Source organism: Pseudomonas sp. LjRoot277 (assembly GCF_964253845.1).
Classification (GTDB): domain Bacteria; phylum Pseudomonadota; class Gammaproteobacteria; order Pseudomonadales; family Pseudomonadaceae; genus Aquipseudomonas.
This window is the reverse complement of sequence record NZ_CAXURI020000001.1, coordinates 1,001,765-1,058,268: the sequence shown is the minus strand read 5'-3', so window position 1 is coordinate 1,058,268 and position 56,504 is coordinate 1,001,765. Positions and strand designations below refer to the sequence as shown.

At 58.6% G+C, this 56,504-nt stretch carries 54 protein-coding genes (2 of these 54 running past the window's edge); 25 read left to right on the top strand and 29 right to left on the bottom strand.

Annotated elements, in window-relative coordinates:
- The 5 genes from fkpB to murJ form a co-directional block, all read right to left on the bottom strand.
- Positions 1–220, bottom strand: partial view of an FKBP-type peptidyl-prolyl cis-trans isomerase gene (fkpB, locus tag ACSQ87_RS05005; RefSeq protein WP_176471593.1) — the 5' portion only. The gene continues 218 nt to the left of window position 1, outside the view; only the first 220 of its 438 coding nucleotides appear in the window; its start codon is at positions 218–220; its stop codon lies off the left edge, out of view.
- Positions 221–227: 7 nt separating this feature from the next.
- Entirely contained in the window at positions 228–740 is a 513-nt protein-coding gene (gene lspA / locus ACSQ87_RS05000; protein WP_033054294.1) for a signal peptidase II, read from the bottom strand.
- Positions 733–3,564, bottom strand: a complete 2,832-nt coding sequence (gene ileS / locus ACSQ87_RS04995; RefSeq protein ID WP_223431650.1) for an isoleucine--tRNA ligase — start codon at positions 3,562–3,564, stop codon at positions 733–735. Before ileS ends, lspA begins: the two co-directional genes overlap by 8 nt.
- Positions 3,565–4,515 carry a bifunctional riboflavin kinase/FAD synthetase gene (gene ribF, locus ACSQ87_RS04990; protein WP_008154932.1) on the bottom strand — a complete coding sequence of 317 codons (951 nt, stop codon included), beginning with the start codon at positions 4,513–4,515 and terminating at the stop codon, positions 3,565–3,567.
- 129 nt (positions 4,516–4,644) lie between these two features.
- Positions 4,645–6,183: a murein biosynthesis integral membrane protein MurJ gene (murJ, locus tag ACSQ87_RS04985; RefSeq protein WP_436273465.1), complete on the bottom strand. Its 1,539-nt coding sequence runs from the start codon at positions 6,181–6,183 to the stop codon at positions 4,645–4,647.
- A 252-nt stretch (positions 6,184–6,435) separates the two neighbouring features.
- On the opposite strand from murJ, the gene rpsT reads away from it, so the two are divergent.
- Positions 6,436–6,714 (top strand): 30S ribosomal protein S20, encoded by a 279-nt coding sequence (gene rpsT, locus ACSQ87_RS04980; protein ID WP_008154937.1) that lies wholly within the window; start codon positions 6,436–6,438, stop codon positions 6,712–6,714.
- Positions 6,715–6,835: 121 nt separating this feature from the next.
- Here rpsT and ACSQ87_RS04975 read toward each other — a convergent pair whose 3' ends face one another.
- From ACSQ87_RS04975 to rplU, 5 genes are all read right to left on the bottom strand, one after another.
- The gene (locus ACSQ87_RS04975) at positions 6,836–7,300 is read right to left on the bottom strand and encodes a CreA family protein (RefSeq protein WP_033054290.1); all 465 of its coding nucleotides are present in this window, start codon (positions 7,298–7,300) and stop codon (positions 6,836–6,838) included.
- 12 nt (positions 7,301–7,312) lie between these two features.
- Positions 7,313–8,431, bottom strand: a complete 1,119-nt coding sequence (gene proB, locus ACSQ87_RS04970) for a glutamate 5-kinase (protein ID WP_059402007.1) — start codon at positions 8,429–8,431, stop codon at positions 7,313–7,315.
- Positions 8,432–8,554: 123 nt separating this feature from the next.
- Complete coding sequence (cgtA, locus tag ACSQ87_RS04965; RefSeq protein WP_010467530.1) at positions 8,555–9,778, bottom strand: Obg family GTPase CgtA; 1,224 nt, start codon at positions 9,776–9,778, stop codon at positions 8,555–8,557.
- 194 nt (positions 9,779–9,972) lie between these two features.
- A complete protein-coding gene (gene rpmA / locus ACSQ87_RS04960; protein WP_003176049.1) occupies positions 9,973–10,230 on the bottom strand; it encodes a 50S ribosomal protein L27 in 258 nt (85 codons plus the stop codon).
- Positions 10,231–10,264: 34 nt separating this feature from the next.
- Positions 10,265–10,579 carry a 50S ribosomal protein L21 gene (gene rplU, locus ACSQ87_RS04955; protein ID WP_003176051.1) on the bottom strand — a complete coding sequence of 105 codons (315 nt, stop codon included), beginning with the start codon at positions 10,577–10,579 and terminating at the stop codon, positions 10,265–10,267.
- A gap of 240 nt (positions 10,580–10,819) precedes the next feature.
- Here rplU and ACSQ87_RS04950 point away from each other — a divergent pair, with 240 nt between their 5' ends.
- The 3 genes from ACSQ87_RS04950 to ACSQ87_RS04940 all read left to right on the top strand — a co-directional run bounded on the left by ACSQ87_RS04950 (position 10,820) and on the right by ACSQ87_RS04940 (position 12,728).
- The gene (locus ACSQ87_RS04950) at positions 10,820–11,788 is read left to right on the top strand and encodes a polyprenyl synthetase family protein (protein ID WP_033054288.1); all 969 of its coding nucleotides are present in this window, start codon (positions 10,820–10,822) and stop codon (positions 11,786–11,788) included.
- 134 nt (positions 11,789–11,922) lie between these two features.
- On the top strand, positions 11,923–12,264 hold the full coding sequence (locus tag ACSQ87_RS04945) for a zinc ribbon domain-containing protein YjdM (protein ID WP_150658202.1): 342 nt from the start codon (positions 11,923–11,925) through the stop codon (positions 12,262–12,264).
- A 206-nt stretch (positions 12,265–12,470) separates the two neighbouring features.
- Positions 12,471–12,728: a PA4570 family protein gene (locus ACSQ87_RS04940; protein ID WP_223431652.1), complete on the top strand. Its 258-nt coding sequence runs from the start codon at positions 12,471–12,473 to the stop codon at positions 12,726–12,728.
- A 49-nt stretch (positions 12,729–12,777) separates the two neighbouring features.
- Here the strand turns inward: ACSQ87_RS04940 and ACSQ87_RS04935 are convergent, their stop codons facing one another.
- The 3 genes from ACSQ87_RS04935 to ACSQ87_RS04925 all read right to left on the bottom strand — a co-directional run bounded on the left by ACSQ87_RS04935 (position 12,778) and on the right by ACSQ87_RS04925 (position 14,438).
- Positions 12,778–13,395 (bottom strand): FKBP-type peptidyl-prolyl cis-trans isomerase, encoded by a 618-nt coding sequence (locus ACSQ87_RS04935; RefSeq protein ID WP_149418390.1) that lies wholly within the window; start codon positions 13,393–13,395, stop codon positions 12,778–12,780.
- Between the two features lie 121 nt (positions 13,396–13,516).
- A complete protein-coding gene (locus ACSQ87_RS04930) occupies positions 13,517–13,816 on the bottom strand; it encodes a DUF6482 family protein (RefSeq protein WP_150658204.1) in 300 nt (99 codons plus the stop codon).
- Positions 13,817–13,949: 133 nt separating this feature from the next.
- Positions 13,950–14,438, bottom strand: coding sequence for a TIGR00645 family protein (locus tag ACSQ87_RS04925; RefSeq protein WP_056742836.1), 489 nt, complete (start codon positions 14,436–14,438; stop codon positions 13,950–13,952).
- A 171-nt stretch (positions 14,439–14,609) separates the two neighbouring features.
- Here ACSQ87_RS04925 and ACSQ87_RS04920 point away from each other — a divergent pair, with 171 nt between their 5' ends.
- On the top strand, positions 14,610–16,439 hold the full coding sequence (locus tag ACSQ87_RS04920; protein ID WP_223431653.1) for a hypothetical protein: 1,830 nt from the start codon (positions 14,610–14,612) through the stop codon (positions 16,437–16,439).
- A gap of 5 nt (positions 16,440–16,444) precedes the next feature.
- Here ACSQ87_RS04920 and ACSQ87_RS04915 read toward each other — a convergent pair whose 3' ends face one another.
- A complete protein-coding gene (locus tag ACSQ87_RS04915) occupies positions 16,445–16,786 on the bottom strand; it encodes a hypothetical protein (RefSeq protein WP_008154258.1) in 342 nt (113 codons plus the stop codon).
- A gap of 317 nt (positions 16,787–17,103) precedes the next feature.
- Positions 17,104–19,542 (bottom strand): Lon protease family protein, encoded by a 2,439-nt coding sequence (locus ACSQ87_RS04910; RefSeq protein WP_223431654.1) that lies wholly within the window; start codon positions 19,540–19,542, stop codon positions 17,104–17,106.
- Between the two features lie 275 nt (positions 19,543–19,817).
- On the opposite strand from ACSQ87_RS04910, the gene ACSQ87_RS04905 reads away from it, so the two are divergent.
- The 4 genes from ACSQ87_RS04905 (at position 19,818) to ACSQ87_RS04890 (ending at position 23,392) form a co-directional block, all read left to right on the top strand.
- Positions 19,818–20,306, top strand: coding sequence for a DUF3015 domain-containing protein (locus tag ACSQ87_RS04905; protein ID WP_008154254.1), 489 nt, complete (start codon positions 19,818–19,820; stop codon positions 20,304–20,306).
- A 93-nt stretch (positions 20,307–20,399) separates the two neighbouring features.
- Complete coding sequence (locus ACSQ87_RS04900; RefSeq protein ID WP_223431655.1) at positions 20,400–22,253, top strand: Lnb N-terminal periplasmic domain-containing protein; 1,854 nt, start codon at positions 20,400–20,402, stop codon at positions 22,251–22,253.
- A gap of 217 nt (positions 22,254–22,470) precedes the next feature.
- Positions 22,471–22,827, top strand: a complete 357-nt coding sequence (locus ACSQ87_RS04895; protein ID WP_223431657.1) for a hypothetical protein — start codon at positions 22,471–22,473, stop codon at positions 22,825–22,827.
- Between the two features lie 70 nt (positions 22,828–22,897).
- Complete coding sequence (locus tag ACSQ87_RS04890; RefSeq protein ID WP_436273464.1) at positions 22,898–23,392, top strand: GreA/GreB family elongation factor; 495 nt, start codon at positions 22,898–22,900, stop codon at positions 23,390–23,392.
- Here ACSQ87_RS04890 and gdhA read toward each other — a convergent pair.
- Both gdhA and ettA read right to left on the bottom strand, forming a co-directional pair.
- Positions 23,389–24,726 (bottom strand): NADP-specific glutamate dehydrogenase, encoded by a 1,338-nt coding sequence (gene gdhA / locus ACSQ87_RS04885; protein WP_436273463.1) that lies wholly within the window; start codon positions 24,724–24,726, stop codon positions 23,389–23,391. The two genes, ACSQ87_RS04890 and gdhA, sit on opposite strands and share 4 nt — an antisense overlap.
- 348 nt (positions 24,727–25,074) lie before the next feature.
- Complete coding sequence (ettA, locus tag ACSQ87_RS04880) at positions 25,075–26,739, bottom strand: energy-dependent translational throttle protein EttA (protein ID WP_056742850.1); 1,665 nt, start codon at positions 26,737–26,739, stop codon at positions 25,075–25,077.
- Positions 26,740–27,024: 285 nt separating this feature from the next.
- On the opposite strand from ettA, the gene ACSQ87_RS04875 reads away from it, so the two are divergent.
- From ACSQ87_RS04875 to ACSQ87_RS04855, 5 genes are all read left to right on the top strand, one after another.
- Positions 27,025–30,873 carry a sensor domain-containing protein gene (locus tag ACSQ87_RS04875; protein ID WP_436273462.1) on the top strand — a complete coding sequence of 1,283 codons (3,849 nt, stop codon included), beginning with the start codon at positions 27,025–27,027 and terminating at the stop codon, positions 30,871–30,873.
- 223 nt (positions 30,874–31,096) lie between these two features.
- Entirely contained in the window at positions 31,097–32,350 is a 1,254-nt protein-coding gene (gene glyA, locus ACSQ87_RS04870) for a serine hydroxymethyltransferase (RefSeq protein ID WP_436273461.1), read from the top strand.
- A 277-nt stretch (positions 32,351–32,627) separates the two neighbouring features.
- Positions 32,628–33,941, top strand: coding sequence for a C4-dicarboxylate transporter DctA (locus ACSQ87_RS04865; protein ID WP_436273460.1), 1,314 nt, complete (start codon positions 32,628–32,630; stop codon positions 33,939–33,941).
- Between the two features lie 67 nt (positions 33,942–34,008).
- Positions 34,009–34,713, top strand: coding sequence for a FadR/GntR family transcriptional regulator (locus ACSQ87_RS04860; protein ID WP_150658214.1), 705 nt, complete (start codon positions 34,009–34,011; stop codon positions 34,711–34,713).
- Between the two features lie 25 nt (positions 34,714–34,738).
- Entirely contained in the window at positions 34,739–35,455 is a 717-nt protein-coding gene (locus ACSQ87_RS04855) for a GntR family transcriptional regulator (protein ID WP_223431663.1), read from the top strand.
- 121 nt (positions 35,456–35,576) lie between these two features.
- Here ACSQ87_RS04855 and yjiA read toward each other — a convergent pair whose 3' ends face one another.
- The 3 genes from yjiA to ACSQ87_RS04840 form a co-directional block, all read right to left on the bottom strand.
- Positions 35,577–36,548, bottom strand: coding sequence for a GTPase (gene yjiA / locus ACSQ87_RS04850; RefSeq protein WP_436273459.1), 972 nt, complete (start codon positions 36,546–36,548; stop codon positions 35,577–35,579).
- A gap of 176 nt (positions 36,549–36,724) precedes the next feature.
- Entirely contained in the window at positions 36,725–36,922 is a 198-nt protein-coding gene (locus ACSQ87_RS04845; RefSeq protein WP_008154232.1) for a YbdD/YjiX family protein, read from the bottom strand.
- A gap of 14 nt (positions 36,923–36,936) precedes the next feature.
- Entirely contained in the window at positions 36,937–39,003 is a 2,067-nt protein-coding gene (locus tag ACSQ87_RS04840) for a carbon starvation CstA family protein (protein WP_436273458.1), read from the bottom strand.
- Between the two features lie 158 nt (positions 39,004–39,161).
- On the opposite strand from ACSQ87_RS04840, the gene ACSQ87_RS04835 reads away from it, so the two are divergent.
- Positions 39,162–39,530, top strand: a complete 369-nt coding sequence (locus ACSQ87_RS04835; RefSeq protein ID WP_223431665.1) for a PilZ domain-containing protein — start codon at positions 39,162–39,164, stop codon at positions 39,528–39,530.
- Between the two features lie 63 nt (positions 39,531–39,593).
- Here ACSQ87_RS04835 and radA read toward each other — a convergent pair whose 3' ends face one another.
- On the bottom strand, positions 39,594–40,961 hold the full coding sequence (gene radA / locus ACSQ87_RS04830) for a DNA repair protein RadA (protein WP_008149143.1): 1,368 nt from the start codon (positions 40,959–40,961) through the stop codon (positions 39,594–39,596).
- A gap of 657 nt (positions 40,962–41,618) precedes the next feature.
- Here radA and mscL point away from each other — a divergent pair.
- Entirely contained in the window at positions 41,619–42,032 is a 414-nt protein-coding gene (gene mscL, locus ACSQ87_RS04825; RefSeq protein WP_436273457.1) for a large-conductance mechanosensitive channel protein MscL, read from the top strand.
- A gap of 45 nt (positions 42,033–42,077) precedes the next feature.
- On the opposite strand, the gene ACSQ87_RS04820 is transcribed toward mscL, so the two are convergent.
- Complete coding sequence (locus ACSQ87_RS04820) at positions 42,078–42,854, bottom strand: ferredoxin--NADP reductase (protein WP_436273456.1); 777 nt, start codon at positions 42,852–42,854, stop codon at positions 42,078–42,080.
- A gap of 345 nt (positions 42,855–43,199) precedes the next feature.
- On the opposite strand from ACSQ87_RS04820, the gene ACSQ87_RS04815 reads away from it, so the two are divergent.
- Entirely contained in the window at positions 43,200–43,931 is a 732-nt protein-coding gene (locus ACSQ87_RS04815; protein WP_223431667.1) for a helix-turn-helix transcriptional regulator, read from the top strand.
- Between the two features lie 175 nt (positions 43,932–44,106).
- Positions 44,107–45,231 carry a methyltransferase gene (locus tag ACSQ87_RS04810; protein ID WP_046048762.1) on the top strand — a complete coding sequence of 375 codons (1,125 nt, stop codon included), beginning with the start codon at positions 44,107–44,109 and terminating at the stop codon, positions 45,229–45,231.
- Between the two features lie 81 nt (positions 45,232–45,312).
- Here the strand turns inward: ACSQ87_RS04810 and ACSQ87_RS04805 are convergent, their stop codons facing one another.
- From ACSQ87_RS04805 to ACSQ87_RS04795, 3 genes are read right to left on the bottom strand one after another with little or no spacing between them, the layout of a single operon-like run.
- Entirely contained in the window at positions 45,313–45,483 is a 171-nt protein-coding gene (locus ACSQ87_RS04805) for a DUF2474 domain-containing protein (RefSeq protein WP_082555883.1), read from the bottom strand.
- Between the two features lie 57 nt (positions 45,484–45,540).
- A complete protein-coding gene (cydB, locus tag ACSQ87_RS04800; protein WP_046048761.1) occupies positions 45,541–46,548 on the bottom strand; it encodes a cytochrome d ubiquinol oxidase subunit II in 1,008 nt (335 codons plus the stop codon).
- Positions 46,549–46,551: 3 nt separating this feature from the next.
- Positions 46,552–47,991 carry a cytochrome ubiquinol oxidase subunit I gene (locus ACSQ87_RS04795; protein WP_436273455.1) on the bottom strand — a complete coding sequence of 480 codons (1,440 nt, stop codon included), beginning with the start codon at positions 47,989–47,991 and terminating at the stop codon, positions 46,552–46,554.
- A gap of 485 nt (positions 47,992–48,476) precedes the next feature.
- On the opposite strand from ACSQ87_RS04795, the gene ACSQ87_RS04790 reads away from it, so the two are divergent.
- From ACSQ87_RS04790 to ACSQ87_RS04780, 3 genes are all read left to right on the top strand, one after another.
- Complete coding sequence (locus ACSQ87_RS04790; RefSeq protein WP_436273454.1) at positions 48,477–49,715, top strand: MFS transporter; 1,239 nt, start codon at positions 48,477–48,479, stop codon at positions 49,713–49,715.
- 84 nt (positions 49,716–49,799) lie between these two features.
- Positions 49,800–50,078, top strand: coding sequence for a type II toxin-antitoxin system RelE/ParE family toxin (locus ACSQ87_RS04785; protein WP_046054192.1), 279 nt, complete (start codon positions 49,800–49,802; stop codon positions 50,076–50,078).
- 13 nt (positions 50,079–50,091) lie between these two features.
- Entirely contained in the window at positions 50,092–50,379 is a 288-nt protein-coding gene (locus ACSQ87_RS04780; RefSeq protein ID WP_095130661.1) for a HigA family addiction module antitoxin, read from the top strand.
- Between the two features lie 6 nt (positions 50,380–50,385).
- On the opposite strand, the gene ACSQ87_RS04775 is transcribed toward ACSQ87_RS04780, so the two are convergent.
- Positions 50,386–50,937, bottom strand: a complete 552-nt coding sequence (locus ACSQ87_RS04775) for a DJ-1 family glyoxalase III (protein WP_223431671.1) — start codon at positions 50,935–50,937, stop codon at positions 50,386–50,388.
- Between the two features lie 66 nt (positions 50,938–51,003).
- Positions 51,004–51,459 (bottom strand): DUF4879 domain-containing protein, encoded by a 456-nt coding sequence (locus ACSQ87_RS04770; protein WP_223431689.1) that lies wholly within the window; start codon positions 51,457–51,459, stop codon positions 51,004–51,006.
- 214 nt (positions 51,460–51,673) lie between these two features.
- Here ACSQ87_RS04770 and ACSQ87_RS04765 point away from each other — a divergent pair, with 214 nt between their 5' ends.
- Both ACSQ87_RS04765 and trmA read left to right on the top strand, forming a co-directional pair.
- Positions 51,674–52,969: an NCS2 family permease gene (locus ACSQ87_RS04765; RefSeq protein ID WP_150658226.1), complete on the top strand. Its 1,296-nt coding sequence runs from the start codon at positions 51,674–51,676 to the stop codon at positions 52,967–52,969.
- Positions 52,966–54,045 (top strand): tRNA (uridine(54)-C5)-methyltransferase TrmA, encoded by a 1,080-nt coding sequence (gene trmA / locus ACSQ87_RS04760; protein ID WP_436273453.1) that lies wholly within the window; start codon positions 52,966–52,968, stop codon positions 54,043–54,045. Before ACSQ87_RS04765 ends, trmA begins: the two co-directional genes overlap by 4 nt.
- 54 nt (positions 54,046–54,099) lie before the next feature.
- Here the strand turns inward: trmA and ACSQ87_RS04755 are convergent, their stop codons facing one another.
- Both ACSQ87_RS04755 and ACSQ87_RS04750 read right to left on the bottom strand, forming a co-directional pair.
- Positions 54,100–54,546 carry a DUF2442 domain-containing protein gene (locus tag ACSQ87_RS04755; protein WP_056744646.1) on the bottom strand — a complete coding sequence of 149 codons (447 nt, stop codon included), beginning with the start codon at positions 54,544–54,546 and terminating at the stop codon, positions 54,100–54,102.
- Positions 54,543–54,971, bottom strand: coding sequence for a DUF4160 domain-containing protein (locus tag ACSQ87_RS04750; RefSeq protein WP_436273452.1), 429 nt, complete (start codon positions 54,969–54,971; stop codon positions 54,543–54,545). Before ACSQ87_RS04750 ends, ACSQ87_RS04755 begins: the two co-directional genes overlap by 4 nt.
- Positions 54,972–55,193: 222 nt before the next feature.
- Here ACSQ87_RS04750 and ACSQ87_RS04745 point away from each other — a divergent pair, with 222 nt between their 5' ends.
- On the top strand, positions 55,194–56,105 hold the full coding sequence (locus ACSQ87_RS04745; protein ID WP_436273451.1) for a LysR family transcriptional regulator: 912 nt from the start codon (positions 55,194–55,196) through the stop codon (positions 56,103–56,105).
- Positions 56,106–56,246: 141 nt separating this feature from the next.
- Positions 56,247–56,504, top strand: the 5' portion of a protein-coding gene (aroQ, locus tag ACSQ87_RS04740) for a type II 3-dehydroquinate dehydratase (protein WP_008084592.1). Its footprint extends 183 nt past the window's final position; only the first 258 of its 441 coding nucleotides appear in the window; its start codon is at positions 56,247–56,249; its stop codon lies off the right edge, out of view.

The following is a 56,504-nucleotide window of genomic DNA, read 5'->3' as shown; positions in this document are numbered from 1 at the left end:
GTTGGCCAAAAGCGTTTTCCGGCTGAATCGTCAGCGTACGCTTGTCGCCAGCCTTGAAGCCGAACAGCGCAGCTTCGAACCCTGGCAACAGGTTGCCATCACCGACCTTGAAGGTCGCCGGGGCTTTGTCGAAGGTGCTGTCGACGGTGTCGCCGTTCTCCAGGCGCAGTGCAAAGTGCAAAGTGACTTCCGTGTTCTGGCGGATGCGTTGCTCAGCCAATACCTGTTCAGTCATGAACGGCTTCTCCGGTCTTCTTACTTTTGAACATGTCCAGCGCAAGCATTACGGCACCAACAGTGATTGCACTGTCGGCAAAGTTGAACGCCGGGAAATACCAGCGGTTCTGCCAATGCACCAGAATGAAATCGATCACATGGCCCAGGGCAATGCGGTCATACAGATTACCCAGCGCGCCACCCAGCACCAGCGCCAAAGCGACGGCCAGCCAGGTTTCGTTGCGCCCCAGACGCTTGAGCCACACTACCAGCACCGCACTGACCACGACCGCGATCAGGGCAAACAGCCAGCGCTGCCAGCCGGAGCTGTCGGCCAGGAAGCTGAACGCCGCGCCCGTGTTGTAGGCCAGGGTCCAGCTGAACAAATCGGGGATCACCACGATTTGCTGGTACATCTCGAGCTTGCCTTCGAAGTAGAACTTGCTGGCCTGGTCGATGACCAGGACCAGCAAACTCAACCAGAGCCAGCTCAGCCGTCCGAAACGGCCAGCCGCATTAGGCATAGTGACGAACCTCGCCAGCGCCGCTGATGTTGTCGACGCAACGACCGCAGATTTCCGGATGCTCCGGGTTCACACCGACGTCTTCACGGCAGTGCCAGCAACGGGCGCACTTGGCGTGGCTCGACTTGACCACTTGCAGTTTCAAACCGCTGACTTCGGTGACCACGGCATCGGCCGGCGCCTGAACGAACGGTGCAACGGTAGCGGTCGAGGTGATCAGTACGAAGCGCAGCTCGTTGCTCAGCTTGGCCAGGTCGGCGCTCAGCGCCTCTTCGGCGAACAGCGTCACTTCGGCTTGCAGGTTGCCACCGACGGCTTTGGCCGCACGCTGGATTTCCATTTCCTTGTTGACCGCGACTTTCACCGCCATGATCCGCTCCCAGTAGGCGCGGTCCAGCTCGACGTTTTCCGGCAGCTCGGTCAGGCCTTCGTACCAGGTGTTGAGCATTACCGATTCGTTACGCTCGCCCGGCAGGTATTCCCACAGTTCGTCAGCGGTGAATGCCAGGATCGGCGCGATCCAGCGCACCAGCGCTTCGGAGATGTGGTACAGCGCGGTTTGCGCCGAACGGCGGGCCTTGCTGTTGGCACCAGTGGTGTACTGACGGTCCTTGATGATGTCGAGGTAGAAACCGCCCAGCTCCTGCACGCAGAAGTTGTGGATCTTGGAGTAGACGTTCCAGAAGCGGTATTCACCGTAGTGCTCTTGCAACTCGCGTTGCAGCAACAGGGTGCGGTCCACGGCCCAACGGTCCAGCGCCAGCATGTCTTCGGCCGGCAGGATGTCGGTGGCCGGGTTGAAGCCGGTCAGGTTGGAGAGCAGGAAACGCGCGGTGTTACGGATACGCCGATAGGCGTCCGCACTGCGCTGCAGGATCTGCTCGGAAACCGCCATTTCACCCGAGTAATCGGTGGAAGCCACCCACAGACGCATGATGTCGGCGCCCAGGGTGTCGTTGACCTTTTGCGGCGCGATCACGTTGCCCAGGGATTTGGACATCTTGCGGCCGGACTCATCGACGGTGAAGCCGTGAGTCAGCAGCTCGCGGTATGGCGCGTGGTTGTCGATGGCGCAACCGGTCAGCAGCGACGAGTGGAACCAGCCACGGTGCTGGTCCGAACCTTCCAGGTACAGGTCGGCACGTGGACCGGTCTCGTGGCCCATTGGGTGCGAACCGCGCAGAACGTGCCAGTGCGTGGTGCCCGAATCAAACCAGACGTCCAGGGTGTCGCTGATCTTGTCGTATTGCGGCGCTTCGTCACCGAGCAGCTCCGCGGCGTCCATCTTGAACCAGGCCTCGATGCCTTCGACTTCGACGCGCTTGGCGACTTCTTCCATCAATTCGGCAGTACGTGGGTGCAGCTCGCCGCTTTCCTTGTTCAGGAAAAACGGGATCGGCACGCCCCAGTTGCGCTGACGGGAGATGCACCAGTCCGGACGGTTGGCAATCATCGAGTGCAGGCGCGCCTGGCCCCAGGTCGGGACGAACTTGGTCTCTTCGATGGCTTTGATCGCCCGCTTGCGCAGGGTTTCGCCGGTCACAGGTTCTTTGTCCATGCCGATGAACCATTGCGCGGTGGCGCGGTAGATCAGCGGAGTCTTGTGACGCCAGCAGTGCATGTAGCTGTGTTCGATGATGCTGGTGTGCAGCAGCGCACCCACTTCGGTCAACTTGTCGACGATGGCCGGGTTGGCTTTCCAGATGAACTGGCCGCCAAAGAACTCCAGCGACGTCGCGTAAACGCCGTTGCTCTGTACCGGGTTGAGGATGTCGTCGTTGACCATGCCGTACTTCTTGCAGGTCACGAAGTCGTCCACGCCGTAGGCTGGCGAGGAGTGAACCACGCCGGTGCCAGCGCCCAGTTCAACGTACTCGGCCAGGTATACCGGCGACAGACGGTCGTAGAACGGGTGACGGAAGTTGATCAGTTCCAGCTCTTTACCGGTGGTGGTCGCAATGACCGACCCTTCCAGGCTGTAACGGGCCAGGCACGACTCGACCAGCTCTTCAGCCAGCACCAGCAGTTTGTCGCCGACGTCGACCAGGGCGTAGTTGAATTCCGGGTGAACGTTCAACGCCTGGTTGGCCGGGATGGTCCACGGGGTGGTGGTCCAGATCACGATCGAAGCGGGTTTGCCCAGCGACGGCAGGCCGAAAGCGGCAGCCAGTTTGGCTTCGTCGGCAATCGGGAACGCTACGTCGATGGTCGAGGACTTTTTGTTCTCGTACTCGACTTCCGCTTCAGCCAGGGCCGAACCGCAGTCGAAGCACCAGTTCACAGGCTTCAGGCCCTTGAACACGAAACCGCCCTTGACGATTTCTGCCAGGGCGCGGATTTCACCGGCCTCGTTTTTGAAATCCATGGTCTTGTACGGGTTGGCAAAATCGCCCAACACGCCCAGACGGATGAATTCGGACTTCTGGCCTTCGATCTGCTCGGTGGCGTAGGCACGGCACAGTTCGCGGGTTTTGTCCGCGCCCAGGTTCTTGCCGTGGGTCACTTCGACTTTGTGCTCGATCGGCAGACCGTGGCAGTCCCAGCCCGGAACATAAGGCGCGTCGAAACCCGACAGGGTTTTCGAGCGGATGATCATGTCCTTGAGAATCTTGTTCAGCGCATGACCGATGTGAATCGTGCCGTTGGCGTACGGAGGACCGTCGTGAAGTACGAACTTCGGACGATCCTTGCCAATCTCGCGCAACTTACCGTACAGGCCAATGCTGTCCCAGCGCTGCAGAATCTGCGGTTCGCGCTGAGGCAGGCCGGCCTTCATTGGGAAGGCGGTGTCCGGAAGGTTTAGCGTGGCTTTATAGTCGGTCATTTAAGGCTCTTCATTAGCGATTGGCGCTAGGTGCGACAGGGCACGGGCGGCGGCAACATCCGCATTGATCGCCGTCTTAAGCGCCTCCAGAGAGGCGAAACGCTGCTCTTCACGCAGCTTGTGGTGGAAAACCACCGTCAAACGCCGGTCATACAGATCGCCGGCAAAATCTAAAAGATGCACTTCGAGGTGGGCTTTGCCATCACCTTGAACGGTTGGCCGCACGCCAATGTTGGCGACGCCTGGCCAGGTCTTGCCGTCGATGTCGACGTTGACCAGGTAAACCCCGGTCAGCGGCACGCGACGACGCTTGAGTTGTATGTTGGCCGTGGGCGTACCCAACTGACGCGCCAGCTTCTGGCCATGCAGGACCCTCCCGGCAATCCGGAACGGACGCCCGAGCAGTCGCTCGGCCAAGGCAAAATCGGCAGCGGCCAGGGCATTGCGGACCTGGGTGCTGCTGACGCGAATACCGTCCAGCTCCACGGTTTGCGCCGCTTCGACGGTAAAGCCTTGCAGGACGCCGGCCTGTTGCAGGAAATCGAAATCCCCTACCCGGTCGCAGCCGAAACGGAAGTCGTCACCGACCTCAAGATGTTGTACACCGAGGCCGTCCACCAGAATAGTGTCGACGAATTCGGCGGCGCTGAGCTTGCTCAAGCGCTGGTTGAAGGCCAGGCACAGGACCCGGTCGACACCTTCCTCGGCCAGCAGCTGCAGTTTGTCCCGCAGCCGGGCCAGACGGGCCGGCGCCGTGTCCGGCGCGAAGAACTCTCGCGGCTGCGGCTCAAAAATCACCACGCAGCTGGGCACGCCCAACTCGAGCGCACGCTCACGGAGCCTCGCCAGGATAGCCTGGTGGCCACGGTGAACACCGTCAAAGTTGCCAATAGTGGCGACACAGCCCCGATGCTGGGGGCGCAAGTTGTGGAGGCCTCGAACCAGCTGCATAACGCGCTTCTTGCTCATAAAGTGGTCGATTATAACCACACCCGGCGGCCGACGACAGGCAACACCGCAACCCAAAGTGATCGAGCCGACAAAACCGTCGATTCGCCCGTGTTTATCGAGGTCGTGACCTCAGCTCAGCGCTTTGCGATTGAAGTCTCGCAAACGGAAGCCCATCAACAGCAACATGCCGAAATAAGCCACCACACCGGCAACGACCAATGCGCCCAGACGCAAGAACCGCTCCAGCATATGCCCCTGATCCCAGGCTGGCATGAAATGCATTCCGACCAGTAACACAGCAGACATCACCAACACTGCTATCACCAGCTTGAAGCCGAACTTCGCCCAGCCCGGTTGCGGCTCATACATCTGCTGCTTGCGCAGCTGATAGAACAGCAGGCTGGCGTTAATGCACGCGCCGATGCTGATGGCCAGTGCCAGGCCGGCGTGGGCCAGCGGGCCGATCAACACCAGGTTGAACAACTGGGTAACGATCAGGGTGAAAATCGCGATTTTTACCGGAGTGCGGATGTTTTGTTGCGCATAAAAGCCCGGCGCCAGCACTTTGATCACGATAATCCCGAGCAAACCGACCGAATAAGCGATCAGCGCCCGCTGGGTCATGGAGGCGTCAAACGCGCTGAACTGGCCGTACTGAAACAAAGAAACCGTCAGCGGCTCGGCGAGAATCCCCAGTGCCAGGGAGCACGGCAACACCAGCATGAAGCACAGGCGCAGACCCCAATCGAGGATCCGCGAGTATTCCTGGCGATCCTTGCTGGCGTAGGTCTTGGCCAGGGTCGGCAGGAGAATCGTACCCAGCGCCACGCCCAGCACACCGGACGGTAATTCCATCAAACGGTCGGCGTAGTACATCCATGACACGGAACCGGCGACCAGGAACGAGGCGAAAATGGTGTTGATGATCAGCGAAATCTGGCTCACGGACACACCGAGAATCGCCGGCAGCATTTGTTTCATGACCCGCCAGACGCCACTGTCACGCAGGTTCAGTCGTGGCAACACCAGCAGGCCGATCTTTTTCAGGTGCGGCAGCTGATAGAGCAATTGCGCCAGACCACCCACCAGTACTGCCCAGCCCAGCGCCATGACCGGCGGATCGAAGTACGGCGTCAGGAACACCGAAAAGATGATCATGCTGACGTTGAGCAGGGTCGGCACGAAGGCCGGCACCGAGAAGCGGTTATACGTGTTGAGGATCGCCCCGGCCAATGAAGACAGGGAGATCAGCAATATATAAGGAAAGGTCACGCGCAACAGGCTGGCCGTCAGCTCGAATTTTTCCGGTGTATCGGTGAAACCCGGCGCGGTCGCCCAGATGACCCACGGCGCAGCGATCATGCCCAACGCGGTGACCAATGCCAGCACCAGCGTCAGCAGGCCCGAGACGTAGGCAATGAAGGTTCGCGTCGCCTCCTCGCCCTTCTGGCTTTTGTATTCGGCAAGAATCGGCACGAATGCCTGGGAAAAAGCCCCCTCGGCGAAGATCCGCCGCAGCAGATTGGGCAATTTGAAGGCAATAAAGAAGGCGTCAGTCGCCATCCCGGCGCCAAATGTGCGCGCAATGAGAGTGTCACGAACGAACCCCAGAATCCGGGAAAGCATCGTGATAGAGCTGACGGCGGCCAACGATTTGAGCAGATTCATTGAAAGAGTTTGTGCCTGTCGATAAACAGCAGGCGAACAAAGCGCCTACTTATGCGATACTCCGCGCCGCAGCAGCACAGAGCCAAAGCTCGCGAGTTTACAGGTCAAGCGCCGGAAATAAATATCCCGCCTCTTTATACCTACCACTTAGCGGAACGTCTCAACCGCCCTTGACAAGACATCAACTCATCGGCATGATTCGCGGCCTATTTTGTTTGCTATTTCCTAAAAAGTCTTTCGAGGAGCTCGACGGTGGCCAACACACCTTCCGCCAAAAAACGTGCAAAACAGGCTGAGAAGCGTCGCAGCCACAACGCCAGCCTGCGTTCCATGGTTCGTACCTACATCAAGAATGTAGTTAAGGCCATCGACGCAAAAGACGCTGAAAAAGCTCAAGCTGCTTACGTTCTGGCCGTGCCAGTTATCGACCGTATGGCCGATAAAGGCATCATCCACAAGAACAAGGCTGCTCGTCATAAGAGCCGCCTGAACGGTCACGTCAAGGCTCTGAACCTTGCTGTTGCCGCATAAGCGATAAGCTTGTTAAAAAACCGACCCTAGGGTCGGTTTTTTATTGCCTGCGATTTAGTAAACCCAGCGCAAAAAAAATGGGAAGGGGCAGCCCCTTCCCATACTTTTGATCTTCTTTGGATTACTGAGCCTGCGCCCACGGCAGGATAGGGATGGCGGTGACCGCATTCTGCGGACTGCCTTCGATCACACGATCGCTATAGACCAGGTACACCAGCGTATTGCGCTTCTTGTCGAGGAATCGCACCACCTGCATGGTCTTGAACACCAGTGACGTGCGCTCCTTGAACACCTCGTCACCATCCTTCAACTCGCCTTTGAAGCTGATCGGCCCGACCTGACGACAAGCGATAGACGCTTCTGCACGATCTTCAGCCAACCCCAAACCACCCTTCACGCCACCCGTCTTGGCCCGCGACAGGTAGCAGGTCACACCCTCAACCTTTGGATCATCAAACGCCTCAACGACGATGCGGTCGTTCGGACCGACAAACTTGAACACCGTCGACACCTGACCAATCTCCTCAGCCGAGGCCAGCAGCGGCATCGCCAACAGCAGACCCAACAATCCTTTTGCCACGCGCATTCAGGTATTCCTTCAGACCAGGATCAGGTTATCGCGGTGAACCAGTTCCGGCTCCGCCATATAACCTAACAGACCGACAATCGCCTCAGACGACTGACCGATGATTTTTTGTGCTTCCAGCGCGCTGTAGTTGGCCAGGCCTCGGGCAATCTCACGACCGTCCGGCGCCACGCAAACCACCATCTCGCCACGACGGAAGCTGCCCTGGACCAGCTTGACACCCACAGGCAGCAAACTTTTGTTGCCTTTGGACAGCGCCGTCACCGCGCCAGCATCCAGCACAAGCGTGCCGCGGGTTTGCAGGTGCCCAGCCAGCCACTGCTTGCGCGCTGCCAACAGGCCGCGCTCAGGCGACAGCAAGGTGCCGATGCGCTCGCCCGCCTTGAGGCGATCCAGCACGCGCTCAATACGCCCACCAACGATGATGGTATGCGCACCGGAACGAGCCGCCAGCCGAGCAGCACGCAATTTGGTCTGCATGCCGCCACGACCCAGCGCACCACCCGTACCGCCCGCCACCGCATCCAGCGCCGGATCATCGGCGCGCGCTTCGTAAATCAGATTGGCGTTAGGGTTGTTGCGCGGATCGGCGTCAAACATGCCATCGCGATCGGTAAGGATCACCAGCAAGTCAGCTTCGACCAGGTTGGCTACCAGCGCCGCGAGCGTGTCGTTGTCACCGAAACGGATTTCATCAGTGACCACGGTGTCGTTCTCGTTGATCACCGGAATAACCTTCAGCTCAACCAACGCGCGCAAGGTGCTGCGGGCGTTCAGGTAGCGCTTGCGGTCGGACAAGTCATCGTGGGTCAGGAGAATCTGCGCGGTATGCCGGCCATGCTCGGCAAAGCTCGACTCCCAGGCCTGCACCAACCCCATCTGACCGATGGCGGCAGCGGCCTGCAACTCGTGCATCGCACTGGGTCGCACGGTCCAGCCCAAGCGACTCATGCCGGCCGCCACCGCTCCGGAGGACACCAGCACCAACTCGACGCCAGCCTCATGCAAAGCCACCATTTGCTCAACCCAAACACCCATTGCCGCGCGATCCAGGCCCTTGCCGTCCGCCGTCAGCAAAGCGCTGCCGATCTTCACGACCCAACGCTGCGCACCTGTCACCTTGCTCCGCATCATCTTCAACCTTAGCTTGAGGACAGCGCGACCCAGCGCTGCCCGTAACGTTATTCGTGACTACCGATTTCCAGATACTAAAACGCCGCTCTAGTGAGCGGCGTTTTAGTTTATCGCAACGAATCAGTCACGCACGTAAATGATTTCCGGACCGTCTTCGTCATCCACATCTTCTTCATCCCAATCATCGTCGCCGATGTCGTGGACCGACTTCACGCCGCTACGGCGCAGGGCACGCTGGTCATCCAGGGCCTGCAACTGAGCACGGGCCTCGTCTTCGATGCGCTGATCGAGTTCGGCCAATTCTTCTTTGTAAACCGGGTCATTAGCCAGGCGATCAGCACGATCTTCCATGTAACGCATGATGTCGTGGCAAAGACGCTCGGTGCCCAGCTTGGAGATGGCCGAGATCACGTAGACCGGACCAGTCCATTCCAGGCGATCAACGATCTCCTTGACGCGAGCGTCATGCTCTTCTTCGAGGATCTGGTCGCACTTGTTCAGCACCAACCAACGATCACGCTCTGCCAGGGACGGGCTGAACTTGGTCAGTTCGCTGACGATCACTTCCGCAGCATCCGGGGCGCTGGCGTCATCCAGCGGCGCCATGTCCACGAGGTGCAGCAGCAGACGGGTACGCGACAAGTGCTTGAGGAAGCGAATCCCCAGACCTGCGCCATCGGAAGCACCTTCGATCAGACCCGGAATGTCCGCGACCACGAAGCTTTTCCAGCGATCGACACTGACCACACCCAGGTTCGGTACCAGCGTGGTGAACGGGTAGTCGGCGACTTTCGGCTTGGCGGCCGACACCGAACGAATGAAAGTACTTTTGCCAGCGTTCGGCAAGCCCAGCAGACCGACGTCAGCCAACACCTTCATTTCCAGCTTCAGATCACGCGCCTCACCCGGCTTACCCGGAGTGGTCTGACGCGGAGCACGGTTGGTACTGGACTTGAATCGGGTGTTACCCAGACCGTGCCAGCCGCCGTGAGCCACCAGCAGTTTCTGGCCAGCCTTGGTCAGGTCGCCGATCACTTCCTGAGTAGCGGAATCGATAACAGTCGTGCCGACCGGAACACGCAGCACCAGCTCCTCACCTTTCTTGCCGGTGCAGTCAGTGCTGCCGCCGTTGGAACCACGCTCGGCATCAAAGTGCCGGGTGTAACGGTAGTCCACCAGGGTGTTGAGGTTTTCGTCGGCGATCATGTAGACCGAGCCGCCATCACCACCGTCACCGCCGTTCGGGCCGCCGTTTTCAATGAATTTTTCGCGACGGAAGCTCATGCAACCGTTGCCGCCATCACCGGCCTTTACTCGAATCGATACTTCATCAACAAACTTCATAACAAAACGCCTCTCGTCATACGGACGAGCCGAAAAACACTAAGACATAAGACTCTTGCAAAAATGAGCGCAGCGACCTCAATCAACGACCGCAAATCCAGCGCCGGAGCCCATCACAAACAGCTTTGCAAGAGACTCACCCCACAAACGAAAAAGCCCCGTCGCAAGACAGGGCTTTTCCAGCGATCTCGCAATTAAGCTGCGACAACGCTCACGTAACGGCGGTTGAACGCGCCCTTTACTTCAAACTTGATCACGCCTTCGATTTTCGCGAAGAGGGTGTGATCTTTACCCATGCCAACGCCGTAGCCAGCGTGGAATTGGGTGCCGCGCTGACGCACGATGATGTTGCCCGGAATGATTTTCTGGCCGCCATACATCTTCACGCCAAGGCGTTTGGCTTCTGAGTCGCGACCGTTACGGGTACTACCACCAGCTTTTTTGTGTGCCATGAGTCAATTCTCCTAGTGAGGAATTAGGCTGAAATTAAGCCTGAATACCGGTGATTTTGATCTCGGTGTACCACTGGCGGTGGCCCATACGCTTCATGTGGTGCTTACGACGACGGAACTTGATGATGCGGACTTTATCGTGACGACCTTGGGAGATCACTTCAGCCACAACGGTAGCGCCAGCAACAACTGGAGCGCCGATGTTCACGTCATCGCCATTGGCGACCAACAGAACGCGATCAAAAGTAACGGATTCGCCGGTAGCGATTTCCAGTTTTTCAATCTTCAGGTATTCACCTGGGGCGACTTTGTACTGCTTGCCACCAGTAACAATTACTGCGTACGACATGGTATTTCTCCGATAATCCTGCTCACCCAGCTCTTTATAAGAAGAGGTATTGGCTGGCATGGCTGCATTGGGCTGGAAGGCCTGTTTGCAATTGCGTAAGGCAGGTGCTGCCCAGGAAGTTCAGGGTGCGCGATTGTACGCAAGCTGCCGGGGCGATGCAAGAGGCCGTCCATCGTACCTTGACACCCGCCGACGTGGGTCCTAGCATGCCGCGCAACCCTTCTGGAGCAACTGTCGCTGATGCAACCCCAAGCTTTCTACCGCGCGGTGGCGGACGATTTTAGCGCCGTCGACGGCATCATCAAGAAGCAGCTGACTTCCCGAGTGCCGCTGGTATCGAAAATCGGCGATTACATTACCTCGGCTGGCGGTAAACGCCTGCGCCCTCTATTGGTGTTGCTGTGTGGCAAGGCTCTGGGTCGCGAAGGCGATGACCTGCGCCTGCTGGCGGCAACCATCGAATTCCTGCACACCGCGACCTTGCTGCACGACGACGTGGTCGACATGTCCGGCATGCGCCGTGGCCGCTCGACCGCGAACGCCATGTGGGGCAACGCTCCTAGCGTGCTGGTGGGCGACTTCCTGTATTCGCGGTCCTTCGAAATGATGGTCGAACTGGGCTCCATGCCGGTGATGAAAATCCTTTCGCAAGCCACGCGCATCATCGCCGAAGGCGAAGTGTTGCAGCTGTCGAAGGTCCGCGACGCCAGCACCACTGAAGAAACCTACATGGAAGTCATCCGCGGCAAAACCGCGATGCTCTTTGAGGCCTCGACACACAGTGCTGCAGCGCTCTGCGAAGCGACATCGGAACAGTCAGAAGCCCTGCGTACATTCGGCGATCATCTGGGCGTGGCGTTCCAATTGGTCGACGACCTGCTGGACTATAAAGGCGACGCCGAAACCCTGGGCAAGAACGTCGGTGACGATCTGGCTGAAGGCAAACCGACCCTGCCGCTGATCTACACCATGCGCGAAGGCACGCCGGAGCAGGCTGCACTGGTGCGCAAGGCGATCCAGAAAGGCGGCATTGAAGACCTGGAAAGCATCCGCGAAGCCGTGGAAGCCTCAGGTTCGCTGGATTACACCGCCCAACTGGCCCGTGACTACGTGGCCCGTGCGATCAAGTGCCTCGATGCGCTGCCTGCCAGCGAATACCGCGATGCTCTGGTCGAGTTGAGCGAATTTGCGGTCGCCCGTACGCACTGATTTTTACAGCAAGATCAAAAGATCGCAGCCTGCGGCAGCTCCTATGGGGCTGCGATTTTTTGCTGTGTGCCCCTCCTCCGATAAAACCCTATATAATGTGCGCTTTTTAGCGATCCTGAATCCAAGGAGCTTTAGTGAGCACGTTGCCACCCTGCCCAAAATGCAATTCCGAATACACCTACGAAGACGGCGCCCAGCTGATCTGCCCTGAGTGCGCACACGAGTGGTCCGCCAGCGGCGAAGCCGAAGCAGTGTCCGATGACAACGTGAAAAAGGATTCGGTCGGCAACGTCCTGCAGGACGGCGACACCATCACCGTGATCAAGGACCTCAAGGTCAAAGGCACGTCGCTGGTGGTCAAGGTCGGCACCAAGGTCAAGAACATCCGCCTGTGCGATGGTGATCACGACATCGACTGCAAGATCGACGGCATTGGCCCGATGAAGCTCAAATCCGAGTTCGTCAGAAAAGTCTGAATCTGCTGTATTCCATCCCGCGTCCTGCGTGGGATGGTGCTTCGCCCTCCCCCGCTTCGCCCAACAATCCCTCGCAATAGCCAAACGCCAGACGTTTTGACCTTACGTAACCTTTACCCTTAAAAAAACACAAACCACCAATAGGTCCTTGCTATTTCATGAATAAGAATTATTCTCATTGAAACCCATCAATGGAGATGAGCCCCATGACTTATTTGATCGATGCCTGGCTGGACCGCCCACACCCTTACCTCAAGATCCTGCATCGGGAAACCGGGGAAGTCTGTGCGGTGCTTGAAGAAGAAGCCTTGAATGAGCTGCAGGATCAGGGTGATCTGGACGTCAACGGCTTGAGTTCCAGCGAGCCGGTGGTGCTCAAGGAACTGGTGCGCAATCTGTTTCTGTTCTGCTATGCCCGGGCATTGCGCCCGACAAGCGAACTGCACCACAAGATCGAAATATGAGAAACGCTGAAAAACCCTGTAGGGGCAGAGCTCCTACAGGGTTACGGTCTTACAGAACGTCGAGCAGTTCGACGTCGAATACCAGTACGCTGTGCGGCGGAATGCTGCCAACGCCTTGAGCGCCGTAAGCCAGTTCGCTCGGCACGTACAGACGCCATTTGCTGCCGGCATTCATCAGTTGCAGGGCTTCGGTCCAGCCAGCGATCACGCCGCCAACCGGGAATTCTGCAGGCTGACCACGATCGTAGGAGCTGTCGAACACAGTGCCGTCGATCAGGGTGCCGTGGTAGTGAGTGCGCACTTGATCTTCACGGGTTGGCTTGGCGCCTTCACCGGCAGTCAGTACTTCGAATTGCAGGCCGGAAGCCAGGGTGGTGATGCCGTCACGCTTGGCGTTTTCAGCCAGGAATGCCAGGCCTTCGCCAGCAGCGGCTTCAGCTTTGGCGGCTGCTTCAGCTTGCATGATTTCGCGAATGACCTTGAAGCTCGCGGACATTTCTTCCTGACCCACACGGCTTTCCTTGCCGGCGAAAGCGTCGGTCAGACCTGCCAGGATCGCGTCCAGGCTAACGCCCGGTGGCGGGTTGTCGCGCAGTTGATCGCCCAGCTGACGGCCAATACCGTAGCTGACGCGGGTTTCGTCGGTGGACAGATTTACTTCGGACATGACACTGCTCCGCTGTGCGGACGGCCCTGGAACTTGCCGTGCGTACACAGCGCGTCCCGGAGCGCCCGGAACCAAAAGGGCCAGCAGACTAGCACAGATGCCATTGCGTTGATGAGGGGCGTCAGTGCTGACACCCGATCGGGACCTTCAGACTCTCTTCGGTGCTGCCCCCCATCCCGCACATTTCGTCATGAACCGAAGTGTGCACAAGGTTGAATGGCAAGTTGGGGAAGGAATGAAGCAATTCACGCGCATGCTCGACCGATCGCAGATGAAACGTCTCGCCGCGAGCATCACTCAATGGATACGCCGCGCCGTGCATCCGTGCTTCCAGCAGGTAGATCCCGCCTTCCATCGAGATCAGGTTGAGCTCATCGATCTTCCCGGCGATGGCATAGGCATTCAACTCTTGCAGGTTCATGAACACACCTCACGCAATGGCGAGCCAAGATCCTTACAGGCATAGGCCTCGGCGCATCAAAGTACAAGCCACAAACGACACCGCCCGTCTGTTTCGCAACAGACGGGCGGTTTGGTATAGCGGTACAAGGCGATCAGTGCTTGGTCAGCTTATCCAGATAACCCATGGCAAACGCCGAAATCACGAAGGTCATGTGGATGACCACGTACCACTTCAAATGCTCGGGATCGACGTTCTTGGCGTCCATGAAAATCCGCAGCAGGTGAATGGAAGAAATGGCCACGATGGAAGCGGCCACCTTCATCTTCAATGAAGAGGAATCCATGGTGCCCAGCCAGTTGAGCTTTTCCTTGTCGTCGTCGATATCCAGTTGGGAAACGAAGTTCTCGTAACCGGAAATCATCACCATCACCAGCAAACCGCCTACCAGCGCCATGTCGATCAGTGACAGCAGCACCAGAATCAGATCCGACTCGGCCATCGAGAACACGTTAGGGATGACGTGGAAGACTTCCTGGAAGAATTTCAGCGCCAGGGCCAGCAGCCCAAGGGACAGACCGAAGTAGATCGGCGCCAGCAGCCAGCGGCTGGCGTACATTGCATTTTCGATAAAGCGTTCCATTGACTCTCACACGTGGGGTTGAAAATGGCGGCGAGTATACCAGCCGCCTGTCTATACCCAGAAGCAGCCAGAAACCGTCGGGAAATCCGCAACCTGCGCGTGTGTGACAAGGTTTTTCTGCTAGTGTCCAAAGCATCGAAAGCTCAGCGACATCGGACAGGAAGACGGGAAATGGATGTGCGATTGCCTTTAACGAGCGCCGGCATTTGCCTGGCTTTGCTGATGAGCGCTTGCTCACCCAGCGATGAGAAGCGCCAGGTCAGCCTCGAGGAAAAGATGGCGCAGTTCGAGAAATCTCTGGATGCGATTCAGGACCCAAAACTCAAGGATGCCGTGGCTGAACTCGGCGGCTCACTGTTGTTGCTCGAGCGTGCGCAACTCAAGCTCGACAGCAAACCGGTGGAAACAGAATATGGCGAAGACGCCCTCGCCGTCCTCAAGCACTATCCGACGCCCCAAGCCTTGGTCGACACGTACATCAACGGTCTGTTCGTGCTGCACAAAGACTCCAGTTCCGACTACCTGACCGATCTGCAACCGGTGTTCCCCTTCAACTTCAACATTCCGGTCGCGTTTCTCTTTCCCTATAGCCTTGAATGGCAATCGGTGACTTTGAGCAACAAACGCGTCATCCCGTTTCAGCCGGAATGGTCAGAAACCGATCCTGGAATTCAACTGAGCCCATCGAGTTCAAACCTGACCAACCCCGACGACCTGACGGTGACCTACCCCTTCATCGATGGGCTGGGTGTAGAAAACAAAAACCAGCCACAACCGGTGAGCCTGCAAGGCAAGGTAGAAGTGATCGCGCCGCGCCGACTCTACAGCTTCGACCTGACGAAAAAGGACGTTGGCCAGACTCGCACCAACGACAACCTCAGCGTCACCCTGCTGAACCTTGCAAACAATTACGCCGAAATCGAATTCAACAACAGCGCGCCACAGGCCCCCGAGGTCGGCGAAACACCGCTGATCCCGCTGATCGTCCAGGCCAAGGACAGCACCGGGCAATTTCTCGCGCGCGCAGGCTCGATCAACGAAACCGCCGCACAAATTGCCTTTTATCAAAAGCAACTGGCGAAAATGCAAAAGCAGAAAGCCTGGAGCGAGAGCTTCGAGAAACAGATCAATGAAGAGCAGCGCGCCTTCGAGAAGCAACAGAGCCACCATTATTCCAAGGTGTACTTCAACGGGCCGATCGAAACTCTTGAGGTCAGCGTACTGGACTTTTCAACCGCCACGGTGACCCGCAAGGACTTGAACCTGCCGGTACTTCGCTTCGATCCACACACCACGCAAAAGACCATCCAGCCACTGACGCTGCCAGTGGTGGTGTACGACGACCAGGCCCCGATCTGGCTCAAGGGCGCCACACTTGGCGAGGAACAACTGAAAAAGAGTGTCAGCATCAGTCAGTCGGTCGAAGACCCCAGCGCCGCACGTATCGAGTTCGATCACCCCAAAAGCTTCAATGATGAGCTGCTCGGCACTTCCTTCAGCCCCGGCGAAAGCCCGGTCAGTTTCTTTACCGAGGACGGTAACGGCAAACGCGATGAGCCGATCGAATTGCCGCCTGAGGCTTACCAGGTCGACCCCCTGCGCGGCACCATCACCTACGACTTGAACCTGTTTCCAGAAACCCCGGCTTACGCGGTGGGTTCCATGCCGCTGTTTCTCGCCACCGTCGAAAAGAAAACCATCGACGCCCACCAGTTGCCCAAAGGGCTGGTACTCAAGGGCAATGCGCTGGTGGTTGATCTGAAGCAGTTTCCCGCCCAGGACTGGCGTTTCTTCGCCAAGGACGACAGCGGCAATTATCTGAAGGAGATTCTTTCGGTCAGCCACGATGCGAGCGCAGAAGGCCCGGCATTATTGAGGGTGCATTACTTCTACGGGCAGCCTGCCCGTCTGGAAACCTATCAACGAACCGATCTCTCCACCGTGCAATATGGCTTCGAGGTCAAACTCGACAAGGCGGACACATCCAACCTTGCTCAATAGCCTGTTCAGTGCTCGGGCCGAAACTCGAAACCTCCAGTGTTGCGGCAGCGGCCACCATTGATTTCCCGCAGCTGAGCTTGCAGGTGCAGGCACCAGATTTGCGGATCATCGGCCAGTTCATAGCCGTGCAGTGTGAGACTTTCAACAATGGTGTCGAGGATCGACTCAGCCACAAAGGGGCCATGAAACGGGCCCTGGGCTTTAATTGCAGAAGGTTGTTCGCCGGCCATTCCGGCGGCGAAGAGTAAGGTCCACATGCCCGTATCCCCCGCCAATGGGCGGATGGCACACTCGATACGGGTCACAAGGCCCAGGCATTGACGGGTGAGGCAGAGGTTGCGCGACATGGCGGCGACCCTCGGTAGATCCGGTATTCAGCCCCCACGGGAGGGCTGTCTCGATCCAGTGATTACTGTCGATATCCTTGACCTGAGAATAGAAGAAAAGTTTGACTAGCACGTCAAGTGAGACCAGAAGGCGCCGAATGGTCATTGTGTGAATATTGACGTCAGAGTGATGGCACTTTTTCATGATTCACCCAATTCAAATGTAGGAGCGAGCCTGCTCGCGATAGCGGACTGTCAGCCAACAGAGATGTTGAATGTCAGTGCCTCATCGCGAGCAAGCTCGCTCCCACAGGGGTTGAGGTGATCTCAAGTTTGTATCAGGCCGGCTTGGTTTCCACCAAGGCTTCCTGCGCCATCTCTTTCTCAGCTTCCTTGAGGTCTTCTTCGCTGATCATTTCTGCGATGACCCGCAAGCGTTCCACCACCCGCGCGTTAACGCTGCCTTCAGGGAACTGGCCATCGGCGTCCGGCGCACCGGCCGGCTCGCCGACCAACAGGCTCAGGGCTTCATCAGCCTGGCGCACGGCGTAGACGTGGAACTGCCCCGCGCGCACCGCCGTCAGCACTTTCTCGTCGAGCATCAGCGTGGCAACGTTGGCGTGGGGAATGATTGCGCCCTGCTCACCGGTCAGCCCGCGCGCTTCGCAGAGTCGGAAGAAGCCTTCGATCTTCTCGTTGACCCCGCCCACCGCCTGCACTTCACCGAACTGGTTGATCGAACCGGTGATCGCAAAACACTGCTTGAGCGGGGTTTTCGACAGCGCCGAAATCAAGGTGCAAGCCTCGCCCAGCGATGCACTATCACCATCGACGTAACCGTAGGACTGCTCCAGGGCGATACTCGCGGAAATCGCCAGCGGGAATTCCTGAGCGTAACGGCTGCCCAGATACCCCGTGAGGATCATCACGCCTTTGGAGTGAATGGGCTGACCGAGGTTGACCTCGCGCTCGATGTCGACGATGCCGCTGCCCCCCGGGTAGACCGTGGCGGAAATCCGCGCCGGTATACCGAAGGCCGAGTCACCGACCTCCAGCACTGTCAGCCCGTTGCACTTGCCAACCGCCGCACCTGCGGTGTCGATCAGGATGATCCCGGCCAGCATGTCATCGAGAATTCGCGCCGAGACGCGTCCGGTCCGCGTGGCCTTGGCCTTGAGCGCACGTTCGATGTGCCCGGCGTCGGTCATTTCGTCACTGGCCAGTTGGCGAATGAAATCCGCCTCGCTGACCAACTGGAACAGATCACCGATCCGCGCCGACAAACGCCCCTGGTGTTCAGCCAGGCGAGCACTGTAAGTCGCCAGGCGCGCCACCGCATCAGCGGTCAACGGCGCCATGCCTTCTTCGGAGGTGCGGGTCTTGAGCAACTGGGCGAACTGCTCCAGGCTCTCGTCGACCATCGGGATGTCTTCGTCGAAGTCCACCAGGACACGGAACATCTCCTGGAAGTCCGGATCGAGGTCCTGCAGCGTGTAGTAGAGCTGTCGGGCGCCGATGATGACGACTTTGACCTGCAACGGAATATGTTGCGGTGTCAGGGTCACGGTGGCGAAACGGCCCATCTCGCCCAGCGGCGATTCCATTTTCAATTTGCGCGATTGCAGCGCGCGTTTGAGCGCATCCCACACGAACGGCTCACTGAGCATTTTTTCCGCTTCAAGAATCAGGAAGCCGCCGTTGGCGCGGTGCAGCGCACCCGGGCGCAACTGTCGATACGTGGTGTAGAGCGCGCCCTGATCGGTGGTGTACTCGATGCGGCCGAACAGGTTTTCGTAAGTCGGGTGCGGCTCAAAGACCACTGGCGCACCGCCGCTGAACGGATGACCGACCACCAGACTCGGCGCGTATTGCTCTTCCAGCAGCTTGCGGGCGATGGCGTCCGTCTTGCTGTCGTCCACCAGTTGCTCGACCACGGTCTTGAGCAGATACACCTGCATTGCTTGCAGGTAACCGCAAACGCCGGCGTTTTCCGCGTACTTTTCCGACAGCGGCGCGAGCAAGGGTTGCAAGGCCAGGGTGATGGTTTCTTCGTTGAGCTGGCGCAGTTGATTGCTCGACTCACGCTTCCATTGCGGCAAGCTGGCGAGTTCTTCGTTCAGCCGCTCTTCCAGCCACGCAATATCCTCGTGAAAACGCTCGCGATCGACTTCCGGCAACTGGGCAAATTCGGCTTCGTCCACGGCCTTGCCTTCGCTCATCGGCGTGAAGGCGATATTGGTGCTGTCGCGGTACAGCGCAACGTCCTTCTCCAGCGCCAGGCGCTCGATCACATCCAGCGCGCGGTCATAGCGTTGATTGAAGGCGCGGTCGATGGCGCTCTTCTTCTGCTGGTAGGACGGGTGCTCGAACACGGCCGGAAAAGTCGCCAGCAGGTTGTCGATCAAGCCGCTGATGGCATCGATAAAGGCGCCAGCGGTGCCCGACGGCAACTCCAGGGCGCGAGGTTCGCGAGGATCATCGAAATTGTTGACGTAGACCCAGTCCGCCGGGGTCTGCAGGCGTTTGCCTTCGGCTTTCAGGTAGCGTTTGACGAACGAAAACCGGCCAGTGCCGGGCTCGCCCATGACGAAGACGTTGTAACCGGGGCGTGGCATTGCCACACCGAACTGCAAGGCTTCGACCGCACGTTCCTGGCCAAGCACACCGCGGAAGGGCTCCAAATCATTGGTGGTAGAGAAGCTGAACTGTTCAGCGGAAAACGGACGGGTCAGCGCTTCGGGCGCTAGACGCAAGCTGGCAGCAACAGGATCAGGCATCGGGCTTCCTTACATCAGGCGGGGCAGATAGCGGCATTCTGGCGCTGCCCGTACCTCACTGGCAAGGCGCGCCTCAAGCCAAAGTTTAGACAAAGCATCAGCCCCGGGCCGATCGGGTCAAAATCAGTGTTTTCAAGGAATGTTTCGCAAAAGATTACGGAACGCCCGGAAAATGCTTAAACTCCTGTTGCGCGGCTGGAACGAATAACCGGCCCACTGGCACCTTTAGGGGCCAGCACCTTGTCCATTGGTATGCACACAAAGAGAACATAGCTATGAAACGGATTCTTCTCGGTACTCTCTTCACCGCTGTATCCATCAACGCCATGGCACAGGCCCCAGGCGGCCCGGATTGCGGTTGGGGCAACATGCTGTTCGAAGGTCAGCGTGGCACCCCGGCGCACTTCCTGGCATCCACCACCAACGGCACTTCCGGCAACGCAACGTTCGGTATGACCTCGGGTACCAACGGTTGCTCGACCAATGCGTCGCTGACCTATGGCGGCAAATCCTGGATTGCCATGAATGGCATGATGAACGAGCTCTCTGAAGACATGGCTAAAGGTCAGGGCGAAGCGCTGACCACTTACGCTGTGGTACTGGGCGTGGCGCCGGAAGACCGTGCGCATTTCGCCGCTGTCACTCATGAGCACTTCCAGCAGATCTTCAGCAAGGCTGACGTGACCGCTGACGACGTGCATACCAATACCCTGGCCGTTCTGAAGAGCGATCCTCGTCTGGCCAAGTACGCCACTCAAGCTTAAGCTCGACCCGCCCGCTCCTTTCGGGGAGCGGGTTTTATTTTTTGAGCCTGGCCCTCTTTGGGTCTTTGTTTCTTTCGACTTAAGTTGCTCACTATGCTCAAACGCCTTGCCTGGCTGGCGCTCTGTGTCTGCGCCCCGCTGTCTGCCACGCCCAAAATCGACAATCAACGTTTGCAGCAATTGGCCAATGACCCCTTCTGGATTTCCCTGGGCCACTACGAAACCGCCAAACTCGGTGGCTGGCGCAGCTATGTCAGCGACAAGAAATTCTTCCTCGCCGCCGACGGCAATGAACATCCTGACCGCGAGCTGGCGGCGACCGTGCAAGCGCTGTACGCCCCGGTCAGTGCTGGTGAAAAACATGCGCAATGCGTCTATCCCGCCCGCACCCGCTGGCTGAAGGCGCAGCTCAACCTGAGCGATCTGCCGACGCTTCCCTGCACTGAATTCAAGCAATGGTTCAAGGATGTTTCGCCCCACAGTGCGGTGATGATTTTCCCGGCGGCGTATCTGAACAGTCCGTCATCGATGTTCGGCCACACGTTGCTGCGCATCGACCAGGCCAATGTGCAGAGCGATCAAACCGCCCTGCTCAGTTATGCGATCAACTTCGGCGCGTACATCGAAGGCTCGGACAACAGCATCCTGTATGCCTGGAAAGGCTTGATGGGCGGCTATCCCGGTTTGTTTGCGCTGGTGCCGTATCAAGAAAAACTCTCGGAGTACCGCAGTCTCGAGAACCGCGATCTGTGGGAATACCGCCTGAACCTGACCCAGGCAGAAACCGAACGCATGGTCGAGCACGTCTGGGAGCTCAAGCAGATCCAGTTCGACTATTTCTTCTTCGACGAAAACTGCTCTTATCGTCTGTTGGAATTGCTGCAAGTCGCCCGCCCGAGCCTGCGATTGACCGAACAGTTCCCGCTGACCGCGATTCCTACGGACACCGTCAAAGCGGTGAAAGAAGCCGGACTGGTGGAATCCATTCAGTATCGACCCTCTCGCGAACGTGAACTGCTGAGCCGCGCCGAGCCGTTGACCCATGAAGAACAGGAATGGGTGCTGAAAGTCAGCGCCGACCAGAAGCAACTGCAAGAACCGGCGTTCAAGGCTCAACCCAAGGATCGTCAGGCGCTGATCATCGACGCGGCCTATCGCCTGGAGCGCTACCGCGCCAACGGCCAGGAACGCGACCCGCAACGGGCACAGCGCAGCTTCGAATTGCTGCGGGCGATCAACCAGAACCCGGCACCGGAACTGGACATCCCGCAACCCGGCTTGCCCGAGGACGGCCATGAATCGCGCACCTGGCAGGCCGGTATCGGCACTCGGGGCGACAAGGCCTTTGGCGAATATGGCCTGCGCATGGCGTATCACGACCTCAACGACAACGCCGAGAGCTTCCCCCTCGGCGCGCAGATTGAAATCCTGCAAATGAAACTGCGCCAGTACGAAGGCAATCACTGGCAGTTGCAGCAATTGGACCTGGCGACCATCCGCTCCCTGACCCCGCGCAATGAATTGCTGCAACCACTCTCGTGGCAAGTCACCGGCGGCCTGGAGCGCGTGCCGGGCAAGCATGACGACGAAACCCTGGTCAGCCACGTCAATGGCGGTGGCGGCGGGACCTGGCAACTGGGCGACGACATGCTTGGCTTTGCTTTGGGCACCGTGCGCGTTGAACACAATAACGACTTCGCGAGCTTCATCGCACCGGCGGCGGGCTTCAACAGCGGCTTGCTGTGGAAAAACCCATTGGGCAACTTCAGCCTGGAGGCCAAGGGCGATTTTTTCACCAATGGCGAAGTGCGCCGTAGCGTGAGTCTGAATCAGCAGTGGGAATTGTCGCGCAACCTGGGCTTACGCCTGAGTGCCCAGCGCGAATTCAGCCATCTGGCTTCGCCCGAGAACGAAGTGATGCTTGAGTTGAAGTGGTATCACTATTGATCTCAACTCACCACAAAACCAATGTGGGAGCGGGCTTGCTCGCGAAGGCGGTGTGCCAGTCGACACTTATGCTAACTGACACACCGCCTTCGCGAGCAAGCCCGCTCCCACAGTTGTTCTGTGTTGCTAAATGGATTTTTCACAGACCTTCTACAAGCTCCTCACGAATCCACTCCTAGACTTCTCCTATAGGCCTTTGACGGCCTGGGAGTCTGAGATGTGGCGTTGCGTGGGTGTGGCGGGTTTGCTGATGTTGATCGCGGGTTGCCAGACGACCCACGAGGATCTGATCGCCAAGGGTTATCCACCGGCATTCGCCGATGGCTTCGATGACGGTTGCAGCAGTGGCCGGCAAGCGGCGGGGGCAATCACCGGAGAGTTTCGTAAAAACGTTCCGCGTTACCTCAAGGACAAGCAGTACGCCGAGGGCTGGGGCGATGGCTTCCGTCAGTGTCAGGCGATGCGCGAAAGCGAGGACCGTGAGGATTATCGCAGCCACCATTGGGACGACCGGGACAAAGCCTGGCAGCAGCAGAAGGATCAGGACGCCGCTCGTGCTTTTCGCTCGCAATAAGTCGCCCACAGACATCTGTCGAAACTAAAAGCCTGCGACCATGGCCCAAACCCTATAACGGGAGAAAACCATGAGTCGCGCCTTCGTCAATGAAGATAACGCCGCCGCGCAAGCCGATCAGCCTGTCGAACGGCAGATCAGTACACAGCCCAATTACGTCACGCCCACGGGGCTGGCCCAGTTGCAGGTGAAAGTCGCCGAATTGCAACACCTGCACAGCGAGCAATCGGCCAAAGGTGAGCACGCCGACAAGCAGCGCCTGGCGGACCTTGAACGCGATTTGCGGTATTTCAACCAGCGTCTGCAAAGCGCTCAGGTTGTGACCGTCGCCAACTCAACGCAAAAAGTGCAGATCGGCAGCCGTGTGACCTTCGCCGACGAACACAGCACCGAGCAAACCGTGCAACTGGTCGGTGAAGATCAGGCCGACGCGTCGGCGGGCCTGATCAACTGGGGTTCACCGCTGGGCCGGGCGCTGCTCGGGGCGCAACTCGGCGACGAGGTGCTGTGGCAACGTCCGGCGGGCGATCAGTTGATCGAGATCATCCGTATCGAACCGGCTTAAACCACGCCTTGGGCGAGCATCGCGTCGGCAACTTTGACGAAGCCCGCGATGTTTGCGCCTTTGACGTAGTTGATCCGGCCATTCTCTTCGCCGTAATGCACGCAAGCGTGGTGGATCGACTGCATGATCGCGTGAAGTTTGCTGTCCACCTCACCACCGGTCCACAGCAGGCGCATGGCGTTCTGCGACATCTCCAGCCCGCTCACCGCGACACCACCGGCATTGGAAGCCTTGCCCGGCGCGAACAAAATCCCCGCCTCGATAAACAGGTCTACGGCTTCAAGGGTGGTCGGCATGTTCGCCCCTTCCGCCACACAGATGCAGCCGTTGCGCAGTAACGTGCGGGCCGCCTCGGCGTCCAGTTCGTTTTGTGTCGCGCAGGGCAGCGCAATGTCGCAACTCAGCGCCCACGGGTGCTGGCCGGCCTTGAACTCCAGGCCAAAACGGCCGGCCAGTTCACTGATGCGCCCGCGCTGGACGTTTTTCAGCTCCAGCACCGCCAGCCACTGCTCTTCGGTCAAACCGCTTTCGCAGTACAGCGTGCCTTCGGAGTCGGACAAGGAAATCACTTTGCCGCCCAGGTCCATGACCTTGCGCGCCGCGTACTGGGCCACGTTGCCGGAACCCGAAATGGCCACACGTTTGCCTTCGACGGTTTCACCGCTGCGCTTGAGCATTTCTTCAGCGAAGTACACACAGCCGAAACCGGTGGCTTCCGGGCGAATCAGGCTGCCGCCATAGCTCGGGCCCTTGCCGGTCAACACGCTGGTGAACTGGTTGCTCAGGCGCTTGTATTGGCCGAACAGGAAACCGATCTCGCGGGCACCGACGCCGATATCACCGGCCGGAACGTCAACGTCTGCACCGATGTGACGGTACAACTCGCTCATGAAGGCCTGGCAGAACCGCATGACTTCAGCGTCGCTTTTGCCTTTGGGATCGAAATCCGAACCACCCTTGCCACCGCCCATCGGCAACGAAGTCAGCGAGTTTTTGAAGGTCTGTTCGAAGGCAAGGAACTTCAACACGCCGAGGTTCACCGAAGGATGGAAACGCAACCCACCCTTGTACGGACCAATGGCGCTGTTCATCTGGATGCGGAATCCGCGATTGACCTGCACGTTGCCTTGATCGTCGACCCAGGAAACCCTGAAAACGATCGCCCGCTCCGGCTCGCAAATCCGCTCCATAATGCCGGAGGTCAGATAGTGCGGATTGGCTTCAAGAAATGGCCACAGGCTGCGCAGGACTTCTTCCACGGCCTGATGGAATTCCGGCTGGTCAGGGTCGCGTTTTTTCAGGCGGGCAAGGAAGGATTCAACGGATTCGATCATGGAAAAGTCTCGGCAAATTTATTGTCGCTGGAAGAGATTGGGCCGGACTTTAGCAAACTGATTGCGCACCATGACAGAACAAAATGTCGCAATTCTGAAATTAAATGGTGCACTGGATATAAATAAACCCCATTTTCAGGCTGGTTTTGCACCTAAGAGGGGATTCACAATTTGAGTTTTGCACCATTAGTTACACCGCTATCGCGAGCAGGCTCGCTCCTACAATTTGAAATGCATTCCCCCTGTGGGAGCGAGCCTGCTCGCGATGAATTCGCCACGGTACCACTGAAAAAACGCAAAAAAAAACGGAGCCCTAAGGCTCCGTTCTTTCATGCAACCAACCTGAAATCAGGCCAGTTTCTTGTGCCGTACACGGTGCGGCTGAGTAGCGGCTTCGCCGAGGCGTTTGCGGCGATCGGCTTCGTACTCGGTGTAGTTGCCTTCGAAGAACACCGCTTGCGAGTCGTCTTCGTACGCCAGGATGTGAGTCGCGACGCGGTCAAGGAACCACCGATCGTGAGAGATCACAATGGCGGCGCCCGGGAAGTCCAGCAGGGCTTCTTCCAGGGAACGCAGGGTTTCAACGTCGAGGTCGTTGGACGGTTCGTCGAGCAGCAGGACGTTGCCGCCCTCTTTCAGGGTCAGGGCCAGGTGCAAGCGACCGCGCTCACCACCGGACAGGTCCTTGACGAACTTCTGCTGATCGCCGCCCTTGAAGTTGAAGCGACCGACGTAGGTGCGCGACGGGATCTCGTAGTTGCCGATGCGGATCTGATCCGAACCGTCGGAGATTTGCTGGAACACAGTCTTGCTGCCGTCCAGGTCTTCGCGGCTCTGATCGACGCACGCCAGTTGCACGGTTTCGCCGACTTCGATGCTGCCCGAATCCGGTGTTTCCTTGCCCATCAGCATGCGGAACAGGGTCGATTTACCGGCACCGTTACCGCCGATCACGCCAACGATGGCGCCTTTAGGCATGGAGAACGACAGGTTGTCGATCAGCACGCGATCGCCATAACCCTTGGAAACGTTTTTGAATTCGATGACCTTGTCGCCCAGGCGTGGACCGGCCGGGATGTAGATCTCGTTGGTTTCGCTGCGCTTCTGGAATTCCTGCGATTGCATTTCTTCGAAGCGTTGCAGACGAGCCTTGGATTTGGACTGGCGGGCCTTGGCGCCTTGGCGCACCCACTCCAGTTCTTCCTTCATGGCTTTTTCGTGGGCCGACTGCTGCTTGGATTCGGCAGCCAGACGATTGGACTTGGCTTCAAGCCAACCCGAATAGTTGCCCTCGTAAGGGATACCGGCGCCGCGGTCGAGTTCGAGGATCCAGCCAGCGACGTTGTCCAGGAAGTACCGGTCGTGCGTGATCGCAACCACGGTGCCCGGGAAATCGTGCAGGAAGTGCTCCAGCCAGGCGACGGAATCGGCGTCCAGGTGGTTGGTCGGTTCGTCGAGCAGCAGCATGTCGGGGGCGGACAGCAGCAGGCGGCACAGGGCCACACGACGCTTCTCACCACCGGACAGGAATTCGACCTTGGCATCCCACGCCGGCAGACGCAGCGCATCGGCGGCGACTTCCAGTTGGCGATCCAGGTTGTGGCCGTCGCTGGCCTGCAGGATGGCTTCAAGCTTGGCTTGTTCTGCGGCCAGTTTGTCGAAGTCGGCATCTTCATCAGCGTAAGCCGCGTAGACCTCGTCCAGGCGAGCCTGGGCGTTCTTGATCACGCTGACCGCTTCCTCGACCACTTCACGCACGGTCTTGGTCGGGTCCAGGATCGGCTCTTGCGGCAGGTAGCCGATGTTCAGCTCCGGCATCGGACGGGCTTCACCCTCGAACTCGGTGTCGACGCCCGCCATGATTTTCAACAGCGTGGACTTACCCGAACCGTTAAGGCCGAGTACGCCAATCTTGGCGCCCGGGAAGAACGACAGCGAAATGTTTTTCAGGATTTCCCGCTTCGGCGGAACAACTTTACCCAGCCGATGCATGGTGAATACGTATTGAGCCATGGAGAACCTAGGGTCAGTGAACGATGAATGATTGGCGCGCGGGCGATGCCCGGCCAGGCCGTGCGCGTCGTCCGATTGATAGGTATCAATGCGTGCGCGCTGAAAAAGCCTGATTCTAGGAGCTGGAACGCTCCCGCGTAACCGGCAAAGCTACCTGATTGACGGAAGGCAGTCCAGCCGAGCGGGACTGGCACTTTGCCACAACTCAAGGCATGCTAGCCGCCCTCCGGGCGTCCGGCTTATAGTGCATGTCGCGCCAGTCCAGCCAAACCGCAGGATTACAGTTTGTCTAATGTCACTCCCCCTTCTTCCGTGAGCGCACTCAATCCTGCGACCGGCTCACCCCTGCGTGGGTCCTTGAAGGGCGCGCTGGCGACGCTCGTCCTGTTGTTGCTCGCGCTGCTGTTCTGGCAGTTGCTGGATCAGCTTCGCGATGCCCAACAACACCAGCGTCAGTACACCATCAACTACACCGCCGATCTGGCCTCGCAAGTCAGCCTGAACATGGCGCTCAACGCCCAGATCGCCCTCAACCTGCTACCGATCGTCGAACAACCAAAAAGCGCCGACGAACTGCAGGCGCTGTTTCGCAAACTGCAAAAATCCTTGCCCGAGCTGCGCAGCCTCGCGTTGCTCAGCCCTTCCGGGAAAATCCTCACCGACAGCGCCGACAACAGCGACGATGCCGACTACCTGAGCGAACTGGTCCGGCGCAGTCACGCCCAGGCCCATTATTTCAGCAATGCCAATGACGGCTCGGTGGTGCACCTGTTGCTGCATCAAGCCAGCGGTAACACCCGCGGCTACTGGGTTCTGCGCCTGACGCCAACATTTTTTTCATCGCTGACCAAACAAAACGAAACCGGTATTCGCCCGCTGTGGCTGGTGGAAAACCGCTTCAATCACCAAGTCATCAGTCGCGATGAGTCACTACCCTTGGCCAAGCCCGGCGAACTGACCGAGGACGATGTGGCCAACAGCGTGCTGACCGTGCCCCTGAGCAGTAGCGACTGGCAACTGCGCGGGTTGTTCGACCGGCAACGGATGATCGAACAGCTGCTGCCGGCGTTCATCGGCAAATGCCTTCTGGGTCTGGCCTTCTCCCTGCTGCCGTTCATCGCCCTGCTGAACATGCGCCGCCGCCAGCGCCAGGTGCACGAAGGCCGTCGACGCTACCAGGATATTTTCGAAGGCACCGGTGTCGCACTGTGTGTACTCGACGTATTCGGGCTCAAAAGCTTCTTTGACAAGGCTCAGCTGCACAGCAGCGAACAACTGAAAGCCTGGCTCGATACACCGGAACAGCGCCAGCAACTGCTGCAAGAACTGCGCATCACCGAAGTCAACCTGGTCGCCCTGCAACTGCTCAACGTCAACACCTGCGATCAAGCCTGGAAACTGCTGATCGACGGTAACCCGCAGGACGGCACCGCCATCGGCAATCAAGTGCTCGACGCGGTGCTCAACCAGCAGAAACAGCTTGAACTGGAAATCAAACTGCAAGATGCCAATGGCCGCGACCAGCACTTGTGGCTGGTCCTGCGTCTGCCGGAAGACCAGGACGACTATAAAGCGGTGATCCTGAGCATTACCGACATCACCAGCCGCAAGCTCGTCGAACTGTCGCTGTTGGAGCGTGAAGGATTCTGGTCCGACGTGGTACGCACCGTGCCGGATCATCTGTACGTGCAGGACGTGATCAGCCAGCGAATGATTTTCAGCAACCACCACCTGGGCCAGACACTCGGTTACAACCGCACCGAGCTGCACCAGATGGGCGAGTACTTCTGGGAAATCCTGCTGCACCCCGAAGATGCCGACTTCTACCACCGCTCGCGCCAAACCCAGCGGCAGACCGGTTACAGACAATTGATGCAATGCCAGCTGCGCTTCCGCCACCGGGATGGTAAATGGCGGCGTTTCGACATCCGTGAACAGGCGCTGGCGCGGGACAAGCACGATCAGGTCACACGGATCATCGGCGTGGCCAAGGACATCACCGAGCAGATCGAAGCCAGTGAGTCCCTGCGCGACAGCGAGCAGCGTTACCGGATGCTCGCCGAAAGCATCAGCGACGTGATTTTCTCAACCGACAGCAAGTTGGCGCTCAACTACGTCAGCCCGTCGGTGCAAGCCGTGCTGGGCTACGACGCCGACTGGATTTTCCAGAACGGCTGGCAATCGACCATCGCCAACCCGCAACAGCTGACCGGCATTTACAGCCTGATGGACCGGGTCAGCAAAGCGCTGAATAAACCCGACCAACTGGCGCTGTTGCGCAGCCAGGTGCAGACCCAACTGTTTTTGTTCGACTGCCTGCGGGCCGACGGGCGAAAAATTCCTATCGAACTGCGGCTGGTGCTGGTCTGGGACGAACACGGTGCATTCGAAGGCGTGCTGGGCGTCGGTCGCGACATCAGCCAGCAACGCCGGGCCGAAAAAGACCTGCGCATGGCCGCGACCGTATTTGAGCACTCGACCTCGGCGATCCTGATCACCGACCCGGCCGGCTACATCGTCCAGGCCAACGAAGCCTTCAGCCGCGTCAGCGGTTATGCGGTGGAGCAGGTGCTCGACCAATTGCCGAACATGCTGACCGTCGACGATCAGCAGGAAGCCCATCTGCGTTACGTGCTCAAGCAATTGCATCAGCACAGCACGTGGGAAGGCGAAGTCTGGCTCAAACGACGCAATGGCGAGCATTACCCGGCCTGGGTCGGGATCACGGCGGTGCTGGATGACGAAGGCGATCTGGCCAGCTACGTGTGCTTCTTCAGCGACATCAGCGAACGCAAGGCCAGTGAGCAGCGGATTCACCGCCTCGCCTATTACGACGCCCTGACCCACCTGCCCAACCGCACGCTGTTCCAGGATCGCCTGCACACGGCACTGCAATCGGCCGAACGGCAGAAGTCCTGGGTGGTGCTGATGTTCCTCGACCTCGACCGCTTCAAACCGATCAACGACTCCCTGGGCCACGCCGCCGGCGATCGCATGCTCAAGGAAATGGCCACGCGCCTGCTCGGCTGTGTCGATGATGACGACACCGTGGCGCGCATGGGCGGCGATGAATTCACCTTGCTGCTGCAACCACGGGCCAACCGGGAAATTGCCTTGAACCGGGCTATTCATGTGGCCGAACAGATTCTCGCCAGCCTGGTGAAACCGTTCGTGCTTGAAGGCCGCGAATTCTTCGTCACCGCCAGTATCGGCATCGCCCTGAGCCCTCAGGACGGTAACGAACTCAGCCAGCTGATGAAAAACGCCGACACCGCGATGTATCACGCCAAGGAGCGTGGCAAGAACAACTTCCAGTTCTATCAGGCCGATATGAACGCCAGCGCCCTGGAGCGTCTGGAACTGGAAAGCGACTTGCGTCATGCCCTGGAGCAGAACGAATTCGTCCTCTACTACCAACCGCAGTTCAGCGGCGATGGCAAACGCCTGACCGGCGCTGAAGCCTTGCTGCGCTGGCGCCATCCGCGACGCGGTCTGGTGCCGCCGGGAGATTTCATTCCGGTGCTCGAAGAGCTCGGTCTGGTGGTGGATGTCGGCGACTGGGTGATCAGCGAGGCCTGCCGTCAACTCAAGACCTGGCATCAGGCCAAGGTTCGGGTGCCGAAGGTGTCGGTGAACATTTCGGCCCGGCAATTCTCCGACGGCCAACTCGGGACGCGGATCGCCACCATCCTCAGGGAAACCGGCCTGCCGCCGGCATGCCTGGAGCTGGAACTGACCGAAAGTATTCTGATGCGCGAAGTCAGCGAAGCGATGCAGATTCTCGCCGGGCTGAAAAATCTCGGCCTGAGCATTGCGGTCGATGACTTCGGCACCGGTTACTCATCGCTCAACTACCTCAAGCAGTTCCCGATCGACGTGCTGAAAATCGACCGCACCTTCGTCGACGGCCTGCCGTCGGGTGAGCAGGATGCGCAGATTGCCCGCGCGATCATCGCCATGGCCCACAGCCTCAATCTGGCGGTTATCGCCGAGGGCGTGGAAACCCACGAGCAACTCGACTTCCTGCGTGAGCATGGTTGCGACGAGGTTCAGGGCTATCTGTTCGGCCGTCCGATGCCGGCGAACCGGTTTGAAGCGCAGTTCAGCAATGATGCGTTGTTCATGTTCGACTGAGGCCTTGTGGTGTTGCGGGCGGCCTCTTCGCGAGCAAGCCAGCTCCCACAGGGGAACGCATTTCAAAATGTGGGAGCGGGCTTGCTCGCGAAGAGGCCCTCCGACGCACCGCATATCTGGTCATGAAGCCCACTTGTCTGCGACATGATGTCCTTTCATATGCCATCTAAAACCCATTGGGTTAGAATGCTCCCCTTTTCTGCCCCGATCCTTGAGGACCGCCATGTTCAGCCGTGATTTGACTATTGCCAAGTACGACGCCGATCTCTTTGCCGCCATGGAGCAAGAAGCTCAGCGCCAGGAAGAACACATCGAGTTGATCGCTTCGGAAAACTACACCAGCCCTGCGGTCATGGAAGCTCAAGGCTCGGTACTGACCAACAAGTACGCCGAAGGCTACCCGGGCAAGCGCTACTACGGTGGTTGCGAGTTCGTCGACGTGGTCGAGCAACTGGCCATCGACCGTGCAAAAGAACTGTTCGGCGCTGATTACGCCAACGTTCAACCGCACGCCGGTTCGCAAGCCAACAGCGCCGTTTACCTGGCTCTGCTGCAAGCGGGCGACACCATCCTGGGCATGAGCCTGGCGCACGGTGGTCACCTGACCCACGGTGCCAGCGTTTCTTCCTCCGGCAAGCTGTACAACGCCGTTCAATACGGCATCGACGGCAACGGCCTGATCGACTACGACGAAGTCGAGCGTCTGGCGGTTGAACACAAGCCGAAAATGATCGTGGCCGGTTTCTCTGCCTACTCGCAGATCCTCGACTTCCCGCGTTTCCGTGAAATCGCTGACAAGGTTGGCGCCTACCTGTTCGTCGACATGGCCCACGTGGCCGGTCTGGTCGCCGCTGGCGTCTACCCGAACCCGGTGCCTTTCGCTGACGTCGTGACCACCACCACGCACAAGACCCTGCGCGGTCCACGTGGCGGTCTGATCCTGGCTCGCGCCAACGCCGACATCGAGAAGAAACTGAACTCCGCGGTGTTCCCGGGTGCCCAGGGTGGCCCGCTGGAGCACGTGATCGCCGCCAAAGCGATCTGCTTCAAGGAAGCACTGCAACCTGAGTTCAAGACCTACCAGCAACAAGTGGTGAAAAACGCCCAGGCCATGGCCGGTGTGTTCATCGAGCGCGGCTTCGACGTAGTATCCGGCGGGACTGAAAACCACCTGTTCCTGCTGTCGCTGATCAAGCAGGAAATCTCCGGTAAAGACGCCGACGCCGCTCTGGGCAAAGCGTTCATCACCGTGAACAAGAACTCCGTGCCAAACGATCCCCGCTCCCCGTTCGTCACCTCCGGCCTGCGCTTCGGTACTCCGGCTGTGACCACTCGTGGCTTCAAGGAAGCAGAGTGCAAAGAGCTGGCCGGCTGGATCTGCGACATCCTGGCGGACCTGAACAACGAAGCGGTGATCGACGCCGTTCGTGAGAAGGTCAAGGCCATCTGCAAGAAGCTGCCGGTATACGGCGCCTAATCAGCCCGCAGAACCGCAGCAATGAAAAAACCGGCCAGTGATGGCCGGTTTTTTTTCGTCCGCAATTTTTTTCAAACCGCGAAAAGGCTCAAGGTCGGGGCATTGCGTCCAACTGGTAAGACCGGTAATGCCAATGACTCAAAAATCGCTTGCGATCACCCAAAAACAGCGCCTAGACTGCGCCTGCACTGGACATACCGGTAAGACCACAATAATTAAGTCCTGAATCTGATGCGCGAAGCGCACGGCAGCCAGGACACCGACCAGGATTCCTCCCATGCTCAGATGGTGCTCGCGTTCAATCTTCCTCCAAGTGGTTCTCGGACTGGTGCTCGGCATCGTCTGCGGGCTGACCCTTCCTGAATACTCCGCCCAGCTCAAACCTCTCGGCGATGGCTTCATCAAACTGATCAAGATGCTCATCGGTCTGATCGTGTTCTGCGTAGTGGTCAGCGGCATCAGCGGTGCCGGCGACCTGAAGAAGGTCGGACGCATCGGCCTGAAATCGGTGATCTACTTCGAAATCCTGACCACCATCGCCCTGGTGATTGGTCTGGTGTTCGCTTTCAGCACCGGCATCGGCAGCGGCGCGAACATTCATCTGGATCAGCTCTCTGCTGCCGACATGGGCGACATCGCCCAGCGCGGTCAGCACATGCACACCACCACGCAGTTCCTGATGGACCTGATCCCGACCTCGGTAATCGGCGCCTTCGCGGAGAACAACATTCTGCAAGTCCTGCTGTTTTCGGTGCTGTTCGGCAGTGCGCTGAATCTGGTGGGCGAAGCGGCCTCCGGTATTTCCCGGTTGATCAACGAACTCAGCCACGTGATCTTCCGCATCATGGGCATGATCGTGCGTCTGGCGCCGATTGGTGTGTTCGGGGCGATTGCCTTCACGACCAGCAAATATGGCCTGGATTCGCTGCAGCACCTGGGCAGCCTGGTTGGCCTGTTTTACCTGACCTGCGTGGCGTTTGTGTCGCTGATTCTCGGCCTGGTGATGCGCCTGTCCGGCCTGCGGATGTGGCCGTTGCTCAAATACCTGCGCGAAGAACTGCTGATCGTCATGGGCACCGCCTCCTCCGACGCCGTGCTGCCACAAATCATGCGCAAGCTTGAACATCTGGGCATCGGCAGTTCGACGGTCGGGCTGGTCATTCCTACCGGTTACTCGTTCAACCTGGACGGTTTCTCGATCTACCTGACCCTGGCCATCGTGTTCATCGCCAATGCCACCGGCACGCCGCTGGCCATGACCGACCTGCTGACGATTCTGCTGGTGTCGTTGATCACCTCCAAAGGTGCCCACGGGATTCCCGGCTCGGCGCTGGTGATTCTCGCGGCGACACTGACGGCGATCCCGGCGATTCCGGTGGTCGGCCTGGTGCTGGTGTTGGCAGTGGACTGGTTCATGGGCATCGGCCGGGCGCTGACCAACCTGATCGGCAACTGCGTCGCCACCGTGGCCATCGCACGCTGGGAAAAGGACATCGATATTCAACGGGCGAACAAAGTACTTTCTGGCCAGGTGGGTTATACCTTCCAGCCGAGAAAACCTGTCGGCCCGGCACATCAGCAGGAATTCTGAATAATCGCCGTGTCTGCCCACGGGCAGGCACGGTCATCAATCGTTTTGGATGCTCATGGAGCGAACAGTGATCACCTCGTCAACCGTCGTCAATTCAGTCGTAGAGAAACTTCGGGCCGCTTTGGCCCGTGGTCAGTGGCGCTCCGGCGAAATGCTGCCGGGGCAGCGTGAGCTGGCCGAACAACTGGGCATCAGCCGCCCGAGCCTGCGTGAAGCCGTCATCGTGCTGGAAACCCTCGGTTTGGTGCGCTCCATGCCGGGTAAGGGCGTGGTGGTGCTGGAGGCCAATCTCAGCGACAGCCAAAGCCATGACAGCGCAGTCGCCGGTGCGAGCCTGGAAGACGTGCTGCAACTGCGCTACACGCTGGAACCGTTCATTGTCGGCCTGGTGGCGCAGTCGATCAGCAGCAAGGAAGTCGGGCAACTGCGCCTGACCCTGATGGACATGCGCGAAGCGCTGGAAGCCAACGACAGCGAAGCCGGGGTGAACGCCTACATCGCGTTCCACGAAGAGCTGTTCACACTGACCTCGAACCCGATTTTCCAGAGTGTGGTGCAACAGACCAGCAACGCTCTCAAGCAAAGCGCCGACGTGCTGCGCAACTCTCCGGAGCATTTGGCTGAGCGCCTTGAGGAGAACGAAGCCGTGGTGCGCGCTATTCGCAGCAAAAACAGCGCCCAGGCCAGCGCCGAAATGCGTCGGCACATCCTTCGGGAAGGCCAGCGGATGGGCATCGAATTGAATATTCCGGACGACAACCTCGTCACTTGAGTCCGCTTCGAACTGGAGACAAGCCATGAACAGCTTCGCCTCACCGCAAATCCTCACTGCCCTGCCCTTCCCGCGAGCGAACACCGGGAAGCCGTCAGCGGATGATCTCTACTCACGGATATTCGATGCCATTCTCGAACAGCGCATCGTCCCCGGCAGTCGCTTCACCGAAGAAAGCCTGGGAGATATGTTCGGGGTGAGCCGCAGCAGCATCCGCCAGGTGCTGACGCGCCTGTCTCATCAGCAGATCATCATCCTTCGCACCCATCATCGTCCCCGGGTCGCCGCGACAGATGTCGAGCAGACTCGGCAGACGCTTCACGCCCGGCGACTGACCGAGCTCACGCTGGTGCGGCTGGCCTGTCAGCAGCCTCGCCCGCAAGACCTCAATCGTCTGCGCGACTTGATCGATAGTGAGCGCCGGTGTCTGGAGCGCGATCAGCGTGGCCCGGCGATTCGGTTGTCAGGGGAGTTTCACTTGCAGTTGGCCGAAATGGCGGGGAATGCACCTTTGGCGCATTTTCTTGGCAGTCTGGTGCCGCTTACTTCACTGGCGATTGCGCAGTTTGATGCACAGGCCGAGGGTTATTGCGTGTGGCAGGTGCATGAGAGGATTCTGGATGCGGTTGAGAGTAGGGATGCGGTAATGGCAGAGACTTTGCTCAGCCAACACCTGGATCATTTGGAGGCGGTATTGCTGAACTCACAACCAATATTCCGCCAGAATCGTGTTGCTGGTTAGATCGCCTTCGCGAGCAAGCCCGCTCCTACAGTTGATCGCATTCCAACTGGAAGCACTCGGTCAAAAGTGGGAGCGGGCTTGCTCGCGAAAGCGCACTTGAGTGCGCTGATAATGTCGAGCCTTACTCCTCCGCTACCCGCGCAAACCCCTCACGGATTTTCTCTTCCGGCAAATCATCGGCAATGAACACGATCACGCTTTCACGCGTTTCATCGTCTGCCCATTCGGTATCCCAATCGAATCCGTATAACTTCAACACCCCCTGAAACACCATGCGCCGCGGCTCGCCAAGGATGTTCAATACGCCTTTGTAGCGCAGCAGTTGCTTGCCATGGTCTTCCAGCAGTTCGTTCATGAACTCGCTGAGCTTGTCGATATCCAGCGGCTTGTCGGTGCGCAGCACCAGGCTGGAAATGCGGTCGATGGACGGCGCTTTGCTCACCGGGCGCAGGCTGACGCCACCACCCAGGTCGGCATTGAGATTGAAGCCGCGCACGTCGAGCAATTCGGCCAGATCGATCTTGCCGTGCTCGACCACGCGGATCGGTGCGCGACGGTTGATGCGGGTCAGGCGCTCGCTCAGCGCGGTAAAGGTCGCCTCGTCCACCAGATCGCGTTTGCTCACCAGCAAGCGGTCGGCGAAACCGATCTGCGCCTGGGCGATGGTTTGAGTCAGGTGAGTGTCAGCGTGCGCCGCATCGACCAGGGTGATGATGCCGTCGAGGATGTAGCGCTCGCGCAGCTCTTCATCGATGAAAAAGGTTTGGGCCACAGGTGCCGGGTCGGCCAGGCCGGTGCATTCGATCACCAGACGGTCGAAGGCGATTTCGCCGCTGTCCAGGCGTTCGAGCAGCAGGTACAAAGCCTTGGTCAGGTCGGTGTGGATGGTGCAGCAGACGCAGCCGTTGGACAGCGTCATCACTTGCACCGGTTCGTCGCCCAACAGCTGGGTGTCGATACCGGCGTCGCTGAATTCGTTCTCGATCACGGCGATTTTCAGGCCGTGTTCGACTTTGAGCAGGTAGCGCAATAGCGTGGTTTTTCCCGCGCCGAGAAAGCCACTGAGGATTGTTACCGGGATGGGAGAGGACAAACGGGTTCTCCTGTTTCACAAAGTTAAAAAACAACACAAAACAAATGTGGGAGCGGGCTTGCTCGCGAAGAGGTCGTGTCAGTCGACATTAACGTTGAATGACACACCGCTTTCGCGAGCAAGTCGGATCGCCGCACCGCCGCTCCCACAGGGATTGCATCAGCCAGGCTGTTGCTTCAACAGCACTTCGGCCCACCCTTGCCACCGTAACGAGCTTCCTGGCGTTCCCGGAAGAACATTTCGTAGGTCATCACCGGTTTGTCCGGGTGTTTGGTTTGCATGTGCTCGACGTAATTGTCGTAGTCGGGCATCCCGACCATCAGGCGCGCGGCCTGACCGAGGTATTTACCGAGGCGACTCAGGTCATTGAACATGCTGCAATCCTCGATTACGCATCCGGCAGAGCCTGGAATGGCGCTTCTTTATCCGTACGTTGTTTGCTGCCCCAGGCGGAAATACCGACCTTGAGCGCATAGAACAGGATACTGAATACCACGAACAGGAACAGCGCGGTCAGCGTTGCGTTGGTGTAGGCGTTGAAGATCACGTGCTGCATCTGCGTGATGTCCTTGGCCGGGGCGAGGATCTGACCGTTGGCCAGCGCATCGCTGTATTTCTTGGCCAGCGACAGGAAGCCGATCGCCGGGTTGGCGTCGAACAGCTTGATGAAGCCGGCGGTGGTGGTGCAGATCAGCAGCCACACGGCGGGCAGCATGGTCACCCAGACGTAGCGCTGGCGTTTCATTTTGATCAGCACAACGGTCGCCAGCATCAGCGCGATACCGGCGAGCATCTGGTTGGAGATGCCGAACAGCGGCCACAAGGTGTTGATCCCGCCCAATGGGTCGATCACGCCCTGGTACAGCAACCATCCCCACATCGCCACACAACCGGCGGTGGCGATCAGGTTGGCGGTCCAGGATTCCGTGCGCCGCAGCGCCGGCACGAAGGAGCCGAGCAAGTCCTGGAGCATGAAGCGTCCGGCACGGGTACCGGCGTCGACGGCGGTCAGGATGAACAGCGCTTCGAACAGGATCGCGAAGTGGTACCAGAATGCCATGGTGTTTTCACCCGGCAACACGCTGTGCAGGATCTGCGCAATACCGACCGCCAGGGTCGGCGCACCGCCGGCACGGGCCAGGATGGTGGTTTCACCAATGTCATGGGCCACCGCTTGCAGCGCTTCCGGGGTGATTGCAAAGCCCCAGCTGCTGACGGTTTGTGCCACGGCCACCACATCACCGCCGACGACTGCCGCCGGACTGTTCATGGCGAAGTACACGCCTGGTTCGATCACCGAAGCAGCCACCATCGCCATGATGGCGACGAAGGACTCCATCAGCATGCCGCCGTAACCGATGTAACGGGCGTTGACTTCGTTATCCAGCAACTTCGGTGTGGTGCCGGAGGAGATCAGCGCGTGGAAACCGGAGACCGCGCCACAGGCGATGGTGATGAACAGGAACGGGAACAGACCGCCTTTCCATACCGGGCCGGTGCCATCGATGAACTGGGTCAGCGCCGGCATTTTCAGCTCGGGCATGGTGATCAGGATGCCGATTGCCAACGCCACGATGGTGCCGATTTTCAGGAAGGTCGACAGGTAGTCCCGCGGCGCCAGAATCAGCCACACCGGTAACGAGGCGGCCACGAAACCGTAACCGACCAGCATCCACGTAATCTGCACGCCAGTGAAGCTGAACGCCTTGGCCCAGACCGGATCAGCGGCAATCTGCCCGCCCAACCAGATCGAACCGAGCAGCAACAGCACGCCGACAACGGAGATTTCACCGATGCGGCCCGGGCGGATGTAGCGCATGTAAATGCCCATGAACATCGCGATCGGGATGGTCGCCATCACCGTGAAAATACCCCACGGGCTTTCGGCCAGGGCTTTCACAACGATCAGCGCCAGCACCGCGAGGATGATGATCATGATCAGGAAGCAGCCAAACAGCGCGATGGTCCCGGGGATGCGGCCCATTTCCTCACGAACCATATCGCCGAGGGAACGGCCGTTGCGGCGGGTGGACATGAACAGGACCATGAAGTCCTGAACGGCACCGGCCAGCACCACGCCGGCAATCAGCCACAGCGTACCGGGCAAATAGCCCATCTGCGCCGCCAGGACCGGACCGACCAGCGGCCCCGCACCAGCGATCGCCGCGAAGTGGTGACCGAAGAGAATGTGTTTGTTGGTCGGCACGTAGTCCAGACCGTCATTATTGAGCACGGCGGGGGTGGCCCGTCGCGGGTCGAGTTGCATCACGTTGTTAGCGATGAACAGACTGTAGTAACGATACGCAACCAGATAGATGGCCACAGCGGCGACCACAATCCACAAGGCATTGATCGCCTCGCCTCGGCGCAATGCCACTACCCCAAGGGCGCACGCCCCTACGATTGCCAGCAGCAGCCAGGGTAGGTGGCGTAGCAGGCTATTATTATTTTTCATTTTATGATTCCAGCCAGGGTGGACAAGAAAGACAGCCATCCCGAGTTTAGCGCTAACGGCCGCAAAGGCCATCCCCCGACATGGGTTGAGCCATCACTTTGCTGGCAGCCTTTGACAATGCGGGTCTATAGTCAGCGAACATTTACGAGGATTGCGCCATGAGCGAGCACCCTGCCGATCGCCGCCGCTTCAAACGTATTGCGTTCGATGCCCGAACCGAGCTGAGCCAGGGGGAATTCATCTGGCCGGTGAAGTTGATCGACCTGTCCCTTAAGGGACTGTTGATCGAAAAGCCCGAACCGTGGCTGGGGAATCGGGAGTGGCATTTCCTGGTCGATATTCATCTCAACGAGGACGTCGCCATCAAGATGGATGTGCAACTGACCCACGATGATCATGGTCAGCTCGGGTTCGTCTGCCGACATATCAGCCTGGAATCCATCGAACGCTTGCGGCGGTTGGTTGAACTCAACCTGGGGGATCCGCAGGAACTGGAGCGCGAATTGGGCGCCTTGATCAGTATTTGAAGACCAATACAAACCCTGTGGGAGCGAGCTTGCTCCCACAGGGTTTGTGTTCTATCTGGAAGGTTATTCGAAGAGGGCGTCCAACGCCTGTTCCAGACGCGTCACGGCGATAATCTGCAACCCCGGCGGCGCCTCTTTCGGCGCATTGCCCTTGGGCACGATGGCGCGCTTGAAGCCGTGTTTGGCGGCTTCTTTCAAGCGTTCCTGGCCGCTCGGTACCGGGCGTACTTCGCCAGAAAGCCCGACCTCGCCGAACACCAGCAGATCATGGGGCAGTGGCCGGTTGCGCAAACTGGACATGACCGCCGCCATCAGCGCCAGATCGGATGCCGTTTCCAGCACCTTCACCCCGCCCACCACGTTGAGAAACACATCCTGATCGTGGGTCGGAATGCCGCCGTGACGGTGCAGCACCGCCAACAACATCGCCAGTCGATTCTGGTCCAGCCCCAGCGTTACCCGACGTGGATTGGCCAGGTGACTGTCGTCCACCAGCGCCTGGACTTCCACCAGCATCGGCCGCGTCCCTTCCCACGTCGCCATGACCACACTGCCCGGCACTTCTTCCTGCGCACGGGTGAGAAAAATCGCCGAAGGGTTGGAGACTTCCTTCAAGCCCTTGTCGGTCATACCGAACACGCCCAGTTCGTTGACGGCGCCGAAACGGTTTTTCACCGCTCGCAGCAAACGCAAACGCCCATCGGATTCGCCTTCGAAATACAGCACCGTGTCGACCATGTGTTCCAACACTCGCGGCCCGGCCAATGCACCTTCTTTCGTCACGTGACCGACCAGGAAAATGGCCGTGCCGCTCTGCTTGGCATAGCGCACCAACAACGCCGCGCTTTCCCTGACCTGGGACACGCCGCCCGGTGCCGATTGCAGTTGCTCGGTGAAGATCGTCTGAATCGAGTCGATCACCATCACCTTGGGTTTTTCCTGCCGTGCGGTGGCGATGATGGTCTCGATGCAGGTTTCGGTCATCACCCGCAGTTGATCCTGAGGCAAGCCGAGACGGCGGGCGCGCATGGCCACTTGCTGCTGGGATTCTTCGCCGGTGACGTACAGCGCCGGCATGACTTTGGCGAGGTTGCACAAGGTTTGCAGCAGAATGGTCGATTTGCCGATGCCCGGATCACCGCCGATCAACACCACCGAGCCATCCACCAGGCCGCCACCCAACACCCGATCGAGCTCGCTGGACGCTGTGGAAAAACGCGGGATTTCTTCGACGCTAACTTCGGCCAGGGTCTTGATCTGTGCCTGTTGGCCGGTCCAGCCGGTGCGACCGCTAGGGGCTGCGGCGCCACCGCTCTCCACCATGGTTTCGGTCAGGGTGTTCCAGGCCCCGCACTCACCGCACTGGCCAGCCCACTTGGGGAAGGTTGAGCCGCACTCGGTGCAGCCGTACATGCGCTTGGCCTTGGCCATCTGAACTCCCGGCAAAAACCGCGATGATAGCTCAGCTGGTGCGGATCAGCGCAGCGAAGTTACCCAGCGGCTCTTCGGTAGCAACTTGCTCAGCCCCTGGAATATATTAAGCGCATTACTAATCATAAAAACTTGTACAACTTCCCACCCCGACATACCCAATAAAATACTAGTCTTACCCAATGAAACAAAAATCGGAACCTGTACAAATCTTAGTCATTTAAAACCTGAACGTACAACCCAACTATTAAACCAACCTTATAATAGGAACAACCAAGCCAATGGAAATATAATGGCGTTCTGATATTTAGCACAGGTAATTTGTTTGAGGCGCGAGCCTTTATACCTTGCAGACCATTTATATAAAAACTTCATATACCGCACGTTGTCTTGCATCAACCCAGTGCGAATGCCCCTACTTTCTATAGTTCTATCCTGCACCTCCCGCCACTCGGTAGAGGGATAAAATGTTCAGCGGGCGCGCTGGTGGCCCCAGTCCAAAGCAGCTACCCCAAGCAAGAGTGATGGTATTTTCAAACTTTTTACCGCCGAGAAGGGCGGTAGCAGGCACGCTCTATAAGCAGTTGCTTCGAGCAGGATGCGCCATGCTGATTTACACTGCGTTCACCAACCTCATCTGTAACAAGGAAATAACCTATGGGCGTGATAAGTGAGTTCAAGGCCTTCGCGGTCAAAGGTAACGTGGTCGACATGGCCGTCGGTATCATCATCGGTGCCGCCTTCGGCAAGATCGTTTCATCGTTTGTCGGCGACGTGGTGATGCCACCCATTGGCCTGCTGATCGGGGGGGTGGACTTCAGTGACCTGGCCATCACACTCAAAGCAGCCAACGGCGATATCCCGGCGGTAATGCTGGCGTACGGCAAATTCATCCAGAGCCTGATTGACTTCATCATCGTCGCCTTCGCGATCTTCATGGGCGTCAAAGCCATCAACCGCCTGAAACGCGAAGAAGCCGTTGCGCCAACGCTGCCACCGGTTCCGACCAAGGAAGAAGAGTTGCTGGAAGAGATCCGCGATCTGCTCAAGGCTCAGAACAACCGGCCCTGAACGCGTTAGTAAAACAAGAAGCGGCGCCCTTGAGGCGCCGTTTTTTTACCAGTAGTTTTCCACCGCCACTTGCCCGGGTCGGCGACTGAGGCTCAAGTGCATGTGGCGCTGTTTGAGCAATTTGCGCGTGTCATCGATCATCTGCGGATTGCCGCAGAGCATGACCCTCGAGTGCTCGGCCGTCAGCGCCAGGCCTGCCGCCTGCTCCAGCTCGCCATTTTCGATCAGCGCAGTGATCCGGCCGCTCAGAGCGCCATGATGCTGCTCGCGTGTGACCGTGGTGATGAACTGCAGCTTGTGCGCAAACTCCGCTAAATAGTCGCGCTGGGCCAACTCGCTGACGAGGTCCTGATAAGCCAGTTCCCGGGCTTCGCGCACACTGTAGACCAGGATGATTCGTTCGAATTTCTCCCAGACCTCGAAGTCCTGCAGGATCGACAGAAACGGCGCCAGGCCGGTGCCTGTGGATAACAGCCAGAGATCGCGGCCGTCGACAAAGCGATCCAGCGTCAGGTAACCAAAGGCCTGCCGCTCTACCAGCAGCGTATCGCCGACTCCGAGCCGACTCAGCTCACTGGTGAACTCCCCCCCCGGCACCACAATGGAAAAGAATTCGAGGAACTCGTCATAGGGCGACGACACCATGGAATAGGCGCGCCATACGGTGCTGCCGTCAGCCTTGGTAACGCCCAGCCGGGCGAATTGCCCTGCACGAAAACGAAAACCCGGATCCCGGGTGGTCCGCAGGGTAAACAGACTGGGGGTCAGCGACTGGACGTCGAGCAAGGTCTGACGAGTGAACTTTTCTGCACTGGCGGTCATGGGGTGCTCCATTCAACAGATAGCCACAGTGTCCCGCAAAGCGGAGGGCTTAAACACCGATGATTTGTAGTGGCTTTAGCCAGGGATTCATTCACATTAACTTCATGATACGACTTAACATTAACCACCCAGTTAACGCACAAATCCAAGGCTGATTAAAGTAAGCCAGACATTTCGTTATCTATACCAGCACGCCCTAACGTTAGAACCAGATACTTGTTTAAAAATCGCAAACCAAGCCAAAAAATCTCACACGAACATAGGAAACATCCTACACTCGGCTCGTGCTAGATCATTGGATCCAAAAAAGGCACTCCCAAGTAACATCACACCTGGAGATACACAATGGAGAGGTGGAAGGAATCACAGCTCAACCAATTATCGCGAACAACGGAGATTGATATCGCCTACCGGATTTCACTGGGTTTCGCGAAAAATATAGGCTTTAAATTTTTCGCCTTTTCAACAACATACCCAATAAAAACTGACCACTTCAATACAGTCCAGCTCAACAATTACCCTACGGACTGGAACATTGAATATGAACAAAAAAATTTCAGCGCAATAGACCCGGTAGTGGCTCACTGCACTCATTCCAGGCTGCCTGTCCTTTGGAGCGAAGAACTTTTTTCCAAGACCCCATGGTTGTGGGACTCGCTTGAGAAACAAGGATTGCAGCATGGCTGGTCCCAATCGGTCCATGACGAGGACAGTGGTGTTTGCAGCATTCTGAGCCTGGCCAGAAGCCATTGCCCGATCACTGCGTTTGAGCTGTATGAAAATCTCGGTTTTTCAGTATTCATCGGGCGCCACCTGCATGCGTTGATCGCACAGACACTGCCCAGGAAATCGACCAAGCCACCCGTGCCGCATTTGTCCCCCCGCGAGATCGATGTATTAAAACTGGCGGCTGATGGCAAGACTGCATATGAGAGTGCCAGAATCCTCAATCTCAGCGCACGCACGGTCAATTTTCATGTGCAAAGCGCGATTCTGAAACTGGGGGTCAATAACAAGATTTCGGCAGTCATCGCCGCCACCAAGGACGGTTTTCTAAATAGCAGCGCGATGCGTTGACCCAAAAAACCTGCAAGTAATCCAAAAGAAAAAAACGTACCATTTGCGGTCCTTCTTGAGTGTTGACGTGTGAACCTTCACGACGCAGTGCACTCGGACGGTCACGCCCGCTACAACGCCCTTGGGCCGCGGGACACCTGTTGATGACCCCGTTGATTACCCAGAGCCCCGCCTCATGCCCTTGCTCGAAACACCCTTCGCCCGACTCGACCTGATCCGCCAGCCCGAACAGCAGAACGAACCGCTGCAGGCATTTGATGCCGCAGACGAATACCTGCTCACCCATCTGGCTGACCAACAGCCCTCGGCCGACACTCGGGTTTTGGTGCTCAACGACAGCTTTGGCGCATTGGCCGCCAGCCTGGCGGGCAAGGTTCAAGTGACCAGCAGCGGTGACTCGTTCCTGGCCTTTCAGGGACTGGAAAAAAATCTGATCCGTAACGGCCAGGCATTTGATGCGGTGCCAAGCGTACCGGCCAGTGAGGCCTTTTCAGGTCCCTTTGACCGGGTACTGATCCGGGTCCCGAAAACCCTCGCCTTGCTGGAAGAACAGTTGATTCGCTTGCAGGGTCAACTGGCGCCGGGGGCTCAGGTGATTGCTGCGGCGATGATCAAGCATTTGCCCCGCGCCGCGGGCGATCTGCTGGAACGCTACATCGGCCCGGTGCAAGCCTCGTTGGCGGTGAAGAAGGCTCGGCTATTGATCGCGACTGCTGAAGTCAAAGCGCCTGTCGTGTCCCCCTACCCGACCCGTTATCGACTCGACGCCCCTGAGATCGAACTGCTGAATCACGCCAATGTGTTCTGCCGCGAAGGCCTGGACATCGGCACGCGAGCTTTTTTACCGCACCTGCCAAAGAACCTCGGTTCAGCGCGGGTTGCCGACCTGGGATGTGGCAACGGGGTTTTGGCCATCGCCAGCGCCCTGCAAAACCCCGAGGCCCACTACACGCTCGTGGACGAATCGTTCATGGCCGTGCAATCGGCAGCCGAAAACTGGCGCGCGGCGCTCGGTGACCGGGAAGTGGTTGTACGTGCCGACGATGGTTTGGCGGGTCAGGAACCTCAGTCTCTGGACGTGGTGTTGTGCAACCCACCGTTTCACCAACAACAAGTCGTCGGCGACTTCCTGGCCTGGCGCATGTTCCAGCAGGCCCGAGAGGCTCTGGTGGTGGGTGGCGCGTTGTACATCGTCGGCAACCGTCATCTGGGTTATCACAGCAAGCTCGCGCGGTTGTTCCGCGGTGTCGAGCAAGTGGCGGCCACACCCAAGTTCGTGATCCTTAAAGCCCGAAAATAATCCAAGGCAAAAAAACCCTCCAGCAAAGGAGGGTTGTAAATCCGTGCCGCAAGGCAACGGGATGGGATCTGGTGCAAAAAATCAGTGGGTCGTCAGGCCCGCGGCATTCATGAACATGCGCATCAGGCTGGCCACGATGAACAGCGCCACAACGCTGCCGGTCCAGATCATCGCCAGCCAGCCGAGTCGCTGCCAGAGCGGCTTTTTCTCTGCTGCTTCGATTTCCTGCAAGGAATGTTTACCCGCCTTCATCGCAATCTCCTCTGACGAAATGACACAGGTCTCAGCCCTGCGCCACTGTCGCGTGCTCTAGTGGTAACCATCTTCGTGGGTGACCTTGCCGCGGAACACGTAATAGCTCCAGAAGGTGTAACCCAGGATGAACGGGATGATGAACAGCGTGCCCACCAGCATGAAGCCCTGGCTTTGCGGCGGTGCGGCGGCGTCCCAGATCGAGATCGACGGCGGCACGATGTTCGGCCACAGGCTGATGCCCAGACCGCTGTAGCCGAGGAAGATCAGCACCAAGGTCAGCAGGAATGGCGTGTAGTGCGCATTGCGAGCCACCGCACGGATCAGACCGTACATGGTCACCAGCACCAGAATCGGCACCGGCAGGAACCAGAACAGGTTCGGCAGGGTGAACCAGCGAGCGGCAATCTCGGCGTGGGCCAGCGGGGTCCAGATACTGACGATACCGATCACTGCCAACACCACGAAAGCCAGCGGTCGAGCCAGGTCATGCATCTGCTCCTGCAACTTGCCTTCGGTCTTCATGATCAGCCAGGTGCATCCGAGCAGCGCATAAGCCACCACCAGCGCCAGGCCGCAGAACAGGGTGAACGGCGTCAACCAGTCCAGTGAGCCACCGGCAAATTGGCGATTGACCACCGGCAACCCATCAATGAACGCACCCAACGCCACGCCCTGGAAAAAGGTGGCGGCGACCGAGCCCCCGATGAACGCCTTGTCCCAGAGATGGCGCTTGTCGTCCCTGGCCTTGAAGCGGAACTCGAACGCCACGCCGCGGAAGATCAGCCCGATCAGCATAAAAATCAACGGCAGGTACAACGCCGAAAGCACCACCGAATAGGCCAGCGGAAAGGCACCGAACAACGCTGCGCCGCCCAGCACCAGCCAGGTTTCGTTACCGTCCCAGACCGGCGCGACGGTGTTCATCATCACGTCACGATCGGTCTTGCCCGGAATGAACGGGAAGAGAATCCCGATCCCCAAATCAAAACCGTCCATGACTACGTACATCATGATGCCGAAGATGATGATCACGGCCCAGATCAGCGGAAGATCAATACCCATGAGTCAAATCTCCTTGGTCAGGCTGGGGCTGCGGTCGCCGTCACCGTTGTCATCGGCGGCGGACAGCGGACGGGCCGGCGTACGTTTCTGGCCAGGACCACCCTCATTGGTTTCCTTGCCTTCGTCGATCTTCGGCCCTTTGCGCACCAGGCGCATCATGTAGCCCAGACCAGCACCGAACAGCGCGAAATAGACCACGACGAACATAATCAACGTGATGCTCATCTGCATGAAGCTGTGATTGGAGGACGCATCTGCCGTGCGCATCAGGCCGTAGACCACCCACGGCTGACGGCCGATTTCAGTGGTGAACCAACCGGCGAGAATCGCGATCAGTCCGGACGGCCCCATCCACAACGCCAGGTACAGGAACGGCCGCGAGGTATAGAGCTTGTCGCGTTTACGCAGCCACAGGCTCCACAAACCGGTGAAGATCATCAGGAAGCCGAGCCCGACCATGATCCGGAACGACCAGAACACGATGGTCGAATTCGGCCGGTCTTCAGGCGGGAACTCCTTGAGTGCCGGGACCTGTTTGTCCAGCGAGTGCGTGAGGATCAGGCTGCCCAGATACGGGATCTCCACCGCGAATTTGGTCCGTTCTTCTTTCATGTCCGGCCAGCCGAACAGGATCAGCGGGGTCGGCTCATCGCCATGGTTTTCCCAGTGACCTTCGATCGCGGCGATTTTCGCCGGCTGATGCTTGAGCGTGTTGAGGCCGTGGAAGTCACCGATGACCGCTTGAATCGGCGCCACGATCAAGGCCATCCACATGGCCATCGAGAGCATGGTGCGGATCGCCGGGTTGTCCTTGCCACGCAGCAGATGCCAGGCCGCCGAGGAACCGACGAAGAAGGCAGTCGCGACGAACGCCGCCGTCGACATGTGTAACAGACGGTAAGGGAACGACGGGTTGAAAATCACTGCCAGCCAGTCCACCGGAATGACCTGGCCATTGACGATTTCATAACCCTGCGGTGTTTGCATCCAGCTGTTGGAGGCGAGAATCCAGAAGGTCGATATCAGTGTGCCGATGGCGACCATGACCGTGGCGAAGAAGTGCAGATTGCGCCCGACCTTGTTCCAGCCGAACAGCATGACACCGAGGAAACCGGCTTCGAGGAAGAAAGCGGTGAGTACTTCGTACGTCAGCAGCGGCCCGGTCACGGAGCCGGCGAAGTCCGAGAAACGGCTCCAGTTGGTGCCGAACTGATAGGCCATGACCAGCCCGGAAACCACGCCCATGCCGAAGTTGACGGCAAAGATCTTCGACCAGAAGTGGTACAGGTCGCGGTACGTGTCGTTATGGGTTTTCAGCCACAGGCCTTCGAGCACCGCCAGGTAACTCGCCAGGCCAATGGTGATGGCGGGAAATAGAATGTGAAACGAAATGGTGAACGCGAACTGCATCCGGGCGAGATCAAGCGCCTCCAAACCGAACATAAGTCTTCCTCTGTCAGGTAATACCGGCTGAAGGCTTGTGGCCTACACCCACTGCCCCCACGGATATGGAGTGTGGCGAATTTGAATTCGTTCTTTTTCTACAAACATCACAACGTAGGGAGTCTGGCCATCTGGCCGCCGAATCAATTCCACGAGCGGTCTTGATCTGGATCAAGCAACGTTAAAAGAGTAGTCCCATTTTTGACGATGGACGGTGTGGTCTTTTGCCGCGTGACAGGTTGCCTCACTGATGCGGTCATAGGCAGAAACACATTCCCTGTGGGAGCGGGCTTGCTCGCGAAAGCGATCGGTCTGGCACCTTTATGTTGGATGTGCCGATGCCTTCGCGAGCAAGCCCGCTCCCACAGGGGGATTTCCGCGTTTTCGAAATCGGTGTCTAGCTAACGAAATTTCCCAACCCTGCAACTTTTGGTTACAGCTTGGTGATAATCTCGCCCCTCCCCTCGCTCAAGACCGGCCCTCAGATGCCCAGCCAAGCGCCCTTGCTGTTACGTCATCACCGCCCATTTATCGCGTTTTGGCTGGCTCGGGTGTTTACCGCCAGCGGTTTCCAGATGCTCACGGTGGCCATTGGCTGGAACCTGTACCAATTGACCGGCAATGTGCTCGACCTGGGTTTGGTTGGTCTGGTGGAATTCGCCCCGCGGGTGCTGTTCATGCTGCACACCGGGCATGTCGCGGACCGCTATGACCGGCGCAAGGTCGCGGCTATCTGTCAGTCCCTGCAAGCGTTGATCGCCCTGTCGCTGGCCATCGGCAGCGCGACCGACAATGTCACCCGGGAGATGATCTTCATCCTCGCGTTCCTGCTCGGTGCCGCCCGCTCCTTCGAGATGCCGACCACTCAGGCCTTGTTGCCGAGCATCGTGCCCAGCGCGCTGTTTCCCCGCGCCGTCGCCGCCGCCCAATCCGCACAGCAATCGGCGACTATCGTTGCCCCGGCCCTCGGTGGGTTGCTTTACGCCTTCGGCAGCGTCTGGGTCTATGGCCCGACGGTGATCCTCTACCTCATCGCCTGCATGCTGATGCTCAACCTGCCTGCACGGCAGACACCGCTGAACAAAGGCAAGGCAACCCTGGATTCGCTGCTGGCGGGCATCCGCTTCATTCGCAGTCGTCCGGACATTCTCGGGGCGATTTCTCTGGATCTGTTCGCGGTATTGCTCGGTGGTGCGACGGCGTTGCTGCCGGTGTTCGCCAAGGACATTCTACTGACCGGCCCTTGGGGCCTGGGCCTGCTGCGTTCAGCGCCGGCAGTCGGTGCGCTGCTGATGTCGCTGTACCTGGCGAGATTTGCCGTGGAACGCAAAGTCGGACGGGTCATGTTCACCGCAGTCGGTGTATTCGGTGTCGCGACCATTGCGTTCGGCCTGTCGACCTCGTTCTGGTTTTCCCTGGCGGTGTTGGTGGTGTTGGGCGCGGCGGACATGATCAGCATGGTGATCCGCGCCTCCTTCGTGCAACTGGAAACCCCGGATGAAATGCGCGGCCGGGTCAGTGCCGTGAACGGTTTGTTCATTGGCGCTTCGAACCAGTTGGGCGAGTTTGAATCCGGCTTGACCGCCCATTGGTTCGGCACCGTGCCGGCCGTGGTCATGGGCGGTATTGGCACATTGGTGGTGACCGGGGCGTGGATCAAACTGTTCCCGACCCTGGCCGAGCGCGACCGCATGCATGTGCCGGTGGAAGAAGTGAAGGCTTGAAGCAGTTGCCGATCACACTTTTGCCGAGCAGGTGCAATACATAGATAGTGCATCAGGTGTAATGTATCGCCTTACACTTGTCCCATGATCAAATCCTTTCAGCACAAAGGCCTTCGTGGCTTCTATGAAACAGGTTCGACTCGTGGGATCCGCGCAGACCATGCGAAGCGTCTGTCTCGAATGCTTCAGTTCATGGACCGCGCAACGCTACCTGGCGATCTGGACCTTCCGGGATGGCGATTACACCCACTCAAAGGAGAGTTGACCGAATATTGGTCACTGAGCGTTTCGGGGGAACTGGCGATTATTTTTCGTTTTATCGATTCAGACATCGAACTGGTCGACTATCTGGACTACCACTGACAGGAGGCAGGACATGCCCATGCACAACCCGCCACACCCTGGCGAAACCCTTTTGATGGATGTATTGCCCGAACTTGGTATCAGCGTCACAGAGCTGGCCCGGCACCTGCGATTTGCGCGCCCGCATCTATCGCGAGTGCTGCATGGCCACGCACCGATCAGTCCTGATTTGGCGGTACGCCTGGAGCGGGCTGGAATTGGCAAGGCCAGAATGTGGCTAGGTATTCAGACCGACTACGATCTTTGGCAAGCGGAGCAGCGTGAGCAACCGGTCATCGAACCCATTGCCGTCCACGCCTGACACTCTCTAGACCACCAACTCCCCCGCCACCGCCGCTCGCCTGGCCTTACCGCAGAGTTGTTCCACCAGCGTCAGGGCGAATTGCAATGCCGCCCCTGAACCCTGCGCGGTGATGCAGTTGCCATCGACCACCACCGGTTGATCGACGAAGTTGCACCCCAACAGTTGATGGCTGGCCGATGGCAGGCAGGTCATGCGCCGCTGACGCAGTACGCCAAAGGCTTGCAGCGCCAACGCCGGGGCCTCGGCGATGCCGGCGAACAGGCGCCCGGCCGCCACCTGATCCTTGATCAATTGTTGCAGGGGTTGATGCGCCGCCAGATGTTGCGCCCCAACGGCACCGCCGGGCAGGACGATCAGGTCGAACGGCTGTGCCAGCACGTCCACCAGCATCGCATCGGACGTCACTCGGGTGCCGCGCGCGCAGGTGAGCATGCGCCGCCCCTCAATGCTGGCCACCACCAATTCAACCTTGGCACGGCGCAGCACATCGATCAGGGTCACTGCTTGCAGGTCATCGATGCCCTCGGCGAGGGTAATCAGAGCTCTAAAGGTCATGGGCGCAGTCCACAGGATAATCTTTAAAGCGTAGTCAGCTTTCCTGCCCCTTGTTCGAACCGGCCGTTACTTGATGTAAAGCTGCGTCGACAGCGTATTGCCGGGCGCGTTGATCGACGTGTTGCTGAAGGTGAACGTGCCTTCCTGCTTGCCTGCCAGATCGAAGACATACAAATTGCCGACGGTTTTTCTCCCGACGGTGCAATCGGTCAGATTGCCATTATCGAAAGCACAGATAGGGGTCCGGGTGCCGTTCACCTCAAAACCATCCAGCCCGACATGCGCGCTACGACCGTAACCGACTTCCAGCACGTAGACCTTGATGTTCGGTCCGCTGTGATTGCAGCGGGTTTGTTCTTGCCCCTGCGCGATGTCTTCAAAGCCGCAGGCCGGCGACTCGACCTTGAGTACCTTCACCTGACTCAGCGGCGCCGCCGATGCGGCCGAGGCGGTGTGTGCCCCCAGGAACATGGCGATCGACACTCCGAACACGGCAATCAGACGTTTATTCATGCAATACATAAGTACCCCCAAAACCAGCGCGCAGTATGGCGCACTTGGCTTTACCGCAAAACATCGACGACGATCGCAGCCATAAGCAGCCATAGCCCCACGCTGCTGGTATGATGCGCGGCTTTTTCCGACCCATAGAAAATTACCAGGCGCCTGCATCGGTCTGTGCTTTGCTGTTGAGGTCGATACATTCACGGCGCCTGGCGCGCCACGGGGAGCAGACATGCTGGAAAGGCTGTTTCAACTCAAGGCACATAACACCAACGTGCGGACCGAGATTCTGGCGGGCTTCACGACCTTTTTGGCCATGGCCTACATTCTGTTCGTCAACCCGAGCATCCTCGGCGAGACCGGCATGGACAAGGGTGCGGTGTTCGTCGCCACGTGTCTGGCAGCTGCCATCGGCTCCACGGTGATGGGCCTGATCGCCAACTACCCGATCGCTCTCGCGCCGGGCATGGGCCTGAACGCCTTCTTTACCTACACCGTGGTCCTGCACATGGGCCACACCTGGCAAGTAGCGCTGGGCGCGGTGTTCATTTCGGCAGTGATGTTTTTCCTGTTGTCGATCTTCCGCATCCGCGAATGGATCATCAACAGCATCCCACTGGCGCTGCGCTCGGCGATTGCCGCTGGTATCGGTCTGTTCCTGGCGCTGATTGCCCTGCACAACGCCGGCATCGTGGTCAGCAACCCGGCAACCATGGTCGGCCTTGGCGATTTGAAACAACCGGCCCCGATCCTCGCGACCCTCGGCTTTGCCCTGATCGTGGCGCTCGAAGCGCTTAAAGTGCGCGGCGCGGTACTGATCGGCATTCTGACGGTGACCATCGTTTCGATCGTGATGGGCTTCACCCCGTTCGGCGGCGTAATGTCGATCCCACCGTCCCTGGCCCCGACCTTCCTGCAACTGGACATCAAGGGCGCCCTGGACATCGGCCTGGTCAGCGTGATCTTCGCTTTCCTGTTCGTCGACCTGTTCGACAACTCCGGCACCCTGATCGGCGTCGCCAAGCGCGCCGGCCTGATGGGCAAGGATGGCCACATGCCAAAAATGGGTCGCGCCCTGATCGCCGACAGCACCGCGGCCATGGCCGGTTCGCTGCTGGGCACCTCGACCACCACCAGCTACATCGAATCCGCAGCCGGCGTGAGTGCCGGTGGCCGCACCGGCCTGACCGCCGTTGTCGTGGCGATCCTGTTCCTGTTGGCGCTGTTTTTCTCGCCATTGGCGGCCAGCGTTCCAGCCTTTGCGACCGCGCCTGCACTGCTGTTCGTCGCAGTATTGATGACATCCGGCCTGGCCGAAATAGACTGGGACGACATCACCGTCGCCGCACCGGTCGTGGTCACCGCTCTGGCCATGCCGTTCACTTATTCCATCGCCAACGGCATCGCCTTTGGTTTCATCTCCTGGACCGCAATCAAGTTGCTGTCCGGTCGCGGCCGTGAGCTGAACTCGGCACTGGTGATTCTGTCGATTCTGTTCGTGATCAAGTTGGGTTGGTTCAACGCATGACTTTTGATTCCAAGGCTTACGCCGTTCAACTCGAAGAAAAGGTTACGCGCCTGCGTGACCTGTTGGCCCCGTTCGGTGCGCCAGAACCTGCGGTATTCGACTCGCCGCTGAAAAACTTCCGCCTGCGCGCCGAATTCCGCCTGTGGCGCGAAGCCGGCGAGCGTCACTACGCGATGTTTTCCCAGGAAGACAAACGCACGCCGATCCTGATCGAAGAGTTCCCGATCGCCAGCCTGCGCATCAACGAGTTGATGCCGCAGCTGAAAGCGGCATGGCAAGCCAGTGCAGCCCTGAGCCACAAGCTGTTTCAGGTGGAGTTCCTGACCACGCTGGCCGGCGATGCGATGATCACTCTGTGCTATCACCGCCCGCTGGACGAGCACTGGCACGCGGCAGCGTCGAAACTGGCAGCCGACCTGAATGTCAGCATCATCGGCCGCTCCAAGGGCAAACGCGAAGTGATCGGCCACGATTACGTGGTCGAGCAGATGGACGTCAGCGGTCGCACCTTTAGCTATCGCCAGCCGGAAGGCGCGTTCACCCAGCCCAACGGCACCGTGAACCAGAAGATGCTCAACTGGGCTTACGACTCACTCGGTGATCGCTCCGACGATTTGCTGGAGCTGTATTGCGGCAACGGTAACTTCACGCTGCCGCTCGCGACCCGCGTGCGCAAGGCGCTGGCCACCGAAATCAGCAAGGCTTCGGTCAACGCTGCGCTGAGCAATCTCAGCGAAAACGCTGTGGATAACGTCACCCTGGTGCGCTTGTCCGCCGAGGAGCTGACCGAAGCCCTGAACGAAGTTCGTCCGTTCCGTCGTCTGCACGGTATCGATCTGAAGAGCTACGAGTTCGGTAGCGTCTTCGTCGATCCTCCTCGCGCCGGCATGGACCCGGACACCTGCGAGCTGACCCGTCGCTTCGACAACATCCTCTACATTTCCTGCAACCCGGAAACCCTGGCGGCCAACATCGCCCAGTTGCACGACACCCATCGCATCACCCGATGCGCAATGTTCGACCAGTTCCCGTGGACCCACCACATGGAATCCGGGGTGTTGTTGACCCGTCGTTGATTGCCGTTGGCAGAAACAAATCAGCCGTCATCACGACGGCTTTTTTGTGCGTGCTTAAAGGGTGATATCTGTCTTGCGCGGACGCCCGCCCTTGCGGCCATTGGCCCGCGCGGCCTCAGCCTTGGCGGCACTGCTTTGGCGACCATTACGCGAGGCGATGACCGACGCGGCCATATCCATCAGCGGTTTGCTGGCCGAAACCATCCCGGCGATGGAGACCTGCAGATCCTTGCCCTCGTGGCAAAGGGCTGTCCCGGAAAAGCCGACTTTCAGGTCTGCGAAATCCTCGACGTCGAAATCATCGAACTCCGGATAGTGCTGCACGGGCAACAGCACGCCACTGCCATCAATGAAATTGACCGCCAGGCACGGTTCCACAAAGGTCACCGAAGTCGCCCGCAGACCGCCTTTGTGGCGCACCTGGCCACGCTGGATGGCTTCATCCAGCACGGCTTCGGTTACGGGCCGATCCACCAACATTTTTGCTGTTATCGTTTTCATAGTTCGATCTCCACGCCCTCCGGAACGCCCATCAGCGCCAGTAGGGTCTTGTTCGTCTCGGGCTCATAGCAAGCCGAGCCAATCATGCAGGTCGTACTGGCGACCCTTTTTACCACCACGACTTCGCTGGTTTGCCAGTCCCATATCTGATGATCGAGGCAGACCGTGTGCAGCTTGTCCCACCAGATACACCGAGCGCGGCGCAAATGAGCGGGTTGTCCGAGCGCGTGACGCAACCCTTCCAGCACCGCCACAGATGGCCTGCGAGAATGAGGAACCACGTCCCACAGCTCGACACTGTTGTGCCAGAAGCTGAATTTGAAGCGCGCACTCCAGGTTCCGGCATCCACATGTGCATGCGGCGGGCAGTGCTCATCGCGCAACATGATCACCATTGAAAACCCTTTGTAGCTGAATAATCTCATGCTAACCCATCCGTTAGGTTAATGAGCCCGAAGACCCGACATTCCCTGGAAAATCCGATAACTGGCGCTGAGCATTCGATCAGCCATCCTCCATTGAGCCTAGCGCTCAGGCTCTTATCAGGCCGGCGGATAACGGCGAAAATTGGTAAGCAATCCTTTCACCGCCTCCACAAAAATGGTGGTGAAATTCAGTCCTTCATTTGATCCCCGGTGTAATCAATCATGCAGCGACAATTCGACGATCTTCAGCTGGGCAGCATCGAACTGTTTTGTCTGGCGGCCGAAGCCGGCAGTTTTACCGCCGCCGCGCTGGTGGCTGGCGTGACGCCGGCAGCCGTGAGCCGCTCGGTGTCGCGCATGGAGGAACGCCTGGGCGTGCGGTTGTTCGCCCGCACCACCCGCAGTGTCAAACTGACTGACAGTGGTCGGCGGTATTACGAGGAATGTCGTCAGGCGCTGGCGCAACTGGTCGAGGCCCAACGCGAGGTCATGGGCCAGCAGCAACAGCCTTCCGGCACCTTGCGCATCAGCATTCCCACCACCTATGCCCATCACCGGATTCTGCCGCTGTTGCCGGCATTTCGGGCTCGCTTTCCGGCGGTGAAGGTCGAGTCGCATATCAGTAATCGCAACATCGATTTCGTCGGTGAAGGCTATGACATGGCGATCCGCGTGCGGGCGATTCCGGATTCCGGTCTGATCGCCCGACAGTTGGAAGACGCCGCGCTGGTGATGATTGCCAGTCCTGACTACCTCAAGCACGCGGGCGTTCCACACACGCTGGACGATCTCAAACAGCACGAGTGCATCCAGTACGAATTGCCCAGCAGCGGTCGGCGGATTGCCTGGCTGTTCAACGACAATGGTGTGCACCGGGAAATTCTGGCCGAGGGCAATCTCAGTTGCTCCGACGACGTACTGGGCGGCGTGACCCTGGCCAAACACGGGGCGGGACTGTTTCAGACCTATCGTTTCATTGTCGAAAACGAATTGGCCGATGGTTCGCTGGTGGAGGTGCTCAAGCCTTATGGTGGGCGCTCGCGACCGTTCACCCTGCTCTACCCGCAAACTCGCCATATGCCGTTGCGTTTGAGGGCGTTTATCGATTTTCTGGTGGAGCATCTGCCCCGCTGAAAAGCCGATACTGTCCGATCACCGCACACATTAGCCCTGAGAACCGCCTCTTCAATTGACCAAATTAACCAGCTAGTACAATTTATCTCCACAGGCTGAAACCCTCGGCCAATGCCAAAAACAATAAGTGGAGAGACCCCGATGCCCCCTATCGTTCTGGTGCTCAACGGCCCGAATCTAAACCTGCTCGGCACCCGTGAACCGGCGACTTACGGCCACGAAACCCTGGCCGACATCTCAGCGTTATGCGGTCGTGCCGCCGAAGAGTTCGGCCTGGCGGTGGAGTTCCGCCAGACCAATCATGAAGGCGAACTGCTCGACTGGATTCACGCCGCGCGCGGCCGCTGCGCCGGGATCGTCATCAACCCGGCCGCCTGGACCCACACCTCGGTCGCGATC

What these genes read in the sequence shown, in the direction of transcription:
- ACSQ87_RS04910 (WP_223431654.1), bottom strand. Translation starts at nt 19,542, where the DNA reads ATGCCTGATCCTGTTGCTGCCAGCTTGCGTCTAGCGCCCGAAGCGCTG.
- ACSQ87_RS04940 (WP_223431652.1), top strand. Translation starts at nt 12,471, where the DNA reads ATGACTTATTTGATCGATGCCTGGCTGGACCGCCCACACCCTTACCTC.
- ACSQ87_RS04950 (WP_033054288.1), top strand. Translation starts at nt 10,820, where the DNA reads ATGCAACCCCAAGCTTTCTACCGCGCGGTGGCGGACGATTTTAGCGCC.
- ACSQ87_RS04815 (WP_223431667.1), top strand. Translation starts at nt 43,200, where the DNA reads ATGGAGAGGTGGAAGGAATCACAGCTCAACCAATTATCGCGAACAACG.
- ACSQ87_RS04915 (WP_008154258.1), bottom strand. Translation starts at nt 16,786, where the DNA reads ATGTCGCGCAACCTCTGCCTCACCCGTCAATGCCTGGGCCTTGTGACC.
- ACSQ87_RS04865 (WP_436273460.1), top strand. Translation starts at nt 32,628, where the DNA reads ATGCTCAGATGGTGCTCGCGTTCAATCTTCCTCCAAGTGGTTCTCGGA.
- ACSQ87_RS04745 (WP_436273451.1), top strand. Translation starts at nt 55,194, where the DNA reads ATGCAGCGACAATTCGACGATCTTCAGCTGGGCAGCATCGAACTGTTT.
- ACSQ87_RS04790 (WP_436273454.1), top strand. Translation starts at nt 48,477, where the DNA reads ATGCCCAGCCAAGCGCCCTTGCTGTTACGTCATCACCGCCCATTTATC.
- ACSQ87_RS04780 (WP_095130661.1), top strand. Translation starts at nt 50,092, where the DNA reads ATGCCCATGCACAACCCGCCACACCCTGGCGAAACCCTTTTGATGGAT.
- ACSQ87_RS04770 (WP_223431689.1), bottom strand. Translation starts at nt 51,459, where the DNA reads ATGTATTGCATGAATAAACGTCTGATTGCCGTGTTCGGAGTGTCGATC.
- ribF (WP_008154932.1), bottom strand. Translation starts at nt 4,515, where the DNA reads ATGCAGCTGGTTCGAGGCCTCCACAACTTGCGCCCCCAGCATCGGGGC.
- trmA (WP_436273453.1), top strand. Translation starts at nt 52,966, where the DNA reads ATGACTTTTGATTCCAAGGCTTACGCCGTTCAACTCGAAGAAAAGGTT.
- ACSQ87_RS04925 (WP_056742836.1), bottom strand. Translation starts at nt 14,438, where the DNA reads ATGGAACGCTTTATCGAAAATGCAATGTACGCCAGCCGCTGGCTGCTG.
- ACSQ87_RS04920 (WP_223431653.1), top strand. Translation starts at nt 14,610, where the DNA reads ATGGATGTGCGATTGCCTTTAACGAGCGCCGGCATTTGCCTGGCTTTG.
- ACSQ87_RS04755 (WP_056744646.1), bottom strand. Translation starts at nt 54,546, where the DNA reads ATGAAAACGATAACAGCAAAAATGTTGGTGGATCGGCCCGTAACCGAA.
- gdhA (WP_436273463.1), bottom strand. Translation starts at nt 24,726, where the DNA reads ATGATCGAATCCGTTGAATCCTTCCTTGCCCGCCTGAAAAAACGCGAC.
- ACSQ87_RS04765 (WP_150658226.1), top strand. Translation starts at nt 51,674, where the DNA reads ATGCTGGAAAGGCTGTTTCAACTCAAGGCACATAACACCAACGTGCGG.
- ACSQ87_RS04975 (WP_033054290.1), bottom strand. Translation starts at nt 7,300, where the DNA reads ATGCGCGTGGCAAAAGGATTGTTGGGTCTGCTGTTGGCGATGCCGCTG.
- ACSQ87_RS04820 (WP_436273456.1), bottom strand. Translation starts at nt 42,854, where the DNA reads ATGACCGCCAGTGCAGAAAAGTTCACTCGTCAGACCTTGCTCGACGTC.
- ACSQ87_RS04900 (WP_223431655.1), top strand. Translation starts at nt 20,400, where the DNA reads ATGCTCAAACGCCTTGCCTGGCTGGCGCTCTGTGTCTGCGCCCCGCTG.
- ACSQ87_RS04775 (WP_223431671.1), bottom strand. Translation starts at nt 50,937, where the DNA reads ATGACCTTTAGAGCTCTGATTACCCTCGCCGAGGGCATCGATGACCTG.
- ACSQ87_RS04840 (WP_436273458.1), bottom strand. Translation starts at nt 39,003, where the DNA reads ATGAAAAATAATAATAGCCTGCTACGCCACCTACCCTGGCTGCTGCTG.
- ACSQ87_RS04855 (WP_223431663.1), top strand. Translation starts at nt 34,739, where the DNA reads ATGAACAGCTTCGCCTCACCGCAAATCCTCACTGCCCTGCCCTTCCCG.
- glyA (WP_436273461.1), top strand. Translation starts at nt 31,097, where the DNA reads ATGTTCAGCCGTGATTTGACTATTGCCAAGTACGACGCCGATCTCTTT.
- murJ (WP_436273465.1), bottom strand. Translation starts at nt 6,183, where the DNA reads ATGAATCTGCTCAAATCGTTGGCCGCCGTCAGCTCTATCACGATGCTT.
- rpmA (WP_003176049.1), bottom strand. Translation starts at nt 10,230, where the DNA reads ATGGCACACAAAAAAGCTGGTGGTAGTACCCGTAACGGTCGCGACTCA.
- radA (WP_008149143.1), bottom strand. Translation starts at nt 40,961, where the DNA reads ATGGCCAAGGCCAAGCGCATGTACGGCTGCACCGAGTGCGGCTCAACC.
- proB (WP_059402007.1), bottom strand. Translation starts at nt 8,431, where the DNA reads ATGCGGAGCAAGGTGACAGGTGCGCAGCGTTGGGTCGTGAAGATCGGC.
- ACSQ87_RS04810 (WP_046048762.1), top strand. Translation starts at nt 44,107, where the DNA reads ATGCCCTTGCTCGAAACACCCTTCGCCCGACTCGACCTGATCCGCCAG.
- ACSQ87_RS04905 (WP_008154254.1), top strand. Translation starts at nt 19,818, where the DNA reads ATGAAACGGATTCTTCTCGGTACTCTCTTCACCGCTGTATCCATCAAC.
- ACSQ87_RS04835 (WP_223431665.1), top strand. Translation starts at nt 39,162, where the DNA reads ATGAGCGAGCACCCTGCCGATCGCCGCCGCTTCAAACGTATTGCGTTC.
- ACSQ87_RS04930 (WP_150658204.1), bottom strand. Translation starts at nt 13,816, where the DNA reads ATGAACCTGCAAGAGTTGAATGCCTATGCCATCGCCGGGAAGATCGAT.
- ACSQ87_RS04785 (WP_046054192.1), top strand. Translation starts at nt 49,800, where the DNA reads ATGATCAAATCCTTTCAGCACAAAGGCCTTCGTGGCTTCTATGAAACA.
- ACSQ87_RS04805 (WP_082555883.1), bottom strand. Translation starts at nt 45,483, where the DNA reads ATGAAGGCGGGTAAACATTCCTTGCAGGAAATCGAAGCAGCAGAGAAA.
- ACSQ87_RS04895 (WP_223431657.1), top strand. Translation starts at nt 22,471, where the DNA reads ATGTGGCGTTGCGTGGGTGTGGCGGGTTTGCTGATGTTGATCGCGGGT.
- ACSQ87_RS04890 (WP_436273464.1), top strand. Translation starts at nt 22,898, where the DNA reads ATGAGTCGCGCCTTCGTCAATGAAGATAACGCCGCCGCGCAAGCCGAT.
- cydB (WP_046048761.1), bottom strand. Translation starts at nt 46,548, where the DNA reads ATGGGTATTGATCTTCCGCTGATCTGGGCCGTGATCATCATCTTCGGC.
- cgtA (WP_010467530.1), bottom strand. Translation starts at nt 9,778, where the DNA reads ATGAAGTTTGTTGATGAAGTATCGATTCGAGTAAAGGCCGGTGATGGC.
- lspA (WP_033054294.1), bottom strand. Translation starts at nt 740, where the DNA reads ATGCCTAATGCGGCTGGCCGTTTCGGACGGCTGAGCTGGCTCTGGTTG.
- rplU (WP_003176051.1), bottom strand. Translation starts at nt 10,579, where the DNA reads ATGTCGTACGCAGTAATTGTTACTGGTGGCAAGCAGTACAAAGTCGCC.
- ACSQ87_RS04795 (WP_436273455.1), bottom strand. Translation starts at nt 47,991, where the DNA reads ATGTTCGGTTTGGAGGCGCTTGATCTCGCCCGGATGCAGTTCGCGTTC.
- ACSQ87_RS04750 (WP_436273452.1), bottom strand. Translation starts at nt 54,971, where the DNA reads ATGAGATTATTCAGCTACAAAGGGTTTTCAATGGTGATCATGTTGCGC.
- ettA (WP_056742850.1), bottom strand. Translation starts at nt 26,739, where the DNA reads ATGGCTCAATACGTATTCACCATGCATCGGCTGGGTAAAGTTGTTCCG.
- mscL (WP_436273457.1), top strand. Translation starts at nt 41,619, where the DNA reads ATGGGCGTGATAAGTGAGTTCAAGGCCTTCGCGGTCAAAGGTAACGTG.
- ACSQ87_RS04935 (WP_149418390.1), bottom strand. Translation starts at nt 13,395, where the DNA reads ATGTCCGAAGTAAATCTGTCCACCGACGAAACCCGCGTCAGCTACGGT.
- ACSQ87_RS04845 (WP_008154232.1), bottom strand. Translation starts at nt 36,922, where the DNA reads ATGTTCAATGACCTGAGTCGCCTCGGTAAATACCTCGGTCAGGCCGCG.
- ileS (WP_223431650.1), bottom strand. Translation starts at nt 3,564, where the DNA reads ATGACCGACTATAAAGCCACGCTAAACCTTCCGGACACCGCCTTCCCA.